We start from the raw sequence: 57,671 nt of genomic DNA, 5'->3' as shown, positions 1-57,671 counted from the left end.
GGTGACGGGCGACGAAGCGGTCGAAGTCCTGCCCGTAGCTTTCGCCGAACAGCAGGCCGCCGCGGTAGCCGGCCAGGTCGTCGAGGCGCGCGAAGTGCACCGGGCGCTGGCGATTGACGAACAGCGCGACTTCCTCGCGCATCACCGGTTCCTTCGAGAAGCGCATGCCGAGGTCGCGCTGATCGCTGTCGTAGGCCAGCACCACGTCCACCCGCCCCTGCGCGGCATCCAGCAGACAGCGCTTCCAGTTGCCGAGGACGACGATCTCCACCTCCAGGCCCATGCGCGCGAACAGCTCGCGCACCACCGTCGGCGCCAGGCCACGGACCTGGCGGCCGTCGCTCCAGGACACCGGCGGATACACCGGGTAGTCGCAGTAGCGCACGCGCTCGGCGGCCATCAGCGGCAGGCCGCAGAGCAGCGCCAGCACCGCCAGCAGCCAGCGCATGGCGCTCAGGCCGCCACGCTGGCGGTGAACAGGTAGCCGGTGCCGTGGATGGTGATGATCAGTTGCGGCTCCGCCGGATCGTCGTGCAGCTTGCGCCGCAGACGGCCGACCAGCACGTCGATGGAGCGGTCGTTGGGCACCCACTCGCGGTTGCGGATCTGGTCCATCAGCTGGTCGCGGGTCAGGGTATGGCCGCTGTTGCGCAGGAACACGCTGAGCAACTGGAACTCGCCGTGGGTCAGCAGGGTTTCGCCGCCGGCGGGATCGATCAGGCGGCGCCGATCGCTGTCCAGGGCCCAGTCGGCGAACTGCTTCAGCGTGTGGCCCACCGCTGGCTGCGCGGCCTGGGCACAGCGCACGCGACGCACCAGGTTCTTGGCGCGGGAGACCAGCTCGCGGGGATTGAGGGGCTTGATCACATAGTCGTCGGCGCCGCATTCGAGGCCGACGATGCGATCGATATCGTCGTTGCGCCCGGTGATCAGAATGATGCCGACTTCCGAGCGCACCCGCAGTTCACGGGTCAGGGTCAGGCCGTCCTTGCCCGGCAGGCGGATGTCCAGCAGCACCAGGTCGACCGCATGCCGGGCGAGGAAGGCTTCGGCGCCCTCGGCGGTATCGGCACAGTGAACGTCGTAGCCTTCCTGGGACAGGTAGGCGTGCAGCAGGTCGCGAATCAGCGGATCGTCATCGACGATCAGAACCCGAGGCGTCATTGCGGTTGTCTCTTGTTATGGCTGTTGGACATTGACACGCGCAGGCAGCGTACTCGCTACTGAACGAACGATCAACAGCCCTCGACGCGGCGGAAACGCTGCCGTCCCCCGGCCTGCAGGCCATCGACCCAGGCCTCGCAGATCTGCACGCCCTGTTCGCGGGTGAAGGTTCCGGGATTGAGCCCCGACTCCAGCCACAGGCCGTCGAGCAAGGCGCTCAGGCTGATGGCCGCGAGATCGGCGTCGAAGTCCTCCCAGCCTTCTTCGCTGGCCAGTTGGCCGAGGACGCGGCTCAGGGTGTTGCGGTATTCGCCATAGGAATGATCGTGGACCTGATTGATCGCCTCGGCGGTCTTCACCGCGCCCCAGAACGCCAGCCAGGCGTCAAGCAGCTGCGGGTCGAGCAGGTCCTCGCAGAACGAGGCCCGGAAGAATGCCGACAAACGCTCGCGGGCATTCGGCGCGGCCTGGTCCATGGCCTCGCGCAGCAGACTCATGACCCGTCCGGTCACCGCCAGGTAGGCCTCGGCCACCAGTTCGTCCTTGCCCGAGTAGTGATGGCTGATCAGCCCGACCGAGACCCCGGCCTCCGCGGAGATCTTGCGGATCGATGCCCCCTGGAAGCCATGGCGCTTGAGACAGGCCAGGGTCGCCTCGACCAGGTTGGCCTTGCGATCTTGCGGCAGCATGCGTTGATAGCGGGCTTCCTGATTCATCGGCATTTCTCGTTGTTATGTTGGACTGAACGACTGTACAGCAAGGCGACCCCCGTGATAAACCGTCGGCGCATTGCCCTCCCGACAACGACAAGAAGCAGTTGCCATGAACGACCTGATTCTGCACACCCTGGACCAGGGCCTGCTGACCCTGACCTTCAACCGCCCCGACAAACTCAATGCCCTCAACAGCGCCATGTACCGCCAACTGGGCGAGGCCCTGACGGCGGCGGACCAGGATCCACGGGTCGAGGTGATCCTGCTCAGCGGCGGCCCCGCCTGCTTCAGCGCCGGCAATGATCTGCATGACTTCCTCGAACATCCGCCAGAGGATCGCGACCACCCGGTGTTCCGCATGATGCGCGTGGTGCTGGGACTGGAGAAGCCGCTGATCGCGGCGGTCAACGGCCCGGCGATCGGCATCGGCACCACCTTGCTGCTGCACTGCGACCAGGTCCTGGTCTCGCGCGGTGCCAAGCTGAGGATGCCGTTCGTGCCGCTGGGGCTGTGCCCCGAGTTCGGCTCCAGCCTGTTGTTGCCGCGCCTGCTCGGGCATGTGCGGGCCGCTCGCCTGCTGCTGGCCAACGACGCCCTGAGCGGCGAACAGGCCGTGCAATGGGGGCTGGCCAACGAACTGCACGAGGATGGCGAGGCGTGCCTGAACGCCGCGCATGACCTGGCCAGGCGCCTGCAGCGCATGCCGCGGGAAGCACTGCGGATCAGCAAGCAACTGCTCAAGGCGCCTGATCGCGAGGCCCTGGCGAATGTGGTCGAGGAGGAAAGCCGCCGCTTCATCGAGTGCCTGCGGACCCCGGAAGCGAAGACGGCATTGCGCGCGCTGGTCGAGAAGTGATCACCCGGCGCGGGTGGGGAACGTTGCCCGAGGCGGCTTGCCAGCGCTCAGGCGCGAGCGTTCCCGGCCGGCTCCGCCGGTAGCAGTTGCAAGCCCAGGTACAGGCTCAGCATGCCTTCCAGGCGCAGCGGGTCGACCCCGCTGAGCTCGCCGATCCGCTCCAGGCGATAGCGCAGGCTGTTGCGATGGATCCCCAGCGCCTCGGCACAGGCCTGGCTCTGCCCGTCGTGACTGCACCAGGCGCGCAGGGTCGCGAGCAACTGACCGCTGACATCCTTGGCGCGGATCCGCTGCAAGGGTTCCAGCAACTCGTCCAGCGCATCGTCCTGGCGGTGCCGCCAGAGCAACGCCGGCAAGCGGTAGCGGGCCAGGGTCAGCAGACGCTGCTCGGGCAGCACTTCGCGACCATAGGCCAGCAGGTCGCGCACCCGCCGATAGCCGCGGCGCAGCTTGTCCACGCCCTCGGCCGTGCCACCCAGCGCCAGGCGCTGGACCCGCCAGCCCTGGGTCTCCAGCTTGTCCAGCAGCCTGGCTTCGTCCAGGGCCAGGCTGCTCGGGCGGCACCAGAGCAGCGACTGACGCGCCGGGCTGACGCACCAGCTGTCCGGATAGCGCTGCATCAGCCATACCGAGAGGGCCTCGGCCCCCTGCCCCTCGTCCAGTTCGAACAGGCACGGCACCCGCGCCAGTTGCGGCTTGAGCCCCAGTTGCCGGGCTTCGTCCACCAGCCGCGGGGCATCGCCGCTGCCGCCCAGGAGCAAGGCCAGCAGGTCGTCGCAGCGTTGCCGCCGCCACTGCTGCTCGACCTGCAGGTGACGCTGGGCCAGGAGCATTTCCGCGGTCATCCGCACCAGTTCGGCGTAGGTCCGCAACTGCCCGGGATCGCCGGTGATGCCGAGCACGCCGATCAGCCGGCCGTCCAGCAGCAGCGGCAGATTGACCCCGGGCTGCACGCCCTTGAGGCATTTCGCAGCCTCCTCGTCGATCTCGACGATGCGCTCGTTGGCCAGCACCAACTGCGCGCCCTCGTGGCGGGTATTGATGCGCTGCGTCTCGCCGCTGCCGAGGATCAGGCCCTGGCTGTCCATGACGTTGACGTTGTAGGGCAGAATGGCCATCGCCCGGTCGACGATATCCTGCGCCAGGTCATGATCCAGCTCGAACATGGGGTTTCCTTGAAGGCCCAGGGGTTGGGCGGCAGCACAAACGCACGACGAAAATGCCGTGCAACGGCACAAAGACAGGCATCGCCTGCTCGCCGAGACTTTTCACCAGCGCCCGCCTCGACGCGGGATGCCGCACAACCATAACAACAGAGAGAGAATCATGTCATCCAGCCCTGCCCCTGACCAAGGCCACGGCATCGACCGCGATGCGCTGTACCGGCGCATCACTCTGCGGCTGATTCCGTTCATTTTCGTCTGCTATCTGTTCAACTACCTCGATCGGGTCAACGTCGGCTTCGCCAAGTTGCAGATGCTCGACGCCCTGAACTTCAGCGAAACCATCTACGGACTCGGCGCCGGGATCTTCTTCATCGGCTACGTGCTCTGCGGCCTGCCCAGCAACCTGGCGCTGAACCGCTTCGGGCCGCGGCGCTGGATCGCAGTGATGATGATCACCTGGGGCACGCTGTCGACCTGCCTGCTGTTCGTCACCACGCCGACCCAGTTCTACGTGCTGCGCCTGTTCACCGGTGCCGCCGAGGCCGGTTTCTTCCCCGGCATCGTGCTGTACCTCTCGCAGTGGTTCCCGGCCAACCGCCGTGGACGGATCATGGCCCTGTTCATGTCGGCGATCCCGGTTTCCGGCCTGCTCGGCGGGCCGTTCTCCGGCTGGATCCTCAACCACTTCGCCGCCGGCCAGGGCGGTCTCGCCGGCTGGCAGTGGATGTTCCTGATCCAGGGCCTGCCCACCGTGGTACTGGGCTGCATGGCGGTGTTCCTGCTCAGCGACGGCTACGCCAAGGCGGCCTGGCTGAACGCGGCGCAGCGCGAAGCGATCGCCAGCGACCTGCGCGCCGACGCGGCGAGCAAGCCGGCGACGGTCAGCGACGGCCTGCTCTCGGTGCTGCGCAACCCGCTGATCTGGACCTTCGGTTTCGTCTACTTCTGCATCCAGAGCGGGGTCTACGCGATCAACTTCTGGCTGCCGTCGATCATCAAGAACCTCGGTTTCAGCGATGCCCTGCTGATCGGCTGGCTGAGCGCCATTCCCTATCTGCTGGCTGGTGTATTCATGCTGCTGGTGGGACGTTCCGCGGACCTGTGCAACGAGCGCCGCTGGCACCTCGTGGTGCCGATGCTGATGGGGGCGATCGGTCTGCTGATCGCGGTGAACTTCGCCCACAGCCCGGTGATCGCCATCCTCGGCCTGAGCATCGCCACCATGGGTGCCCTCACCGGCCTGCCGATGTTCTGGCCGATGCCCACTGCCCTGCTCAGCGCCGGCACCGCCGTGGCCGGCCTGGCGATCATCAACTCGGTCGGGCAGATGGCCGGTTTCCTCAGCCCGTACCTGGTGGGCTTCATCAAGGACCAGACCGGGTCGACCGATGCGGCGCTGTATTCGCTGGCGGGGTTGATCGTGGTGGGCAGTGTGGTGGCGTTGCGGGTTTCCCGGCAGGCACGCGGACTGACCGCCAGCGCCTGACCTGGCCCCACGCTGCACGCGGCGTGCTCTCGTACCACGACACGCTGCGCGCGACTTGCTCTCGTACCGCGACATGCTACGCGCGACTTGCTCTCGTAGGAGCGTGGCTTGCCCGCGAAGGCCTGCGAAGCAGGCCAGACGGAGTCGCTGCCGATCCGGGACCGCTGCGCGATCCTTTCGCGGGCAAGCCGCGCTCCTACGCGGGGGGGGGGCGGCACGAGAGCACGCCGCGCGCAGCGTGTCGCAGTACGAGAGAACACCGCGCGCAGCGTGTCGCAATGATTGCGTTGTCCCCTTTTCCCCCTGTACAAGAGTCCCTTCACCTATCGCGAAGGGACTTCCGCTCATGATCTACCGTCCTCTGGGCCGCAGTGGCCTGCAAGTGTCCGCCCTGACCCTGGGCAGCATGATGTTCGGCGAACAGACCAGCACCGAAGACTCGCTGCGCATCATCGACAAGGCCTGGGACCAGGGCATCAACTTCATCGATACGGCGGACGTCTACAACGCCGGCCGCTCGGAAGAGATCGTCGGCGAAGGCATCGCCCCCCACCGCCACGACTGGATTCTCGCCAGCAAGGTCGGCTACGGCCCGGTGGACGGTGTGCCGAACCGCAGCGGGCTGTCGCGCAAGCATATCTTCAACGCCATCGAGGCCAGCCTGACCCGCCTCGGTACCGACTACATCGACATCTATTACCTGCACCGCGAAGACCACGCCACGCCGCTGGACATCACCGTCTCGGCGATCGGCGAGCTGCTGCGCCAGGGCAAGATCCGCCATTGGGGCGTGTCCAACTTCCGCGGCTGGCGCATCGCCGAGATCTGCAACCTGGCCGAACGCCTGGGCATCCCCAAGCCGGTGGTCAGCCAGCCGCTGTACAACATCGTCAACCGCCAGGTCGAGACCGAGCAATTGACCGCCGCCGCCGCTCACGGCCTCGGCGTGGTGCCGTTCAGCCCGCTGGCCCGCGGCGTGCTCAGCGGCAAGTACGCGCCCAACGCCGAACCCGAGGCCGGCAGCCGCGCCGCGCGCCAGGACAAGCGCATCCTCGAAGTGGAATGGCGCGCCGAGTCCCTGGCCATCGCCCAGAAGATCCACGCCTGGACCGAGGCCAAGGGTGTCGGCATGGTCGAATTCGCCATCGCCTGGGTGCTCACCACCAACTGGTCAGCTCGGCCATCGTCGGCCCGCGCACCGAGGCGCAGTGGGACACCTACGGCGGCGCGCTGGAGGTGAAGATCAGCGCCGAGGACGAAGCCTTCATCGATTCGCTGGTCACCCCGGGCCATGCCTCGACCCACGGCTTCAACGATGTCGCGCACTTCGTCAGCGGGCGCCTGCCGCGCTGAGTTCGCTTTTCAGCAGGTGGCTGATCGCGGCCTTGAGCTTCATCGGCCGCACCGGCTTGTGCATCAGGGTATGGCCCAGTTCACGCACCTGCTGCTTCAGTTCGTTGCTGTAGTTGGCGGTGATCATCAAGGCCGGCAGGGGTGAAAGTCGCCGCGCATTGATCGCCGCCACCGCTTCCAGGCCATTGCGATCGTGGTCGAGGTGGTAGTCGACGATCAGCAATCCCGCCTCGTCCGTCGGCAACTGCCCGGCCAGGTCTTCTTCGTTCAATGCCGTACTGACCCGACAGCCCCACTGTTCCAGCAGGGTGCGCATGCCGGCGCAGATCGCCGCGTCGTTGTCCAGCACCCAGATCCGCGCGCCCTCCAGGCGCTCGACCAGGGCCATCGGCTCCGGCAGCGATGCCTGTGGCCGCGAGGCCTGACGGCTCAGCGGTACCTCGATGGCGAACACCGAACCCTTGCCCGGCGTCGAACGCAACTGGATGCGGTGGCCGAGGATCCCGGCGATCTTCTCGACGATGGCCAGGCCCAGGCCCAGTCCGCGGTCCTGGTCGGGACGCTGCGAATCGCCGCGCTTGAACTCCTGGAAGATTTCCTCGCGCTTGTCAGCGGGGATACCGATGCCGGTGTCCCAGACCTCGATCCACACCCGTGCGCCGCGCCGCCGGCAGCCCAGCAACAGGCGGCCCTGGGGGGTATAGCGAATGGCGTTGCTGAGCAGGTTGCGCAGGATCCGCGCCAACAGCTGGATATCGCTGCGCACCCGCAGCCGACTGGGCACGTAGCTCAGGCGCAGGCCCTCGCTGGCGGCGGTGGCGGCGTATTCGGCGGCAAGGTTGTCGAGCAGGTCGGCCACCGCGAAGGTGGCGACATCGGCCTTGATCACCCCGGCATCCAGCTTGGAGATATCGACCAGGGTACCCAACAGGCTCTCCACGTCGTCGAGGGCGTTGCTGACGTTGCGCACCAGCGTCGGGCTGTCGTTCTGTTCCTGCAGGGCGCTGGTGAACAGGCGTGCGGCGTTCAGCGGCTGCAGCAGGTCGTGGCTGACCGCGGCGAGGAACTTGGTCTTCGACAGGTTGGCCTGTTCGGCTTCCTGCTTGGCATCGCGCAGCCGCGACTCGACCCGCCGCCGCTCCTCGATCTCGCGCAGCAGCTGCTGGTTGAGCTGGGTCAGTTCGGTGGTGCGTTCGCGCACCCGCAGTTCCAGGTGCTGGTAGGCCTGATGCAGCGCCTCGGCGGTGCGCCGGCGCTCGGTGATATCGCGGATCAGCACGAAGATCCCGACCACCTCGCCGCTGGGCAGGCGATTCGGCACGTAGGAACGCAGCATGTAGCGCTCCTGGCCATGGGCGTTGGTCTCGGCGAATTCGAAGGTCACGTTCTCCCCGGCCAGGGCCTGGGCGATATAGGTTTCCAGGCGCCGGTAATGCTCGGCGCTGTGCACGTCGCGCAGGCGCTGGCCGAGCATGGCCTCGTGCGGCCAGCAGTACCACTGTTCGTAGACCTTGTTGGTGAACTCGTAGACCAGGTCGGCATTCAGGTAGGCGATCAGCGCTGGCACCTGGTCGGTGATCAGGCGAATCCAGCGCTCGCTTTCACTCAGGGCCTCGGCGTGCTGATAGCGTTCGGTGATATCGGTGAAGGTATTGACGAAACCGCCGGTGGGCAGCGGATGGGTGCGGATCTCCAGCATGCGTCCGTCATACAGGCGCTGCTCCAGCTCCTGCAGGGGCCGGCCATTGCCATCGCGGGTGTCCGGGGTCAGCAGGGACAGCTCGCTGTCGCCGATCACATCGGCGAACTGGCGGTGCGCGGCGATCGGCGCCAGGCCGCTGAGTTCGAGAAAGCGCCGGTTCCACAGTTCCAGCACGCCGTCGGCATTGACCATGGCCACACCCTGGGACAGGTTGTCCACCGCCCGCTGCAGCAGGTGCGACTTCTGCGCCACCGCCTGCTCGCGGCGCTGGGTCTCGCTGTGCTTGACCTCGGTGATGTCGGTCAGCAGCACCACCCGGCCGCCGCCCTGGGTCGGGCGTTCGCTGACCTGCAGCCAGCGCCCGTCGCGCAGGCGATAGAGCAGGTTCTCGTCGTTGATATTGCGCGGTTCTTCGGTGAACAGACCGGTGCGCAGCATCAGCCGGCGCACTTCCGAAAGGTGCATGCCGCTGATGATGCGGATCCGGCTGTTGGCCCACAGCGCCTTGAAGCGCTGGTTGAACAGAACGATGCGCAGGTCCGGGTCGAACAGCACGAAGGCGTCGGAAATGCTCTCGATGGCGTCCACCAGGTACTGGTGGGCGGTTTCCGCGCGCAGCCGGGCGTCGCTGAGCAGGTGGTTGCTGGCCTTCAGCTCGGCCATGGCCTGGTTCAGCGCGTCGGTGCGCTCGCGCACCTGTTCGGCCAGGGTCACCGAATGCTGGAACGCCGCATAGGAGTCATCGGGACGGGCCGCGCCGGACTCCAGGCGCTCGATCAACGCCGCGTTGATCCGCCCGAGCTTGTGGTTCTCATGGCGCAGGCGTTCGATCAGCGCCTGCGCTTCAGTCGAATCGGCGGGCACGGGAGCGTCCGATGGCAACGCCGGTGAAGGTCTGGTTGATGTGCATGCCATTGAACTGTTCTCCGTAGGAGTTGAAACCCACCACCGCGTGCTGGCGCAGGATCGTCTCGACCTCGCCCTTTTCCGGGCGGTCTTCCAGTTCCAGGCGGCGCAGGAAGCAGTCGCAGCCGATGGTCAGGAGCAGCGCGCCGAGGCGCTCGCACAGCCCGTCGAACAGCGCGTTCAGGTTCGGCACCAGGGGCCCCGGGTGCATGGCGGTGAGGACGATGCCGTTCTCCACCGCGCAGTAGAAGCTCAGGCTGAGATCGTCGTGGACCTGCTGGATCGCCCGCACGTAGTAGCGCTCGTTGATGCGCACGGCCAGCGGGTGGGCGGCGAAGGTGCGCTGGTCGATCTCGGCCACCGGCACGCCGATCAGGTTGGCGTACTCCTGGGCGGCCGGCTCGGCGTTGAGTTCGTAGACCCGGCGCAGGGTGCGGTCGGCGCGGGTCACCACGAGTTTTTCCGCGCGGGGCTGGATGTGGTGGGTGGTGAACACCTCGAAATCCAGCCAGGTATTGACCAGCAGCACCACCGCGGCACTGCTGTGGAAAGCGCCGTCGTAGTAGACGTGGGTGTGGTGCAGGTAGTTGTCGTCACCGGCCGAGCCGCCGAAATGGGGGATATCGCCGAGGGCGGCGTTGAGCGCGGCGAGGAGCATTTCCTCGCGGCTGGACAGGCCGTCGAGCAGGGTCAGAGCGAAACTGTGGCCCTTGATCGGCGCCAGGGTGTTGCCGCGGCAGTCGTTGATCAGGCGTTCGACGCAGCGCTGGGCATCGATCAGGCTGAAGTCGTGGATCGGCGCGATCAGCTCGCCGGCGATGGAGAACTGCCGGTGGTCGAAACCCAGCGCGGTGATGCAGCCACGGCCGTAGCCTTCCGGAGTGATCTCGCCGGCGCTGGTGCAGCCGGCCAGGCGGATGCCGCCGAAGCTGTCCTGCAGGGCCTGGGCCAGGGCGGGCAGATCGTATTCGGCGGAACAGAAGAACAGCACGAAGCCCAGGTGCGGGTGCATCAGTTGCCGGGCCAGGTCCTGGGCGGCTTCCTCGGCGACGACGGCGCGGGATACGGCACTGCGGACGCCTTCGGCGTTGGACTGCGGCATTGCAGCCTCCAGCGTATTGGGGAATGGATGGCGGCAGTGTATGAGGCGCGGGGATGGGGCCGAATGCTACTTGGGTAGTGGGTGGGGGTGGTAATTGGGTGTAGGAGCGTGGCTTGCCCGCGAAGGAGCGCAACGCGGTCCCCGATCCATCTGCATTCACCATTCTGGGACCGCTGCGCGCTCCTTCGCGGTGGTTCGTCACACGACAAGCCACGCTCCTACAGGTGGGCGGCGTTGCAGAAAGACCACCGCAAGACAGCAGGCCTTCCCCGGCAGGATGCGCCTTGCCGGAAAAGGTCCACTGCCCCGCGGTGGTGGGGTTCACCAGGTGAGGACGGCACCCAGGGCCAGGGTGTCGGTGTCTTCGTTCTGCGCGTCGCCGTGATGGCCGTTGATTTCGAACTGGTTGTACTCGGCCACCAGCTTGAGGTTGTCGTTGATCGTGTGGAACAGGGCGATGCCGCGGGTCTCGTAGTCGGCACCGGTGTTCACCGCGCCGTTGCCGTCATCCTTGGTCTTGCCGTAGGACAGCGCCAGGCGGTTCTTGCCGAGAGTGTACGAGCCCTGCACCAGGTAGCCCTTGCTGTCCACTTCGCGCAGGGTGGCTTCACCGGCGTTGTTGGTGAAGAACGGGTTGATGCCCTTGGCGGTGAAGCCGGAACCGGTCAGGGAGAACGCGCCCATCTTGGCCTGCACGCCATAGCCCAGGCCTTTGGAGGTGACGCTGTCGACGTTGTGGTCGGTGTTGTCAGAGGTCTGGTAGCTGCCGTTGAGCCAGCTGTAGATCTTCGCCCCGCCCAGGTCGAACTGGTAGGTGATCTCGCTCTCGGTCCGCGGGTTCTTCTGGTAGGCCTTGCCCAGCGCGCTGTTGTCGTTGGTGTCCACCGGGTCGAGGATGCCCACGGCAACGCGCAGGCCTTCCATTACCGGGGTACGGTAGGTGATCTGCGAGGACGGGAACGGGTACGGGTAACCGCTGCCGATGTTGCCGAACGACACTCCGCCACCGTCCACCAGACCAAGGGTATCGCTGACCTGGCCATAACCGGCGAGCAGTTCGTCGAGGAGGATGTTGGAGCGGGCGAACAGGCCGAAATCCTTACCGATCAGCACTTCACCCCACTCGGGGTTGGCCACGGTGCCGTAGAACTGACGCACGTCGATGGCCGTGTCGGTGCCGTTCTGCTCGCTGTCGTTGATGGTCACCCAGAACGAAGCACGGCCGCCGAGCTTGAGGTCGGCCATCTGCTTGGTCATGTTGAAGCCCAGGTAGTTGGGCAGGAAACCCATCTTCACCCGCGACTGGCGGCGGTCGTACTGCTCGCCGTCACGGTCGACGTCGCTGTTGACGTAGAAGGCGTTGATGTAGCCGTCGGTGGAAAAGGTCGTTTCATCCTTGTCGTACAGCATGATTTCCGCCTGGGCCAACGGGACGAGCCCGAAAGTGGCGAGGCCGGCCAACAACGGCAGGAAACGGGCATTGGCATTCTTATTCTTGTGCATGACGCTCTCCGCGAACGGTGGGGACGGTTGTCGGAGGCGATTATCGAAAGCCCGCGCGCCCTGCCCTACGCTGCATTGGACGCAAGACGACGGTGCTTTGGCCGGGGCCCGGGGAGCGACGGTCGGGGGAACTAATCCCCTGTGCGAGCGGGTCACAAGGCTAAAGTGTCGCAGGTACGACCGAAGGTCGGGGTTGCTCATGCAAAAATGCAGATTGCCACTGCGATTTTATCGATTGTATTCGGCAAATTTGCACTGCTACGATCCGGGCGATCCTTGACCCTTCGTCCACACCGCGACAATTCACGTGGAAAATCAATAACAAAGCAGGGAGACCGCGATGACCGCACAAGCTCAAGCACCTACTACTTCAGAAGCGGACAGCGCTCAGGTACGGGCCGAAGTCCGCAACCATATCGGCCATCTGATTCTCAACCGCCCCGCCGGCCTCAATGCCCTCACCCTGGGCATGGTGCGCAGCCTGCGCGAGCAGCTCGAAGCCTGGGCCGTCGATCCGGCGATCCATGCCGTGGTCCTGCGCGGCGAAGGCCCCAAGGGCTTCTGCGCCGGCGGTGATATCCGCTCGCTGTACGACAGCTTCAAGAGCGGCGCGACGCTGCACCTGGACTTCTTCGTCGAGGAATACGACCTCGACCTGTTCATCCATCACTACCGCAAACCGATCGTCGCCCTGATGGACGGCTTCACCCTCGGCGGTGGCATGGGCCTGGCCCAGGGCGCCGAACTGCGGGTGGTCACCGAGCGCAGCCGCCTGGCCATGCCGGAAGTCGGCATCGGCTACTTCCCGGATGTCGGCGGCAGCTACTTCCTCTCGCGCATTCCTGGCGAACTGGGCACCTACCTGGGCGTCACCGGGGTGCAGATCCAGGCCGCCGACGCCCTGTACTGCGGCCTCGCCGACTGGTACCTGGACAGCACCAGGCTGGCCGAGCTGGATCACGACCTCGACCAACTGAGCTGGAGCGCGTATCCGCTCAAGGACCTGCAGGGCGTGCTCGCCCGCCTGGGCAGCCAGACCCTGGTCAATCCGCCGCTGGCCGAACTGCGCCCGGCCATTGATCACTTCTTCGCCCTCGGCGACATCGCCAGCATCCTCGAACAACTGCGCAGCGTGACCGTGGCCGACAGCCACGCGTGGGCGCTGAAGACCGCCGAGCTGATGGACAGCCGCTCGCCGCTGGCGATGGCGGTGACCCTGGAGCTGCTTCGTCGGGGCCGTCAGCTGACGCTGGAGGACTGCTTCAGAATGGAGTTGCACCTGGACCGGCAATGGTTCGAGCACGGCGACCTGATGGAAGGCGTGCGTGCCCTGCTGATCGACAAGGACAAGCAGCCGCGCTGGAATCCCGCCAGCGTCGCCGACCTCGACCGCCAGCGCGTCGAGCAATTCTTCGAAGGCCTCTGAGGGCTGGAGCACGCACATGCAAGACCTGGAACTGACTGAAGAACAGATCATGATCCGCGACATGGCCCGCGACTTCGCCCGTGGCGAGATCGCGCCGCATGCCCAGGCCTGGGAAAAGGCCGGCTGGATCGACAACGACGTGGTCCGCAAGATGGGCGAGCTGGGCCTGCTGGGCATGGTCGCGCCCGAGGAATGGGGCGGCAGCTACACCGACTACGTGGCCTATGCCCTGGCCGTGGAGGAAATCGCCGCCGGCGATGGTGCCACCGGCGCGTTGATGAGCATCCACAACTCGGTGGGCTGCGGCCCGCTGCTGGCCTATGGCAGCCCGGCGCAGCAACAGGCCTGGCTGCCACGCCTGGCCAGTGGAGAAGTGATCGGCTGCTTCTGCCTGACCGAGCCGCAGGCCGGCTCCGAAGCGCATAACCTGCGCACCCGTGCCGAACTCAAGGATGGCCAGTGGGTCATCAACGGTGCCAAGCAGTTCGTCAGCAATGCCCGCCGCGCGGGGCTGGCCATCGTCTTCGCGGTGACCGACCCGGACGCCGGCAAGAAAGGCATTTCCGCGTTCCTGGTGCCCACCGACAACCCGGGTTTCGTGGTCGATCGCAGCGAGCACAAGATGGGCATTCGCGCCTCCGACACCTGCGCGGTGACCCTGAACGACTGCCGGATTCCCGAAGAAAACCTGCTTGGCGCGCGCGGCAAGGGCCTGGCGATCGCCCTGTCCAACCTCGAAGGCGGGCGCATCGGCATCGCCGCCCAGGCCCTGGGCATCGCCCGCGCGGCGTTCGAAGCGGCGTTGGTGTATTCCCGCGAGCGTATCCAGTTCGGCAAGCCGATCAACGAACACCAGAGCATCGCCAACCTGTTGGCCGACATGCAGGTGCAGCTCAATGCCGCGCGCCTGCTGATCCTGCATGCCGCGCGCCTGCGCACGGCGGGCAAGCCGTGCCTGAGCGAAGCGTCGCAGGCCAAGCTGTTCGCCTCGGAGATGGCCGAGCGGGTGTGTTCCATGGCGATCCAGGTGCATGGCGGGTATGGCTACCTGGAGGATTACCCGGTCGAGAAGTACTACCGGGATGCGCGGATCACGCAGATCTACGAAGGGTCGAGCGAGATACAGAGGATGCTGATTGCGCGCGAGCTGAAAAACTATCCGTTGTAGGCAGGACTCACCGCGCACCTTGTGGGAGCGGGCATTGCCCGCGATAGCGTCCCGTCAATGCCGGCAAGCGGAACGCCGCCCGGCCAGCTCCCACAGGTTCACCAGCGGCTTCAAGATCGATGCGGTGCCTGTGGGAGCTCATCCAGCCCTGGAGATCACTTGACCAGCGTCAGCGTGGCGTCTCCGCTCACCCCATCCGGTCCTGACACCCGCACATTGACCTTATCGGCGTGCGGCATCGAGCTGATGCTGATCATCACTCCTTCCAGTTCTACCCCAGGCACCGGTGGGACCACCTCGAGCGTCTCGGTGATCTCGTCGAAGGGCAGTGGAATATCATTGGCATCGTAGAACTGGCGCTGGACGTGCGCCTGCGCGTACTCGTTGCCCGTTGGAATCTTCAAGCTGTCAGGGTTGATTGCCACTACCACGCGCTCTGCTCGCAGGGTACGGGTGTCGTACAGCGTCAGGGTAGCGCGATCTTCGAACGCATCCAGGCTGGCAATGATCTCGACCTGTACCGGCCAGGTACCGCTGTAGTTGCGGATGAAGGTGTTGTCGATCATCAGCGAGGCAGCCTGGTAAGACTTTTCCAGGTGTAGGCCCGTGAAGGTGCCGGCCTGACCGTTGACGGTGAAGTCGAAGTCGACGCCGCCATCGCGAATGCGGACGGTGGCATCGACCCTTTTCTCACGCCCTCTGAGTGGCGCGTACATTTCGGTTTCCGACAATATCAAGCCGATCCGGGGCTGCGGGTTCTGGTTGCTCATGGTGCTTCACTCCTGCTGTTCGTTAGCGTCCTTCCATCAATGCAAGGACGCTTCGATTCAAACAGCAGGGGCTCAGGGCAACAACTGACAGAAATGCTAGGTCGGCCGGGCTTCGCTCCCACAGGGGGAATCAGCTACCCCAAACCTTCTGCGCCCCAGGCGCTTCAGCAAGAATCTCCCTCACCGCCTCGCCCACCTCCTCCACCCGCCACAACGCGCCCTTGTCCCGGGTCACCCCGGTACGCCAGCCGTCCCCCAGCGAAATCCGCCCACCCTGGCTCTCGAACACCTGCCCGGTCACCTGCGCGGACAGCTCGCTGCCCAGCCACACCACCAGCGGCGCGACGTTCTCCGGTGCCCAGGCATCGAAACTGCCGTCCTCCGGCCGCTTGACCACGTCCGGCATGGCACTTTCGGTCATCGCCGTGCGCGCCGCCGGGGCCAGGGCGTTGGCGGTGACGCCGTAGCGCGCCAGCTCCGCAGCCTGGACCAGGGTCAACGCAGCGATGCCGCCCTTGGCCGCCGAGTAGTTGGACTGGCCGATGGAACCCTGCAGCCCCGCCCCCGAACTGGTGTTGATGATCCGCGCGGCCACCGGCGTGCCGGCCTTGGCCAGGTCGCGCCAGCGGCGGCCAAGGAGGTTGGCCAGGCAGTAATGCCCCTTCAGGTGCACGCGCATCACCAGGTCCCAGTCCTCTTCGGACAGGCTGATGAACATGCGGTCGCGCAGCACCCCGGCATTGTTGACCAGCACATGCACCTCGCCGAACGCCGCCAGGGCGGCATCGACGATGCGCTGGGCGCTGTCCAGGGTGGTGATGTCGTCACTGCTGGCGATGGCCCGGCCACCGCTGGCGACGATCTCCCCGGCGACGTCCGCCGCCGCTTCGGCACGGATGTCGTTGATCACCACATTGGCGCCCTCGGCCGCGAAGGCCAGGGCGTAGGCACGGCCGAGGCCGCCGCCGGCACCGGTGATGATCACCGTGCGGTCATTACAGATAGCCATGGATTGACTCCTTGTTTCAAAGACGTTCGATGATCGTGACGTTGGCCTGCCCGCCGCCTTCGCACATGGTCTGCAGGCCATAGCGGCCGCCGCTGCATTCCAGTTCGTTGAGCAGCGTGGTCATCAGCCGCGCGCCGGTGGCCCCCAGCGGGTGGCCGAGGGCGATGGCGCCACCGTTGACGTTGGTCCGCGCCGGGTCGTAGTCCAGTTCCCTGGCCCAGGCCATGACCACCGAGGCGAAGGCCTCGTTGATCTCCACCCGGTCGATATCGTCCATGCGCATGCCCGCGCGCCGCAGGGCGCGGCGGGTGGCGGCGATGGGCGCGGTCAGGTGCCAGATCGGGTCGTCGCCCATCACCGTGAGGTGATGGATGCGCGCCCGCGGGGTCAGGTCGTAGCGTTTGAGCGCGGCTTCCGAGACCACCAGCAAGGCCGCCGAGGCATCACAGGTCTGGCTCGATACCGCGGCGGTGATCGACGGGAAACGCGGGTCCACCGGTTGCAGTTCGGCCATCTTCGCCAGGCTGGTCTGGCGCGGCGTTTCGTCCTCGTTCAGGCCCTCGCAGGCGACGATCTCGCGGGCGAAGCGTCCACTCGCCCGGGCCGCCAGCGCGCGCTGGTGGCTCTCCAAGGCGAACGCCTCCATCTGCTCACGGCTGATCTGCCAGTGATCGGCAATGCGTTGCGCGGCATAGAACTGATCCACCGGCTGCGTGCCGAAGCGCTGGCGCCACAGGCGGCTGCCGGAAAACGGGTCGGGAAAGCCCAGCGGCTGCCCGGCCAGCATCGCCGAGGAAATCGGGATGCGGGTCATGGTCTGCACACCGCCCACCGCGACCACGTCCTGGGTCCCGCTCATCACCGCCTGGGCGGCGAAGTGCACGGCCTGCTGCGACGAGCCGCACTGGCGATCCACCGTGGTGCCCGGCACGCTCAGCGGCAGGCCGGCGGCCAGCCAGCTGGTGCGGGCGATATCCCCGGCCTGGGCGCCGATGGTGTCGACGCAGCCGAAGATCACGTCGTCGTAATCCTCCGCCGGAATCGCGTTGCGTTGCACCAGGGCCTTGAGCACCTGGGCGCCGAGGTCGATGGCATGGACCTCGGACAAGGCACCCTTGCGCTTGCCGGTGGGGCTGCGCAGGGCGTCGACGATATAAGCCTCGGGCATGGATCAGTCCTCGAAGGTGTGGCCCGGCCCCAGCCGGGCGCCGTCGGCGAACAGGTAGTCGCCGACACGGGATTTGTGGAAACCGCGATCGCCCCAGGACGCATCCAGGGCCCAGGCGCGTTTCATGAACATCTGCAGGTCGACTTCCCAGGTGTACCCCATGGCGCCATGCACCTGGATGCCCTTGCGCGCGGCGATCCAGCTGGCCTCGCAGCAGGCCAGGCGCGCCTGCGAGACCCACAGCGAGGCCGAGCGGTCGCCGCGGGCCAGACCATGGGCGGCGCGGTACAGCACCGGCTTGGCCTGCTCGATGTGCCGGGCGACGTCGGCCAGGTGGTGCTTGACCGCCTGGAAACTGCCGATCGGCTTGCCGAACTGCTTGCGCTGGGCCACGTAGTCCACCGACAGGTCGAGCATGCGCTGGGCCAGGCCAAGCAGTTGCCCGGCCACCGACAGCGCGCCGCGATCGAGCAGGCGCGCCTGCAACGCGCGGCCCTGCTCGCCGCCGGCAAGCAGGGTGGCCGCCGACGGATGCCAGGTCACCCGGCCGAGGCGGCGCGAGGCGTCGATGCTCGGGTTGGCCTCGACATCCACCGCGGCCCGCGGCAGCAAGTGGATCTCGTCGCCATGGGGCAAGATCAGCACCTCGGCCAACTGCGCATCGCTGACCAGCGGATTGAGCGCATGACCGATGGCCAGGCGCAGGCTGCCCTCGGCGATACGCGGCAGCAGCTCGACCCGGGCCTTGTGCCCCGGCGCCAGTTCGCGCAGCAGGCCGACGGCGACATAGGCGGTATCGGCGAGGGAATCGGGAATCGCGTAGTAGCCCAGCTCCTGGGTCATCAGTGCCCAGGCCACGTCGTCCATGCCCAGGCCGCCGTCCTCTTCCGGGATGGACAGCGCGGTGAGGCCTTGGGCGGCGATCTTGTTGCGCAGGTCCGGCGAGCGCCCGGCGTCGGTTTCCCAGATCTCGCGGAGCATTTCCGGCGCCGCCTCGGTCATCAGGAAGCGACTGATGGCCTCGCGGAAGGCGAGCTGGTCATCGTTGAAAGTGAAGTCCATGGCCGCTCCTTACTTCGGCAGGCCGAGCATGCGCTCGGCGATGATGTTGCGCTGGATTTCGTTGGTGCCGGCGTAGATCGGCCCGGACTGGGCGAACAGGAAGCCCTCCAGCCAGCCCGCCGCATCGGCCTGCGGCGCGCCCGCGCGCAGTTCGGCATGAGCGCCCAGCAGGCGCATGGCAGTTTCGTGCATCTTCAGGTCGAGTTCGGACCAGATGATCTTGTTGATGCTCGACTCGGCGCCGATCTGCTCGCCACGACCGAGGCGGCCGACGGTGTGGTAGGCGGACAAGGCATAGGCCTCGGCGCCCATCCAGCAGTCCAGCACCGCGTCGCGCAGGCCCGGGTCTCGGGCGGCGGCGTCTTCGCGTGCCTTGAACAGCTCCACCAGCTTGCGCGCGGTGTGCTGGAAGCGTGCCGGCGAGCGCAGCAGCAGGCCGCGCTCGAAGCCGGCGGTGGCCATCGCCACGTGCCAGCCCTGCCCTTCGGCGCCGATCAGGTTGCCCACAGGTACCCGCACATCGTCGAAGAACACTTCAGCGAAGGCGTCCTTGCCGTTGAGTGCCTTGATCGGGCGGATGCTCACGCCCGGCGCGTCCAGCGGCACCATCAGGAACGACAGGCCGTGATGGCGGGTCGAGCCCGGTTCGCTGCGGAACAGGCCGAACAGCCAGTCGGCGAAGATCGCCCGGGTCGACCAGGTCTTCTGGCCGTTGATCACATAGTGATCGCCGTCGCGCACCGCCTTGCTGGTGATCGCCGCCATGTCCGAGCCGGCATTGGGTTCCGACCAGCCTTGCGCCCACATGTCGACGCTGGCGGCCATGCGTGGCAGGAAGTGTTTTTTCTGCTCGTCGGTGCCGAATTCCATCAGGGTCGGGCCGAGCAGCAGCTGGCCGTTCTGGTTGACCCGCATCGGCGCACCGGCGCCGTAGTACTCCTCCTCGAAGATCAGCCACTCGATCAGGTCGCAGCCGCGCCCGCCGAGTTCCGCCGGCCACATGACCATGGACCAGCGGCTGTCGAAGAGTTTCGCTTCCCAGGCGCGGTGCTGTTCGAAGCCCTCGCGGGTGTCGTAGCTGGCCAGCGGTTCGCGTGGCAGGTTGTCCGCCAGCCAGGCCCGGACTTCGGCGCGGAAGGCTTGTTGCTTGGGGGTAAAGGTCAGTTGCATGGCGCCCTCTTGGACCAAAACATAACTAACTGATGGTTCGCCGCGATCCCGTAGGAGCTGGCTTGCCTGCGAAAGGACCGCGCTAGCGGTCCCGGTTCCTGATCTACGGCCAGGCCAGCCGTCTCTTCTTGGCTTTGGATCGGGAAACGGGACCGCTTTGCGGTCCTTTCGCGGGCAAGCCCGCTCCTACACAGGGCGCGCGCGGTACCTCAGAACTTCGCTTCGCGCTTCTCGACGAAGGCCCGCCGGGTTTCCGCCGAGTCCGGGCTGGTGTACGCCTGCAGGGTGAAGCCCTGCTCCCAGCGGTACTTGTCTTCCAGGTTGCCGTCCTCGATGCCGTTGAGTGCCTCCTTGGCGATGCGGATCATGCCCGGGCTTTTCGCGGCGATGCGCGCGGCGATCTCCAGGGCGCTCTCGCGCAGTTGCTCCTTGCTCACCAGGCGCTCGATGAAGCCGTATTGCATGGCCTCCCGAGCTCCGATCTTTTCTCCGGTGAAGAACAGGTAGCGAACCTTCTGCACCGGGAACAAACGCTGCAGGTGCGCACCGCCACCCATGGCGCCACGGTCGACCTCCGGCAGGGCGAAGGTGGCGCAGTCGGCGGCGACGACGATGTCCGCCGCACCGGTGATGCCGATGCCACCACCGAGGACGAAGCCGTGCACCGCGACGATCACCGGCACCGGGCAGCGATGCACGGCCTTGAAGGTGTTGTAGTTGCCGGCGTTGACCTCGACGATGCGCTCGGGATGGGCATCCAGCTCCTTGATATCGACCCCGGCGCAGAAGCCGCGCCCCTCGGCGCGGATGACGATGACGCGCACCTCGGGATCGGCGCCCAGGTGTTCGATTTCACGGGCCAGGGCCTGCCACTCCTGGCTGTCGAGGGCGTTGACCGGGGGTTTGGCGATCACCAGTTCGGCGATCCCCTGCTCTAGCTGGGTACTGAATGCCTGGTTCACAGGGCTTCTCCAAGAGGGACGGAATGAGAAACGCAATGGCGCGCGGCCAAGGCGTCGAGGCACTGTTCGGCCTCGCGGGCGATGCCTTCGATCACCTGCTGGCAACTGAGCAGTTCGCCGATGGCCGCGGCCACCTGGCCGCTGGGCAGGATGCCCTCGTCGGGCCGGCCGTCGACCATCGAGCGCTGCAGCAGCACCGGCTGATTGGCAGCCATGACCACCTGGGACAGCGCCGCGGGGTCTTCGCGCAGCGCACGCAGGAACACCCCGGCCATATGCCCCAGGCTCATGCCGGTGTGCTGCTTCCACTGCCAGGCGCTGCCCAGGGCGATACGCAGGCGGCCGAAGGGGCCGGCCTGTTCCAGGCGGTTGATGAACGGGTTCTCGATCATGCGGTGGCGCATGCCGTCCACCGCGGTGGTGACCCGCACCTGCTGCGGGTCGCTGACCTTCAGGTAGCGCTGCAGCGTCGCCGCCGGGGTGGGCGATTCCTGGGTCATCAGAAAGCGCGTGCCCATGGCGATTCCCGCGGCACCGGCGGCCAGCGCCGAGGCCAGGCCACGGCCACTGGCGAAACCGCCGGCGGCGATCACCGGCACCTGCACGGCGTCGAGTACCTGGGGCAGGAGGATCGAGCTGGGCACGCCACCGGTATGCCCGCCGCCCTCGCCGCCCTGGATGGTGATCAGGTCAGCGCCCAGTTCCTCGGCCTTCAGCGCGTGCTTGAGCGCACCGACCGTGGGAATGCACAGCACCTTGGCGGCCTTGAAGCGGGCGATGGTGGCCTTGTCCGGGCCGCGCCCGTAGCTCACCGCGCGCAGGCGGTAGGCGATGGCCAGGTCGACGCACTGCGCGGCGTTGTCCTGGAACATGTGGAAGTTCAGGCCGAAATGGCTGCCGCCGGTGGCGTCGATCACCTTGCGGATCTCGCCTTCCAGTTGATCGGCGGCGATGGTCGCCCCGGCGAGGAAACCGAAGCCGCCGGCGCGGGTGGTGGCGATCACCAGATTGGCGTCGGCGACCCAGCCCATGGCGGTCTGCACGATCGGGTAGCGGCAGCCCAGGGCCGCGGTCAATGGCGTGTTCAACCAACCGCTCATGCGCCCTCACCCGCGGCGGCCGCCGCCTGCTTGTTGGCCTGGGCCATGCCCTTGGCATCGAAGCCGCCGAGCTTGTCGCCGGACAGCAACTCGTTGTGCGCATGGGCGAAATGGTGCCAGGCAAAGGCCGCGTCCATGGCGCTGCGCTTGCCCTGCAGGTCCTCGACATGGTTGATCGCCTGCTTGGTCAGGGCCAGGCCCATGCGCGGCTGGCGGGCGATGTTCGCGGCCATGGCGTAGGTCGCATTTTCCAGCTCGGCGCGGGGCACCACGCGGTTGAGCATGCCCATCTGGTAGGCGCGCTCGGCGCTCATGCGCTCGCCGCAGAAGAGGAATTCCTTGGCGATGCGCGGGTTCAGTTCATAAGGGTGGGCGAAATACTCCACCCCCGGGATGCCCATGCGCACCACCGGGTCCTGGAAAAACGCATCGTCGCTGGCGACGATCAGGTCGCAGACCCAGGCCAGCATCAAGCCGCCGGCCACGCAGGCACCCTGGACCATGGCGATGGTCGGCTTGGGCAGCTCGCGCCAGCGCCGGCACATGCCCAGGTAGACCTCCTGCTCGCGGGCGTACAGTTGCTCGCCGCCAGGCTTGTTGGTGTGGTCCCACCACAGGTGGGCGCGGGGGAAACTCTTGTCGATGTCGCGCCCCGGCGTGCCGATATCGTGGCCCGCCGAGAAGTGCCGACCGGCGCCACGCAGGACGATGACCTTGACCGTATCGTCGTCCACCGCCCGACGCAGGGCGGCGTCGAGGGCGTAGGTCATCTGCGAGTTCTGCGCATTGTTGAAGGCGGGCCGATTCAGGGTGACGCTGGCGATGCCCTCGGCGACGCTGTAGAGCACCGGGGTGTCGGTCTCGTAGGCCGACTTGTCCTCGCGGACGACGAATTCGCTGTCGCTGCTGTGCATGTGCGCGCTCCTTGTCTCAGGCGGTCCGGATGCCGGGCGGGTTGCCCTTCAGCGCGCTGGCGCGCAGGCCGTGGGGATCGAGACGGCGGATGATGTCCAGCTGCGCGGCCGTTGGATGCACGGTCTCGCCCAGTTCCGGGGCTTTGAGCAGCGGGAACCCGGTGTTGTCCTGGACCTGCTCGAAGCTCACCCCCGGATGCAGGCTGCGCACCCGCGCGGCATGCTCGGGGCCGGCGTAATCCATGACACAGAGGTCGCTGACCACCCAGCGGATCTCCATCAGGTCGCGGCGCGCCCCTTGCGGCCAGCGCTCGGCCTTGAAGCCGACGCCGGAGACCATGTCCACCTCACCGCTGACGAACACCCGGGTGTTGTGGCTGGGCACGAAGAACGAGTTGATGTGGTTGATGCTGTTGCCCGGCAGGCCGCGCACGCCGAGGATCGCGGTCCTGGGCTTGTGGTAGTCGCCGACGCAGGACAGGTTGGTCTGGCCCCAGCGGTCGATCTGGGTCGGGCCGATCATGGCGTGGCGTCGTCCGCCCCAGACACATTCGAAGACCCGTTCGAAGGACATGTAGCCGGAGTAGCGCGGCTCGAAGTCGCCGCGCGGGCCCAGTGGCACCGGCTCCTCGACCAGGAACGCCTCGCTGTCGGTCATCAGCAGTTCCGGGCTGTGGGTCAGCTTGGCCAGGCTGGCGCCCAGGCGCGGGATCACGCCAAGGCCCGAGGCAATGACCTCGCCATTGCCGCGCCAGGCCTCGGAGGCGGCGACGATCAGCAATTCGGCGAGGGTGAAATCACAGGGTGCGGACATTCTTGTTTCCTCATGAATCGTTTGGGCTGTACGCGGTCCTTTGTAGGAGCTGGCTTGCCTGCGAAAGGACCGCACAGCGGTCCCCGATAGCGGTGAGGTCCGGGACCGCTGCGCGGTCCTTTCGCAGGCAAGCCAGCTCCTACCAAGGGAACGCGGCGCACTCTCAGAAAACTGGCAGGGGGAGTGAGCCCATGCGTGCAGGGCCGCCGTTCCGCGCCTGGTAGACCGACTCGCCACCGGTCACATAAGTCTCGACATAGCGCGACCAGCCACCCTCCTCGCCGGCACTGGCGACATAACGCTTGAGGTGCTCCAGGTCCCAGCCGTAGTCGCTCGGGCAGGAGGTCGGGTGTGCACCCAGAGGCGCATGGACCACGCCGGTCACCAGGTAGCGCTCGAAGGTGTTGCCGCGCGCCTGCTCCGCGGTCAGGGACAGGCGCTCCTCGATTGCCTCGCAGGAGACGAAGCACTCTTTCGCGGCCCGGGCGAACAGGTGGTCGAAATACGGATCGGGACCGGTGACCAGGCAGTTGCCCAGGCGGTCGGCGACATTCACATGGAGGAAGGCCACGTCGAGGTTCAGCGCCGGCATGGCCAGCAGCACCTCGCCATCGTCGTAGGGCGAACGCACCTCCTTGATCTCCGGATTGAGCCGCGCCACATCGGTGGCCAGGCCGCAGCGGGTCGGCAGGAACGGCAAGCGCATGCCGGCGGCGCGCAGGCCCCACTGGAACATGCCCTCGTCCAGCTCCATCAGCTCCAGTTCGCCAGCCTCACGGGCCTTGCGGTAGTACGGCTCCAGCGGGATCGCATCGAGGGTGGCGAAGCCGAACACCAGCTTGCGCACCTTGCCGGCGGCGCAGAGCATGCCGACTTCCGGGCCGCCATAGGCGACCACGGTCAGGTCCTTGACCGGCGAGCGGAGGATCTCGCGGACGATCGCCATCGGTTTGCGCCGCGGCCCCCAGCCGCCGAAGCCGATGGTCATGCCGTCGCGCAGGCGGGCGACCGCGTCGGCGGCCGTCATTTGCTTGTTCATCAATCAGGCTCCTTGCTGGCCGACGGAAAAGTCGTGGCCCCAGAGGCTCACGCGGGTGAATTCGAAGGCCGAGTGCTCGGCCCAGTCCACTTGCAGGCCGCCATGCCCGTACTCCAGGTCGAAACCGGACGGGGTCTGCATGTAGAAGCTGGTCATGCGGTCGTTGAGGTGCTGGCCGAGGGTGGCGGAGAGCTTCACCCCGTGGGCCTGGTGGCGGTCGTGGGCGCGACCGACTTCGGTCATCGAATCGACCTCGACCATGACGTGCACGCAGCCGGACGGCACCGGGTATTCGGCCAGGGCCAGGCTGTGGTGGCGGGCGTTGGCGCAGTGCAGGAAGTGAATGCGCACCCCCGGCGCCGAGGGATCCGGGCGGAAGTTGAAGATGTCCGACAGCTGGAAGCCCAGCACGTCGCGGGCGAAGGCCAGGGTCGCGTCGAAGTTCGGCGCCGGCAGCACCGTGTGGCCCAGGCCCATGTCGCCGGTGACGAAGCGCGGCACGCCCTGGGGCGAGACGAAGGGCTGGCAATCGGAGCGATGGCCCCAACCCAGTTCATGACGGTTGCCGGACGGGTCGGTCACGACCACCAGCGCCTGCACGCCACGCTGTTCGATCTCGGCGGCGCTGCCGGCCAGCCATTCCACGCCTTGCGCATCGAGATGCCGCAAGGCCGCCTCGAACGCCGGCTCGGAGGCCAGCTCCCAGCCGGATGCCAAATAACGCGGCGCATCGCCCTCGACGATCAGCATGCGCATCGGCCGCTCGTCCATCTTCACGTACAGCCCGCCGTGCGGCGCCGGGTGGGTCTGCATGCCGAGCACGTCCTCGGCGTAGCGCTGCCACTGGCTGAGGTTTTCGCTCTGCGCGACGAAATAGCTCAACCCACGAATCTCGATCATGCCCATGCTCCTCGATGGCGGAATTCGGTATCGAGGTCATTGTGCTGACGGGCGCAAGGGGCATCATCGTCCGTTGAGACTACCCGGTCTGGCAGCGGTGCCTTTACCGCGGAGCAGGGTCCAACTAGCATCACGACAAATAATGGCCATCTGCCAAATAACGATCAGGGAGCAGGATGATGAAACGGTTCGCACGCAGCGCACTGGTGCTGGCGGCACTCAGCCTGGGCGGCTGCATGTCCACCCAGGCGCCCCAGGTCAACGCACCGGCCTGGGTCTCCACTTCCACGGCGAGCCAGCAGGAGATCTGGGGCGTGTACCCACGGCTGGTCGGCAGCAACTGGTCGGCGCCCAATGCCTACATGCTGTTCTACCGCTGGGCGGTACCCGGCCAGGTCCTGATCGAGGAATACCGCCACCCGACCAGCGGCGAACTGAGCGGCAGCAACACCATCGTCCCCGGGCCCAGGCCAGGGACCCTGGTGCTCACCTCCTCCGTCGGCAACCTGCAATGGCAGGGCACGCTCGATGAACAGGGCAACGCCCTGTTCGTCCGTGACGGCGTGCTGCGGATGCCGGTGCGCACGCGCCTGACGCCCTCCGGCGAGGTGCTGCAGGAGAAGCTGACCCTGGATGGCGAGAGGATCGCCAGCGTGGATTCGACGACCACCTATACCGCGCTCGGCAAGCAGACCGCCGCTGCCGCTCCCACGGCGGCACCGGAAACGCCCGGGGTGCCTGCCGCGCCGACCACGGCGACGGCGACGGCGACGGCCAGCGAAAGCGTGGCACCCACCAGCGCGCAGCCGGGCCCGTCCTGGGGCGTCTTCGACCAGGCGTTGAACCGCACCTGGTTGTCCGAAGGCAGCGATGGCCGCGGGAGACATCCCTTCCTGCTGAAACTGGAGAAGTCCGCGGATGGCAATCGGGTCACCGCCTACACCGGGAACAGCCATCGCCTGGAAAAATCCATCGATTATCAACGCAGCGCCTCGGGGGCCTTCAGCGCCAGCGGCAATACCGTCATCGGCCCGCGCGACAACATGCGCGTGACCCTGGACAGCACCGGGGAATTGGTCCGCTACAACAGCGACAGCGACAGGAGCCTCTACCAGCTCGATGGCTCGGGCGACCTCATCGTCACGCATCAGACCAGGGGCTGGGGCAGCGACAGCTGGAGCGAAGACAGCCGCGTGCGCCTGCGCGACGTCAGCATGGGCGCGCAATGGGGGCCGTTCGCCCGGCTGGCGGGCTTTGCCTGGGTCAACAGGGAAAATGTCTACCCGACGGTCTACTACCAGTTCTTCTACCCCGAGAAGAACCTCATCCAGGTCTGGATCGGTCCGGACAATGTCCAGCACTGGGGGGATGACTACGCCCTGCTGAAGGACAGCATCCTGGTCGGCCATACCGAGAGCAACATCAAGAACAGCTACCTGCTGCAACCCGGCACCTCCACCTACACCGTGGACTCCGCCAGCGTGATGACCCGGCATATCGGCGAGACACGCAGGGACGTCTACACGCTGAACAGCGACACCGTGGTCAGCATTTCCCAGCAGGAACTCAAGGACGGCAGCTGGCAGCCGCTGAAGCAGTTCCGGCTGACCCGCGAGACGGAAAACGAGAAGGACGCGCGCCTGAAGATGTGGGCCGAGCACGAGCAGGCCAGGCGCGACAGCGAAGCCTCGACCCGCTTCCTCAACGACATGGCCGCGCTCAATACCGTGCTGACCAGTGCCAATGCCGTGGCCTCGCAGCGCGCGGCCGAGTCCCGGGCGAGCCTCGACCAGACCCTCGACACCCTGGCCCGGCAAGCCGCGGTGGAGCGTGCGCAGGAACAGGCGCGGCAGCAGGGTGTGCGCCAGCCACCCAAGGAGCCGCCAGCCAGCACCGCCAGCCCGGCCGCGGAGCAGCAGGCACGGGTCGACGAGCAGAAGCCGGCAACGCCGCCGCCGACGACGCCCTCTACGCCAGCGACGCCAGCAACGCCCCAGGCCAAACCGCCAACGGCGGCGGTCGACGAGTCGTCCATGTCCTGGATGGGGTGTGTGGTGGACGAGTTCCCGATCAAGAAGAGCTGGATTTCCGACAGCGCCAGGATCGTCCACTACGGCGACCAGCAACGCTGGAACGAAGAGTTCTTCCGCCGCTTCGTCGCGCAGACCTACGATCGCGACCTGTCCAAGTTGCATGCCCGCTGCTACCTCGACCGCAACGACCCGGCCGGCCTCGAGCGGCAGCTAGACGGCGTGCGCAGGAACCAGGCGAGGCAAAACATTCCGGTGGTCGAGGTCGAGTGGAGTCCGACCAAGCAGTTCTGAACGATCCGCGACAGCGCCGAGCGTTTCCTGGCCCAGGCCAGCGACTCGCAGGCGCTGCGCGCGGGCATGGCCGGCAGCCGTCCATCATTGCCGCGCCGGGTACCGCGCGCCAGCTGACAGAAGTGCTAGCTAGACCAGCCACCACCGTTTTGCACAATGGGGCTGTTCATCCTCACCGCGCAGGCCGGCTCCAGTCGGGCTTTCAGAGGTAGCGGTCAGCCGGTGCGGCTATCACGCTCGCGCAGAAGGACGCCCCCATGCAAACTCCGATCTATTTCAACACCACCCCCGGCAAGAACGATCTCAAGGGCGCGTTGCAAGGCAGCGTGTCCCTCGCGCAGTGCGGCACGATGCCGTCCAGGGCCTCGATGCTGCCCCAGGACCGGCAACCGCGGCCTGTCGCACTGAGGACCACGCTGGTGCTGTTTCGCTCCACCGACGGCACCGATCACGCCCCGCAGGGGCTCGACCTCACCGTGAAGATGAACAAGGAGCAACTGTTCAGCACCCGGATGAACCCGCCGCAGGACCTGCCCCGGCTGGCCCAACGCCTGGACGCGGGCGATGCCGACCTCACCTACCCCGACAGCTACCAGCACGTCATCCGGACCCAGTCGGCAATCGAGCAGATTGCCGACGATCCGGAGGGCACGCGGCTATCGACCCTGCTCGCCTCCTACGACACCATCAACGTCCAGCTGGCGGACCACCAATGGGCCGAGCACTTCTACCTGCCCGAACACAAGTCGGCGTTCAAGGGCAAGAAGATCGCCTTCCAGTCCAACGCCACCCTGGGCGCGCACATCCATACCCTGGGAGGTTCGCTGCATCTGGAACGCAACGAACAGGTGCTGTACGTCAACGCCGGCGGGCACTGGGTGAACGAGCACGATGTCCACTACGCGCGCATCCACTACGGCACCGACTTCTGGAGCGCGGTCATTCCCTGGGAGCACCTGCGCCCGGGTATTTCGCTGCACTTCCGCGCCCGTGGCGGCGGCGCCGAGGGCAGCTATGAAGATGTCGACATCGGCGCGGCCACGGAACTGCTGCTGAACGTCATCGACATCGGCATGCTGACCCCGCCGCGCGAGGTCTTCTTCGAGGACTTCGGCGAGGAACTGCAGCGCGAGTACTTCCAGATGACGCCGATCAGTCGCCTGCTGGTCAACCAGTACGAGCCCGTGCACTGGAAGGAGATCTGCCTGCCGGACGGAACCGTCCATACCACCCACTCCCCCTCCGAGGGCGGTGTGCACAGCGGCAATCTGCGCCAGCAGATCGGCAAGGAACTGATCTCCCTGGGCATCAACAACGCCAACTACGGTATCCACAGCTCGCCCGGGTTCGCCGAGGCCCATCACTACGCCGTGGGCCAGGTGACGGCTCACACCTCCGTCGGCAACTACGCCAACGGCCGCGTCGTGCACGGGCTGTCCGGCGGCGGCAGCATCGTCACCCTGTACGACTGCTGGGGCAACGAGTTCAGCCATGAACTGGGCCACAACTTCGGCCTGTCGCATGAGCCGGGCGGTTTCGAGGGTTCCGTGCATCGCCCCGCGGACACCATCAACTCGACCTGGGGCTGGGACAGCGATCTCAATGTGTTCCTGCCCAATTTCGAGAAGGAAGTGACTGGCCGCAAGACCTGCCTGGGCGCCTGCATGGACCCGTTCCATGGCCACAGCTACGGCCTGGATACCATGGCCGGCGGCTATCCGATGTACACCGCGACCAACGCCTACACCCTGTGCACGCCCTATTCCGTGCGCGAAATCCAGCGCTATCTGGAGCGCAAGGCAGTCTTCGATCCGTCATCGCCCACCGGCTATCGCAAATGGGACGAAGCCACCCGCACCCTGCAGCCCTGGGCCGACTTCTACAGCACCACCGCCGAGGAGCGGGACATGGCGCCGCTCATGGCGCTGTTGAATCAGTACCAGTTGGTCGAGATCTACCAGTTCGACACCAGCTACGTGTACGACGTGAGGCTGCCATTCGCCAGCGAGGCCAACCGGGGCAAGGGGATCTACGTGTTTCACATGGCCAATGCCTCGTCCCGGCTGCATGTGAACGGCACCGTCGTCATGCTGCACAAGGGCACGATGCTGCGTTACGTATCCAATGGTCAGGCCTGGGTCGCGGTCGAGGACTTTTCCTTCAATGTCGTGCGCCGCCCTCAAGAGCAGGGCGTGCCGATCACCACCCTGCTGGGCTTCTACGATCCCGAGCACGAGAAAGGCGCCTACATCTATCCGGCATTGCACTGCGCCTACGGCAACTATCACGAAACCCGGGCCGATGAAGCCGCCTGGTCGGAGAACTCCCTCCGGGTGCTCAACGACTTCGGGGAAGTGGTGAGGTTCGCCCTGGCCAACACCCGCGGCGCACCAGACAGGATGAACCGCTTTCACATCAACGTTCCCCAGGCCTTCAGGGCCAGCAGGGTCGAGGTGCACATGGGCAATGACGTGGTGACACGGGACATCGACCCGCCGCGGGGCGGTGCCCGCTTCACCATTACCGGGCGCCAGTAGCGCGACGACGGCTGCACGCTCCGGGACTAGTCCGTTTCAATGATTCGGGGGCATGGACGCCCCCCCTAGACTGCCTCATCGATAGCGACACAGAGACAGTCCCATGGAGTTCGCCTTTACCGAAGAACAGTTGATGATCCGCGACAGCGCCGAGCGTTTCCTGGCCCAGGCCAGCGATTCGCAGGCGGTGCGCGCGGGGATGGCCCGCGACGATGGCTACGACCCGGAACTGTGGCGGCGCATCGGCCAGGAGCTGTACTGGCCGGCGCTGATGGTGCCGGAGCAGCACGGCGGCATGGGCCTGGGTTTCGTCGAGCTGGCCCTGCTGCTGGAGCAGTGCGGACGCTTCCTCCTCGGCTCGCCGCTGTTCGCCACCAGTTGCCTGGCGACCCCGGCGCTGCTGTTGGCCAGCAACCCGACGCCGCAGGCCGAATGGCTGCCCGCGATCGCCGCCGGCCAGACCTCGGCGACCCTGGCCTTCAGCAGCGACGGCGGATTGGCCGCCGACAGCGTGCAGGTCACGGCGCGCGTCGAGGGTCATGAACAGGTGCTGAACGGCCGCTATGCCCTGGTGGCCGACGGCGCCCAGGCGGATCTGCTGATCGTCGCCGCGCGCAGCCCGCACAGCCATGGCGAGGACGGCATCAGCCTGTTCGCCCTGCCCGCTTGCACCCCCGGCATCACCCGCCGCGCCCTGCCGACCCTGGACCAGACCCGGCGTCTCGCGGATGTCGAACTGCGCGACGTGCGGCTTGGCGATGCCCACCTGCTCTGCCCGCCTGGCCAGGGCTGGCCGCTGCTGCGCGCGGTGCTGGACATCGCCGCCATCGGCCTGGCCGCCGAGCAGACCGGCGGCGCCCAGCAGAGCCTCGACCTGACCCTGGCCTATATCGGCGAACGCAAGCAGTTCAAGCGCACCATCGCCAGCTTCCAGGCGATCAAGCACCGCTGCGCCGACCTGATGCTGCAGGTGGAATGCGCCCGCTCGGCGGCCTGGTATGCGGCCTGCATCGCCCAGCAGCGCCTCGACCCGGCGGGCGACCCGAGCCTGGCCGCGGAACTGCCGCTGGCCGCGGCCACCGCGCAGATCCATGCCAGCGAGGCGTTCTTCCACTGCGCCGCCGAGTCCATCCAGCTGCATGGCGGGGTCGGTTTCACCTGGGAATACGACCCGCACCTTTATTTCAAACGCGCCCGGGCCAGTGAGCAGTGGCTGGGCACCCCGGCCTGGCATGCCGAGCGCCTGGCCGCGCAGTTGATGGGAGAACACGCATGAAAATCGGATTCAGCAGCGCGGACGAAGCCTTCCGCGCGGAAATCGCCGGCTGGATGGCGGAACACCTGCGCGGCCCGTTCGAGGCCCTGCGCTTTCGCGGTGGTCCGGGCGACGAACACAGCTTTCCCGAGGCACGCAAGGCCTGGGAGCGCGAACTGGCCAGCGGCGGCTGGACCGGCGTCGGCTGGCGCCAGGAACATGGCGGTCGCGGCCTGAGCATCAGCCAGCAGGTGATCTTCCACGAGGAGTACGCCCGTGCCGGCGGGCCCGGACGCATGGGCCACATCGGCGAAGGGCTGGTTGGCCCGACGCTGGCGGCGTTCGGCAGCAAGGACCAGCAACGCCGCCTGTTGCCGGGCATCCTCGACGGCACGGAGTTCTGGTGCCAGGGCTATTCCGAGCCCGGCGCCGGCTCCGACCTGGCCAACGTGCAGACCCGTGCCCGCCTCGACGAGACGGGCGAATACTGGTTGATCAGCGGACAGAAGGTGTGGACCTCGCTGGCTCACGAAGCCGACTGGTGCTTCGTCCTCGCCCGTACCGAACCTGGCAGCAGCGGCCATCACGGCCTGTCGTTCCTGCTGGTGCCGATGCACCAGGCGCAGATCCGCGTGCAACCGATCCAGCAGATCACCGGCACCAGCGAGTTCAACGAAGTGTTCTTCGACCAGGCGCGGACATCGGTGGCGAACATGGTCGGCGCCCCGGGCGAAGGCTGGAAGATCGCCATGGCCCTGCTCGGCTTCGAACGCGGCGTCTCGACCCTGGGCCAGCAGATGCTGTTCCAGAATGAACTGGACGAGGTGATCCGCATCGCCAGGGCCAACGGCGCCAGCCGCGACCCGCTGCTGCGCCAGCGCATCGCCCGGGCCTGGGCCGGGCTCAGGGTGCTGCGCTACAACTCGCTGCGCATGCTCTCCGGCACGCAGGACGGTGGTCTGGCAAGGGAAGCGATGATCTACAAGCTGGCCTGGTCGACCTGGCATGCCGAGCTGGGCAAGCTGGCGATGGACGTGCTCGGGCCGCGGGCCGAGATCCTCGATGGCGCACCCTATGCGCTGAACCGGCTGCAGTCGCTGTTCCTGTTCACGCGGTCGGACACCATCTACGGCGGCAGCAACGAGATCCAGCGCAATGTGATTGCCGAACGGGCACTGGGCATGCCCAGGGAGCCCCGCCCGCGCGACTGAGCGGATGGCCGCGACGGCCCGGGGCGGTCGCGGCGGTCCTGCGAGTCAGACCAGGGTCAACACCTTCGCCCGGTTCAACCCGCCCTGCATCCGAACCGCGACACGGACCTTGCCTGGAGTCAGGTCAAGGTCAGTACCCTGGCCCGACTCAAACCGTTGTCCATCTTGATCCCCACCCGGAACCGACCCGGCCTGGCCTCGGGGCTGATGTGCAGCACATGCGCGAACAGTTCCACCCCTTCCACCTGTTCCAGCAAGTGCGTACTCCAGATGAGTTCGTTGAACGGAAGCTCGATATCCTGGGCATCCCAGAAGGTAGGCGAGGCCAGGACAATCGTCTCGCCTTGCTCGGGAATGTCCACTTTGTCGGACGGTTTGAACTGGAAATCCATCCGGGTACATTCCATTTCGCGCGTGTCATGCAGCCAGAGCGTGCGGCTGGCGACGAGTTCGTGGTCCAGGTGGGCGTACACGGTCAGTTCCACCGGCCAGGCGCCGGCATAGTTTGCAATGAAGGTGTTGTCGATAGCGACAGCCCATGCGTCCACCAAGAAAATCTCCAGACCCTGGTGCGGGCCGGGTACTCCGTTGACGACCAGATCAAAGTGGAGATGGGCGTCAGGCGGCAGTTCGCTGTGAACGAAGACGTAGGTGTTAAGAGCTGCGAGGGGCGGATAAAGGTCGTACTTGGTCAGTTCCATGCCGATCTCCGGAGGCAGCCGCAGACTGAGGATCGCCGGCTCGTCGACGCCGGATCGCTCACTCAGCAACACGGTCACTTTGCCGGGCAGCGCCCCCGCCATCACCCTGATCCGCGCGCCATCGACATCCACGCCCGGCTGCCCCTGGGGCAACAGGAGTTCCCAGGATACCTCCGCCAAGGGCAACTGCACGTCCTGCGCATCGAAGAACACCGGCATGGCTTCGACGAAATTGAACAGCCCAGGCGGGATAGTCACACTATCAGCTGACAGCGCCAGTTCGGCGCGGTGGACCACCATGGTCCGGGTGTCATGAATGCGCAGCTCGGCGCTGTCCATCATCACACCCTCCTGCCAGGCCCTGATTTCGACGCGGGCCGGCCAGGGACCGTTGTAGCTGGCAAGGAACTCGTGCCAGAACGAGATGCTGCCCTGGTTGCCGTGGATGAAAAAGGTGATCCCGGGGAACTCGCCGCTCTCGCCGTTGAAGGTGAAATCGAATTCCACGGGCTCCGTTACTGCTACGCGGAAGATCACAGTCCCGGGTTGGTCATCCAGGATCGGGGGATAAAGATCATGCCTGGCCAGCTCCAGTCCGAGATCCTTTGGTCGTGCGTTCATGGTTCGGTGCTCCATTCGTGGCGGCCAGATCGGCCGTGTCCGAATTGGAGCACCGCAGCGGAGAACGCAACAACTGACAGAAATACCAGGCAGCCAACCTTCAGCGTACGCGAATCTTCGGATCCCCCGCGCCACCGCGCATGGCTTTCAGAAACCACTCCAGCGGCGCCGGCTCGGCAACCTGCGGCAACTGGTCCTTGTCCGGCCGCCGGACCCAGAACGCATCACGGGACGGGAACCGTTCGTGGAAGCTCCTGGCATAGGGCTCGCCTCTCGGCCAGCCCATCTTCAGGCCACCGATCGGTGGCCTGTTCGGCTCCGTGGCGTCCCTCAGGTCAAGGTCAGGACTTTCGCCCGGTTCATGCCAGGGATGACGATCGCGACCCGGTACTTGCCCGGCTTCGCGTCCGAGCTGATGTAAAGCAGGTGCTTGTACATCCTCACGCCTTCCATCGGGTCGACCATCTTCGCGCTCCACTCCAGTTCGGCATGCGGCACGTAGATATCGTTCTGGTCATAGAACCTGGGTGCCGCGGTGACCAACAGCTCGCCTTCCTCGGGAATCGCTACGATGTCGCCAGGGTCGCTAGGGTTGAACACGATGTCGATCCTGGAGCAGACCATGGTTCGCGTATCGTGCAGCCAGCCAGTGGCGACACCGATGACCTGTGCGTCCTGGATTGCCCGCGCCCGCACCTCGATCGGCCACTGGCCCTGGTAGGCGCGAATGAAAGTCCGATCGAAAAGCAACGCCCACTGACCACCCATCGAGGTAAGCATCATGCCCTCGTGCGCTCCGCCGACACCGTTGAGGGTGACCGACACGCTCACATCCTCCGGCAGCGGCTGGTCGATGCCGATAAGCACAAAGTTGACATCCTCGCCGCGAAATGGCGGATAGAAATCGGCGGGAGTGATTTCCAGCCCGATATCCCTAGCCGGGGTCAGCGTCAGCTGGGTCGTCTGCTCCAGGCCGGAACGTTCGCTGAAGGTCACCGTCACATCGCCGGCCGGGGCATCGGACGAGACCACGATATCCTTGCCGTCCACCACCACGCCTGGCACCGGTTCGGGCAATCGCACTTCCCAGAAGACTTCGCCGACGGGCAACTCCACGCCTTGCGCATCGAAGAACGTCGCACGGGCCAGGATGCGCATTTCTCCCACGGGGGGCACGCTGGCCGGGTTCGGGAACACCATGACCTCGGCACTGTGGACGACCATGCCGCGGGTATCGTGCAGGACCAGAACGGCGCTGCCGACCTGTTGCCCGTCCTGGTGGGCGCGCAGTTCCAGGGCCACTGGCCAGGCCCCCGAGTAGTTGGCGATGAACGCGCTTTGGAACCACAGAGTACCGGCGTTCACCCCGACATTGAGCGTGATGCCTTCGACGTCCCCGGCCTGGCCATTGACGGTGAAATCGAAGGTGAGGGGTTGTGTGCCGGGGATCCCCGTGGAAAACCCGACGAGCGCGTTGCCGTCGCTCTGCAGTGGCGGGTAAAGATCGTACTGGGTCAGCATCAGGTTCAGTTCGTCAGTCAGCAACGCGTTCATGGTTCAGCTCCTTGGCCACGGGATAGGTACCGGGGCATGGGCTGGATTCGAACACTGGTTTGTGGCGGGCACAACTGACAGAAATATCAGGTCCGGGGGGCGAACGCAGGGCATGACGATGGTGCTCCAGCGCCCTTGAGATCGAGCGCCGCCCGCGCGGCGCATCGCGAGCGCGCTCGCTCCTACATTTTTTGCAACGTGCCATGGCCTGTGAGTGCGGCGTCGCCAGCCTCTGGTGCCTGGCGATTCATCGTGGGGAGGCTTTTGGGCTCGACGCGGTACCGCGTCGTACCAACAAGGCGGTCAACCATGGCCTGTCAGGCATAGGCACGTTGCAACAAATGTAGGAGCGAGCGCGCTCGCGATGCGCCGCGCGGGCGGCGCTCGATCTCAAGGGCGCTGCAAGCCTCAAGACAGGCACCTGCCAGCCCCGATGCGGTCTCCCGCAAGGCCCTCGCCCCCCTCAACGCACCCGAATCTTCGGATCCCCCGCCCCGCCCCGCATGGTCTTCAGAAACCCCTCCAGCGGCGCCGGCTCGGCGACCTGTGGCAACTGGTCCTTGTCCGGCCGCTGGGCCCAGAACGCATCCCACGACGGAAACAGCTCATGGAAGCTCCCCGCATAGGGCTCGCGCCCCGGCCAGCGCATCTTCAAGCCGCCGATCGGCGGTTTGTTCAGGTCGCTGGCGTACCAGTAGCACGGCAGGCGCCGGCGGAAGTACCAGCGCCCGTCGATACGCTCGTAATCGTCCCAGTAGAGCATCTGCATGATCACCCACTCGGGACCGGTCTCATGCTCGTTCTTCGAATAGACCACGCCAGTGGCATGGTCCGGGTCGCTGAACTCGATGATGTGCTGGCCCAGGTGGTGCGAGGTGCCGTGGAACTGCTTGCGCATGGTTTCGTCGAGCCATGCCTTGAGGTGCGCACGGCCGCTCAGCTCGCGGCCGACGCGCACATCGAAGGCGAAGCAGTTGGCCATGGCGTCCATGTCGCGCATGTCCAGGGCCAGGGCGTACTTGCCGGCGAGCTGGCGGATGGCGTCGAGGGACTCCAGGCGGTCGAGGCGGTGCAGCAGCGAAGCGTCGTCCATGTTCATCAGTCCAGCACCGTATACAGGTCGGAACTGCGCCCGCCATCCACGCTGAGGCTGGCCCCGGTGACATAGGAGGCTTCATCGCTGGCGAGGAACAGGATGGCGTTGGCCAGCTCCACTGGCAGGCCGACACGCTTCATCGGGATGACCTTCTCGGTGTTCTCGCGGGCCTTGGCGTCGCCGAGCATGCCGGCGGTGGCCGGGGTATCCACCACGCCGGGAATGACCACGTTGCAGCGCACCTTGTGCGGCGCGCCTTCGCTGGCCGCGGCACGGCTGAAGTTGATCACCGCCGCCTTGGCCGCCGAATAGCCGGCCATCCAGGCGGTGCCGAACAGGCCGCAGATCGAGGCGATATTGACGATGGCGCCGCCGCTGTCGCGCATCAGGCGCATGGCGGTACGCGTGCCCCAGAAGGTGCCGTCCACCGTGGTGCTGAAGTTGGCGTGCCAGTCGGCGGTGCTCATGCTGTCGATGCCGCCCCAGGTGTAGGCCATGGCGTTGTTGACCAGGATGTCGAGGCGCCCGTGACGCTTGGCCGTGTCTTCCAGGGCCGCGACGTAGCCCTGCTCGTCACTGACATCGGCCACGGCGATCTCCGCCTGGCCGCCCAGGGCCTGGATCTTCTCCCGCACCTGCTGCAGCGGCTCGGGCCGGCGGCCGCAGAGCACCACCACGGCGCCCTCCTCGGCGAAACGCAGGGCGGTGGCTTCACCGATGCCGGAACCGGCACCGGTGACGAAGGCGATCTTTCCTTGCAGACGCTTGCTCATGTCGATTCCTCAGATAAAGGCCATGCCGCCGTTGACGGCGATGTTCTGTCCGGTCATGAAACTGGCGTCCTCGCTGGCGAGGAAGACCGCGACCCGGGCGATCTCGTCGGTTTCGCACATGCGCCCGAGGGGCACGTTCTTCAGCAGTGCCTGCATGTGTTCGTCGGGGATGCCGGCCATCATCGGCGTGTTGGTCGGCCCGGGCACCAGGGTGTTGACGCGGATGCCGCTGAGCGCCAGTTCCCGGGCGATGGAGCGGGTCAGACCCATCACCGCGGCCTTCGACGCGCAGTAGTGGCTGGGGCCCTCGCCAGTCAGCGCGGCGGTGCTGGACAGGTTGATGATCGCGCCCTGGCGCTGGCCCTTGAGCATCAGCCGCGCGCCCTCGCGGGCACAGAGGAAGGTGCCGCCGAGGTTGACCCCGATCACCCGCGCCCAGCTGTCGTCCGGGGTGTCGAGGAAGCTGTCGAGGGCGCCGACCCCCGCGTTGTTGACCACGATGTCCAGCCCGCCGAAATGTGCCTCGACCTGACCCATGGCATCGGCAACCGACGCGCTGTCGGCGACGTTGCAGGCCAGGGCCAGCACCTGTTCGCCGAGATCGGCGAGGCTCTCGGCCAGCGCCTCGCGGTGCAGATCGACCGCGACCACCCGCGCCCCTTCGGCGACGAAACGGCGCACGATGGCCTGGCCCATGCCCTGCCCCGCGCCGGTGACGAAGGCCACCTTGTTGTGCAATTTCATAGCGTTCTCCCTGGATGTGCGGCCCGTGGACAACGGGCCCTCCCCGGCATGATTGGGCGCTGGCGGGTACTGGACATCGTCCAACGGGACTATGGCCAGAGCTATGACCAGGGCCATGAACAGGACCATGGTCTGAACGGACGATGCCCGCGGGCAGCGCAGGACCGAGCATGCCCCGGTGCATTCCGTGCCGGGCGTGGCTTACCCCTTCGCTCATCCACTTCGCCTGGCCGGTCTGCGCGCCCATTCCCGGACCAGGAGAAACCCGATGAATCAATCCGTAGACCTGCCGTTGCCGGTCGGCGAGTACCAGACCCTGCCCAGCGGCCTGCGCCTGCATTACCTGGACGAAGGCCAGGGCCCCGTGGTCCTGTGGCTGCACGGCAGCGGGCCGGGGGCCAGCGGGTTCAGCAACTTCAAGGGCAACTACCCGGAATTCGTCGCCGCCGGCTACCGCAACCTCCTTCTCGACCTGCCCGGCTTCGGTCGTTCGGACAAGCCCGAGGACGTGCAGTACAACCTGGACTTCTTCGTCGACTGCGTGAGCCAGTTCCTGGAAGGGATCGGCGTGACCCGCTGCACCCTGCTCGGCAACTCCCTGGGCGGCGCGATTGCCCTCGGCCTGGCCCTGCGGCATCCGCAGATGGCCGAGAAACTGATCCTGCTCGCCCCCGGAGGCGTGGAGGAGCGGGAAACCTACTTCCAGATGTCCGGCATCCTGCGCATGGTCAGCCTGTTCAACGCCGGCCCCATCGGCATGGCCGAGATGCGCAGCATGATGAGCCTGCAACTGTTCGACCCGTCGATCCTGCCGGAAGACCTGCTGCAGGAGCGCGTGGCGGTGGCCGTGACCCAGCCGAAGAACCTGTTCAGCACGATGATGGTGCCGAACATGGAAAGTCGCCTCGACGAGATCCAGTGCCCGATCCTCGGTTTCTGGGGCAGCAACGACCACTTCAACCCGGTGAGCGGTGCCCAGCGCATCATCGACGGTGCCAGGCAGGCGCGTTTCATCATCCTCAACCAGTGCGGGCACTGGGTGCAGGTGGAGCACCGCGAGCTGTTCAATCGCAGTTGCCTGGAGTTCCTGCGCTTCGGTTGAACCGGCGCCCTGCCACGCGTCGCGCCACGCGCATTGCCCTTGCCTGAAAGCAAAGGGCCATCTATACCGTCTGGCAAATCCAGCGAGGGAGGTGTGAGATGGCGGAGCAACTGCGTTTTGCCGTGGCCGGGAATGTCTTCGTGCGCGACACCCCGGACCGCAAGGGCAAGCGCATCCAGCAACTGCTGTGGGGCGACGAGGTCCGCTTGCTGGATGCGCCGCCCACGGGCGACTGGCTGCAGGTGATCGGCCGTCGCGAAAAAGGCTGGCTGCACAAGGACGAAGTCAGCGAAGAACGCCTGCTGGAGATCAACTTCGTCGATGTCGGCCAGGGCGACGGCGCCTTTCTGGTCACCCCCGACAATCAGCTGGCGCTGGTCGATGCCGGGGCGTCGAGCAATATGCGGCGTTTTCTCTCCTGGCGTTTCAACCTGCGCCTCGACCGCCCGTTGCTCGCCGCCGGAACCGACCCGGGCCCGGTGAATTTCGAGTTCGCCCTGATCAGCCACGGCGACAAGGACCACTTCGGCGGCTTCAAGTACCTGTTCGAAAGCCAGCACCTGCAGTTCAAGCGGGTCTACCACAACACCCTGGTGGAACGTAAGGCCGCCACCGACGCCGACGAACTGGGCGCGCGCGGCAAGGTCGGCGGGGTGAACTGCTACCTCGACCTGATCCAGTCCGGCGACCAGTTGGCGGCATTGCTCGCGCAACACCCGGACTCGTCGAAGACCTACCTCAACCTGCTCGGCGCCGCGGCCCAGCGCTTCGGCCCGGACAGCGTCCTCGGCATCACCAGCGAGCAGCGCTACCTGGACGGTTTCGACGAACAGCACCGCACCCTCGACGGCAAGCCCCTGAGCATCGAGGTCCTCGGCCCCATTCCATTGGCCGACGGCGGCCAGCGGGGGCTGCCGAAGCTCGGCAGTGACACGGGCATCAGCAAGAACGGTCACTCCGTGGTCCTGCTGCTGCGCTACGGCAGCCTGCGTTTCCTCCTCGGCGGCGACCTCAACGTGCCCGCCGAACTGCACCTGCTGCGCCAGAAGACCGGACGCGAGGCCCCCGCCGCGGGCGCCGACGCCGCGCAATGGGACGCCTATCTGCAGCAGGCCCGCGAACATTTCGGCGCGGATATCGCCAAGTCGTGCCACCACGGTTCGGCCGACTTCTCCACCACCTTCCTGCGCGCCATCGACGCCACCGCCACGGTGATTTCCAGCGGCGACGAGGAGCCCTACTGTCATCCCCGGCCCGAGACCCTGGGCGCCATCGGCCGCTACGGGCGTGGCGAACGGCCGTGCATCTTTTCCACCGAGCTGATGCGTTCCTCGCCGGAGTTCCAGTCCTTCAACCTGCACAGTGGCGAACGGGTCAAGGCGCTGATCGCCGAACTGGCGAGCGCCAGCGACCCACGCAAGCAACAGATCGCCAAGGAGATCGACAGCCTGCTCTCGGCCAAGGAGCGGATCGTCGCCACCTACGGCATGATCACCCTGCGCAGCGACGGCGAACGCGTGCTCATGGCGCAGAAGCTGGAGCGTCCGGGCGGCGCCGGGGTGGAGTTCGACATGCACTGGTTCTCGCGCAAGGACGGCGTGTTGACCCTCGATGACCAAGGTTGATCGACAAGGCGCGGTTTTCCCGCGCCATCCGGCCACGACCCGGGTAAGATGCCGCGCCAACGCAGGCAGGCCCGATGAAGGGTGTCCCGGTTCCAGCTGACCGGAGCGCTCCCGACACTACAGGCCCCTCCATCACCGAAGGACATCACCATGGGTCGTCTGGCCGCACTTTCCCTGGCAAGCGCATTCGCGCTGCTGAACATCGACAGCACGCTGGCCGCGGACGCCAGCGCCGGCACGTTCACCCTCACCCAGCGCTGCGAAGCCTTTCAATCGTTCAAGAACAAGACCAATCCGGGCGACCGCTCGGTCCAGCCGGGCCAGACGCTGCGCATCGTCGAGGTCAACCGCGAACGCTACCAGTGGGTCAGGGTCGACCTGGGCGGCAAGGACCTGCGCTGGATCTCGGCCGACTGCGGCCAGGTCCAGGGGCTGGAAATTTCCGAGGTGGGCACCAAGGCCTGTCGCCTGCCCGATCAATACGACAGCCATGTACTGGCGGTGACCTGGCAGCCAGGCTTCTGCGAGCATGACAAGGGCGGACCGACCAAGCCCGAATGCCAGGCAATGAAGGAAGGCGAACTCAAGGTCGACCACTTCACCCTGCACGGCCTGTGGCCGAACAAACAGGCCTGCGGCATCGACTACGGCAAGTGCGCCGGCCCCGAATTGGACCTGAGCGAGGCCACCGTCGAGTACATCAGGCCGTGGATGCCCAACTTCAATTACGGCACCCAGTTCGGCAATCACGAATGGAAGAAACACGGGGTCTGCCAGACGGCACTGGCCGATGACGAGTATTTCCGCCTGGCCGTCGACCTGGTGAAGTCGTTCAACGACTCCAGCGCCGGCGAGTACGTGCGCGGCAATGCCGGCGGCGAAATGTCCAAAGCGCAGTTCTATTCGAAACTGGCCGCTGACTTCGGCAACGAGGCCGTGCGGAACAATGTGCAGTTGATCTGCAGCGGCGACTACCTGAAGGAAGTCCGGGTAGCGCTGCCGAAGGACTTCCAGGGCGAGCGCTCGCTCAAGGGCGCGATCGGCCAGGCGTTCCTCTCCTCTCGCGGCAGTGATCGCAATGAGTGTCGTGATGACCGGATTCGTATCGAGGCCAGTGGGCGGGGGGTTTAGAGCAAGGCCGCCTGGTGCTTGTCTTGAGTGTTGTAGCGCCCTTGAGATCGAGCGCCGCCCGCGCGGCGCATCGCGAGCGCGCTCGCGATGCGCCGCGCGGGCGGCGCTCGATCTCAAGGGCGCTACAAGACTCAAGACAGGCACCTCACAGCCCCCTACATCTTCACAGGCAAGCCAGCACCTACAGGGCCCCCGCCGCCGGCACCCGATTCAATTCCGCATCCCCCGGCTGACCCAGCACGCACGACGTCCCCCCCGGGGTATACATCATCGCCACGCAACGATTGCACGCCGTACACCGGTTGCTGCGCCCTTCGCCATTGGCCAGTTTGTTCACATACCCCGGCTCGGCGATCAGCGCGCGGCCCATGGCGACCAGGTTGAAGCCCTCGCTCATGACCTGCTCGATGCTGCTCAGGCTTTGCGCCCCACCCAGGTAGGCCAGCGGCATCTTCACCGCGGCGCGGACCTTGCGCGCGTGCTCCAGCAGGTACAGCTCGCGAAACTCCACCACCGGGTCGGTCATGCGCTGAATCGCCATGGCCAGGGCGATCACCGGGTTCTTCTGCTGCACGCGGTTTTCCTTGGGGAAGGACGAACCGAACATGGTGGTGATGGACTCGGCATTCATCCCGGCACTGAGCACCAGCAGGTGCGCGCCCTCTTCTTCCAGCATGCGCGCGATCTTCGCCCCGTCCTCGGCGCTGTTGCCGGCACGGGTGCCCTCGGTGATGCTGTATTTGCAGATCACCGCCATCTCCCGGCCCACCGCGTCGAGCACCGCGCGCAGCACCCGGCGCGGGAAGCGCAGGCGGTTTTCCAGGCTGCCGCCGTACGAGTCGCGGCGCTTGTTGTAGAGCGGTGAGATGAACTGGCTGAGCAGGTAGCCGTGGCCCATGTGGATCTCCACCGCATCGAAGCCGGCCTCGCGGGCCAGGCGAGCGCCCTGGGCGAAATCGGCGACCACCTGCTGCATGTCGGCCTCGGTCATGGCCTGCTTGAAGAACATGCCGCTCATCATGCCGATCTTGTTGAAGCCGCCACTGGCCGACAACGGGCGCCGGGTCGAGCGCTCGCGGATGAAGGTGAAGCAGCCGCCATGGGTGATCTGCGCGCTGGCCAGGCCGCCGTTGGCGTGCACGGCATCGGTCAGGGCGCGGAAGTGCGGCAGGCTGGCCGGCTCCAGGATCAGCTGGTTGGGCAAGGTGCGGCCATCCCGGCTCACCGCGCAGTACGCCACGGTCGTCAGGGCCACACCGCCGCCCGCCAGGTTGGCATGCAATAGCGCCAGTTGCCTGGACGGCACACCGCCCGCGCTCATGCCTTCGTTGGTGGCAGCCTTGATAAAGCGGTTTTTCAGGGTCAGCGGGCCAATGGCGACCGGGCTGAACGGCGAATGGGTGGATTGCATGACAGGCCTCGACGGTTGGGCAAGGAATCCGGCCACGTCGCGAGGACGCGGCCGTTCTGCCTCAGAAGGTGTATTTGGCGTTGAACGACAGGTAGTCACGGTCGGCCATCAGGCGACCCTGGGCGACATCCGGCGAGCTGAGGTAGGCGACATAGGTCAGGCCGACCTGGAAGTTGCCCAGGTACTTGAAGTCGCCACCGACGGTCAGGCGCTTCTCGTCACGGCCCAGGCCCTGGTAGGCGCTGCCGTCGACGTTCTGCGTCCAGACCACCTTGGTCGTCAGGTCCAGGCCGTTGGCGATGGACGGGTAGTCCATGTAGGCGCCGATCCCCAGCAGGGTCGAACCGCGGGTCTGGGTCTTCGACTCGAAATTGTCGTACACCCCATCCACGCCCGGCCCGCCACCGCTCACCAGCAGCTTGTCGACGTCCTCGATGCGCTGGTGCACCACCTCGCCCATGAACGTGGTCTGCTGGGCGAGGAGGCTCGGGCCGAGGATGTACGAGGCGTTGAGGTTGCCCTGCCAGATCCGCCCGGTGGTCGGCGCGCCGTTGTCCAGGTACACCGAGGCACCGTCGCGCAAGCTCAGGTCACCGGCGTACTGCACCGAGTCGCCGACCTTGGAACTGAAGCTGATACCGGTCAGCTTGACGTCCTCGAAGTAGCCGAGGCGGTACTGCGGCGCCGCGTCCGCGGTGCTGTGCCGGGCCAGGCGCGGCAGCGAGGAGTATTGGGTATGCCCGCTGAAGTCGAAGAACAGCGAACCGATGCGCTCGTGGTAGCGATAGTGGAACAGGCCGACCTCGGTGTTCTCGGTGATCCGGTAGCGCACGCCGAGGCCCCACTGGCCGCTGTCCCGCGGCTTCAGCTGACCGGCATAGTTGACCGCGGTGAAGCTCTGGTCCGGCAGGTTGGCGATCACTCCCGGCGCCAGGCGGTAGAACTCGGCACCGGGGCCGAAGGTGTCGCTGCCGAAGTAGTCGCCGACCGGGTTGAGCTGGGTCTTTTCCCATTCGTACTGGTAGTAGCCGACCAGGGCCAGGTCCTCGTTCAACGACCACGAGGCGGAGATCTGTCCCACCGGCAGGTAGGAGTCCTTGGCCTCGGTGCCGGGCACGTTGAACTTGGTCGCGTCCACCGGCGCCTGGCCCTGGCTGATGTTGGCCCAGAACAGGCTCTCGCCCCAGGCCACCAGGTGGCGACCGGCCTTGACCGACAGGTACTGGGTCTCGCCGACGTCGAAGTTGCCGTAGACATAGGCATCCAGCAGGCGCGCCTTGCCGCCGCTGAGGCGCCGGGTGTCTTCGCCGAAGCCGTCGGCACGCCCGATCTTGTTCACCGTCTGCGGCGAGTCGTTGTCGTTGCGCTGGTGATAGACGTCATCGTAGAAGTGGCTGCCGCGCAGCACCGCGCCGAGATTGTCGTGCTTGAGCATCAGCTCGCCGAACAGGCTGACGCGGTTGTTGATCAGCGCGCCACGCTTGAAGTTGCGCGTGCCGTCATCGTTGTTGAGGTCGTCGAGGTACTGGTGGGCCGGCTTGGCGGTGCGCATCGAGGCGGTGTAGTTGACCGTCAGCGACGACTCCAGGGTGGTGTTCTCCCCCAGCTCTACACTCGGCCCGGCGCTGACCGAGCCGCTACCCAGGGCGACGGCCAGGGCCAGCAGGCCACGCGGGGTACCGGCGATCCGATGATGCAAAGACATGCTCCTCTCCTTTCTTGTTGTTGTTCGGACTTGCCAGCGCAGGGTGGAACAGCGCCGGCAAGGGCACATCGTCCGTTTGGTGAAACTCAGGCGCTGGCCACCAGGGCGCGCAGTTCGTTCTTCGCCACCTTGCTCGACGCATTCAGTGGCAGGGCGGCGAACAACCGCACCCGCCGCGGCACCTTGTAGTTGGCCATGCGCTCGCGGCTCCAGGCGATCAACTCGCCCTCCTCCAGTTGCCGGCCCTCGCGCAGCACCACGCAGGCGCAGCCCACCTCGCCCATGCGCGGGTCGGGAATGCCGATCACCGCGACCTGGGCGATGGCCGGATGGGCGATCAGCGCCGCCTCGATTTCCGCCGGGTAGCAGTTGAAGCCGCCCACGATGTACATGTCCTTGAGGCGGTCGGTGATCACCAGGTTGCCCCGCGGGTCGAGGCGCCCGACGTCGCCGGTATGCAGCCAGCCGTCGGCGTCGATGGCTTCGGCGGTGGCCGCGGGGTTCTCGAAATAGCCCTGCATGATGTGGAAGCCGCGCAGGCAGATTTCCCCGGTCTCGCCGCCGGGCAGCGCCTGGTTCCGCGGGTCGCGGATGCTCACTTCGGTGCCCTTGAGCGGCCGTCCGCTGGTGCCGGCGATGGTCTGCGCCGAGTCGTCCGGGTCGCACAGGGTCGCCAGGCCGCCGCACTCGGTGAGGCCGTAGGCGGTGGTCACCACACTGAAGCCCAGCTCGTTGCGCATGCGTTCGATCAGGCTCGGCGGGATGCTCGCCGAGCCGGTGACGGCGATGCGCAGACTGGACAGGTCGGTCTCGGCCAGGCGCGGATGGGCCAGCAGCGACAGGTACAGGGTCGGCGCCCCCGGCAGTACGCTGATGCGTTCGCGGGCGATGCGCTGGAACACCGCGTCGGCATCGAATACCGCGTGCGGCAGGATGGTCGCCCCGGCGATCAGGCAGGTCAGCCAGCCGGCCTTGTAGCCGAAGGCGTGGAAGAACGGATTGACGATCAGGTAACGGTCGCCGGGCACCAGGCCGATGACCCGCACGTATTCGCTGAAGGCTCGCAGGTTCTGACCATGGGCGCTCATCACGCCCTTGGGCTTGCCGGTGGTGCCGGAGGTGAACAGCAGGTCGCACATGGCCTCGGGCCCGATGGACAGGGCGCGGCGTTCGGCGGTGAGCTTCTCGATGGTCAGGGCGCCGGTGAGGAACTGGCGGTAGCCGAGGTCGCGGCGGTCACTCGCGCTGTCGGCATCGAGGATCACCTGGTGCTCCAGGCTGGCCGGGCGGTGCGGCGCGAGCAGTTCGAGGTAGTCGACATCGAGGAAGCGGCGCTGCACGAACAGCACCCGGCAGCCGCTGCGCTGGAGAATATCGGCGGCCTCGGCCCCCTTCATCCGCGTGTTGACCGGTACCAGCACCGCGCCGGCGCAATGGATGCCCAGCGCGGCGAGGATCCACTGGCGACTGTTCGGCGCCCACAGGCCGACCCGGTCGCCGGCCTGGATGCCCAGGGCCATCAGGCCGCGGGTGATGGTCATGACCTGCTCGGGCAGGTCGGCGTAGTCCAGGCGCTCGCCATCTTCTTCGATGGCGGTGTGCCCGGCGAAACGCCGGGCGCTGGCGAACAGCAGCCGGGCGATGCTGCTGGGCGCCTCGGTGGCGGTGACGGCGGGATTCAGGCTCGGATCGATCATGGGCTCGTTCATCATTCGGGGAAGCGGATACGCAAGTGCGCGCTGGTGGGCACGGCCTGGCAGGCGAGGATCCAGCCTTCGGCCAGTTCGTCGGCGTCCAGGGCGTCGTTGATCAGCAGCTCGACCTCGCCGCTTTCCAGGGTGCACATGCACGACGCACAGCCGCCGACACGGCAGGCGCTGGGCGGGTTGAGGCCGGCGCGGTACATGGCGTCGAGCACGGTTTCGCCGCTGTCGACGGCCAGGCTGTGGTCCTCGCCGTCGAGGCGTACCGCCAGTTGCGCGGCCATCGCCGCCTCGCTGACCACCTGGGGCAGTACCTCGCCCTCACCGGGCAGGGACACGAAGCGTTCGACATGGACCCGGGCGTTGGGCATGCCCAGGCTTTTCAAGGCCGCGACCGCGGCGTCCATGAAGGGGCCGGGCCCGCAGATGAAGGCCTGGGCATCGACGAAAGGCCGCGCCAGTTCGGCCAGTTGCACGCTGGACGGCACACCCTGGATCGCGTCCAGCCAGTGGATGACCTGCAGGCGCTGCGGATGGGCGCTGGCCAGTTGGCGCAGCTCGTCGCGGAAGATCACCGAGCGTTCGTCGCGGTTGGCGTAGACCAGCAGGATCCGGCCGTTCCCGGCCAGCAAGGCCGAACGCAGGATCGACAGCACCGGGGTCACACCGCTGCCACCGCCGAACAGCAGCAGGTCGTCGTCCAGCGAGCGCGGCACGAATACCCCCGCCGGCGGCAGCACTTCCAGCTGCTGGCCTTCCTGCAAGTCCTCGCACAGCCAATTGGACGCACGGCCATCGCGCACGCGCTTGACCGTCACCCGCAGCGGTTCATCCAGCAGCGGCGTACTCGACAGCGAATAGCAGCGCGGCAGCCAGCTACCTTCGAAGGGCACGCGCAGGGTCAGGAACTGGCCCGGTCGATAGCGGAAGCGCTCAGCAAGATGCTCGGGCACGTCGAACACCAGCGAACGGGCATCGGCGGTTTCCTCGATCACCCGCGCCACGCGCAGGGCAAGATAGTCAGTCATGGTTCGGTACTCGGTGCGGCCTGCCCGTGGGCCACGGGCAGGCGGATGGGCTCAGACGAACGGGTCCGGGTTGGGCAGGCCCAGTTGCACCGCGCCGAAGCTGCGCCCGTAGGCCATGAAGTTGTTGGCGATATGCCCGCGGGCCTGGTGCAGGTCGCGGAAGATCCGCGCCACCGGGTTGCTGTTGTACAGGCCCGAGGCAGCCATGCTGCGCAGCAGGTCGTTGACCCGGTCGGCGCAGACATTGGTCACGTAGGACGACTGGTAGCGGTACAGCAGGCGGGTTTCGGTGTCCGGGTACTCGCCGTTGCGGGCCAGGTCCATCAGGTGCGCGTAGTTGCGTTCCAGTACCAGCTTGAGGGCATCGACGGTGATCGCCGCCTCGGCCACGGCGATCTGCGCCACCGGGTCGTCGGCGGTGCGTGCGCCGTGCTTGCCGATATGCGCGGCGGCATTGGCGCGGAATTCGTTGATCGCGCCCTGCAGCGCGCCGATTGCCGAGGTGGAGACCGCACGGGAAAACACCTGGGCGAAGGGTATGGCGTAGATCGGGTTGGTGTTGATCAGGCGCCCTGGCGTGGCTTCGATGCGCCAGTTGTTGGTGCGCTGCACGCGATGGGCCGGCACGAACACGTCCTCGACGACGATATCGTGGCTGCCGGTGCCGCGCAGACCGAGCACGTCCCAGTTGCGTTCGATGGTGTAGTCGCTGCGTGGCAGGAGGAAGGTGCCGTGTTCGCTGGCGAAATCGCCGTCGGCCGGGAGAATGCCGCCGAGGAATACCCACTGGCAGTGCTCGCTGCCGCTGGAGAAGCCCCAGCGCCCGCTGATGCGGTAGCCGCCCTCGACCACGGTCACCTTGGCCGCCGGCATGTAGGTGGAAGCGATCAGCGCTCCGTGGTCATCGGCCCAGACCTCGCGCTGTGCCTCGATCGGGTAGCGCGCCAGCTGCCAGGGGTGGACGCCCATCACGCCGTAGATCCAGGCGGTGGACATGCAGCCTTCGGCGAGGGTCATCTGGATCTCGAAGAAGGTACGCGGGTCCACTTCGTAGCCGCCGAAGGCGCGTGGTTGCAGGGCGCGCAGCAGGCCGGCGGCCTGCAGTTCGATGATGCTCTCGTCCGGTACCCGCTGGTCGCGCTCGGCCTGGGCGGCGCGCTCCTTGAGCAGGGGCACCAGGCGCCGGGCCCGTTCGATCAGCTCGATTTCTTCTTCGTTCTTGTCGCGGGTGCTGTGCATCGTTGGATTCTCCGGATTCGGTTGCGGGCTGGGGAGAATCATCGGGTTGGGGGTGGGGGTGGATCATCGTCAAAGCGGACTAGGTGGGGGGTTTGGGGGGCATGCCTTGGATTTTGTAGCGTTCTCAAGATCGAGCGCCGCCCGCGCGGCGCATCGCTGTGCTTGTCGATGCTGTTCTGGCGCTCTCAAGATCCAGCGCCGCCCGCGCGGCGCATCGCGGATGAATCCGCTCCCACATTTGTTGCAACGTGCCATGGCCTGTGGGATTTGGGTTGTCAGCCTTTGTTTTTTCGGCGATGCATCGCGGGGAGGCTGTTGTGTTCGACTCGATATCGAGTCGAACACACAAGGCGGTCAACTATGGCCTGTCAGACATAGGTACGTTGCAACAAATGTGGGAGCGGATTCATCCGCGATGCGCCGCGCGGGCGGCGCTCGATCTCAAGAACACTGACACTCTCAAGACAAGCGCCTGAAGGCCTCCCTACGTTTTCCCGCTAGTCCATTGAGACGATGCCCCACCCCCACCCCGCCCGCCATAGTCCCTCCATCGCCCACCCCGGCCACTGGAAAAAGGACACCCCCATGAGCATCCTCAATCGCTTCCGCCTCGACGGCAGTGTCGCCCTGGTCACCGGTAGCGGCCGCGGTATCGGTCGCGCCATTGCCCTGGCCTATGCCGACGCCGGCGCCGATGTGGTCTGCTCCGCCCGCTCCCTGACCGAGGTCGAGGCCGTCGCCGAGGAAGTCCGCGCCCGTGGCCGGCGCGCCCTGGCCATCGCCTGCGACGTCACCGACAGCCAGCAACGCCAGGCCCTGGTCGCACAGAGCCGCGAACACATGGGCCACCTCACCCACCTGGTCAACAATGTCGGCGGAGGCGGCCCGAACGATCCCTTGCGGATGACCCCGGAGCAGTTCGACGAGATCCTGCGCTTCAACGTCTCCACCGCCTACGCCTTCTGCCAGCTCTGCGTGCCGCTGATGCGCGAGGCCGGTGGCGGCAATATCGTCAATGTCAGCTCGGTGGCGGCGCGCTACTCGCAGCGCCATTTCAGCGCCTACGGCAGCGCCAAGGCCGCCCTCAGCCACCTGACCCGCCTGCTGGCCCAGGACTTCGCCCCGCAGGTGCGGGTCAACGCCGTCGCCCCCGGCCCGACCCTGACCGACGCCCTCGCCGGGGTGATGCCCGCCGCCATGCGCCAGAGCATGGAAGCCAACACCCCGCTGAAATGCCTGGGCACCCCCGAGGACATCGCCGCCGCCGCGCTGTACCTGGCCAGCCCGGCCTCGGCCTGGGTCACCGGCAAGATCATCGATGTCGACGGCGGCGCCGACTCCACCGTGTGGGTCGGCTGACACCCTCTTCTCACTTTGGCCGGCACCTTGCGAAACCCGTTGGCACCGGCCTTTTTTCTTTCCCACAGCAACGAGCCCATCCCATGGACGCCCCCCTGATCGATGCCCTCGGCGCCGAGCTGTTCCACGCCCTGCGCAGCCGCAAGACCCTCGCCCCACTGAGCGAGCGCTACCCGCACATCACCCTCGATGACGCCTACCGCATCTCCCTGCGCTTCCTGCAGCGCCGCGAAGCCCTGGGCGAGCGCGTGGTCGGCAAGAAGATCGGCGTCACCAGCCGCGCCGTGCAGGAAATGCTCGACGTGCATCAACCGGACTTCGGCTTTCTCACCGACGCCATGCAGGTGGCCGACGCCAGCGAGGTCAGCCTGTCTCACTACAACCTGATCCAGCCCCGCGCCGAAGGCGAGATCGCTTTCATCCTCGGCGAAGACCTGCACGGCCCCGGCATCACCGCCAGCGATGTGCTGGCCGCCACCGAGGCGGTGATGCCCTGCTTCGAGATCGTCGATTCACGCATCGACGCCTGGAAGATCCGCATCCAGGACACCGTGGCCGACAACGCCTCCTGCGGCGTGTTCGCCCTCGGCACGCAACGCATCGACCCGCGCGAGCTGGACCTGGCCCGGGTCGAGATGCACCTGCTGAAGAACGGCCAGCCCGCCGGCAGCGGCCTCGGCTCCGCGGTCCAGGGCCACCCCTGCGCCGCCGTGGCCTGGCTGGCCAACACCCTGGGCGAGCTGGGCATTCCCTTCCGTCGCGGCGAAATCATCCTCTCCGGCGCCCTCGCCCCCCTGGTGCCGGTGGGCCCGGGCGACCGCATCAGCCTTTCCATGAGCGGGCTGGGCCAGTCCAGCCTGCGTTTCGTGCCCTGAGCACGGTTTTTCCCGGAGCATTGACCATGAACAAGAAGATCCGCTGTGCGCTGATCGGGCCCGGCAACATCGGCACCGACCTGCTCTACAAGCTCAAGCGCAGCGAAGTGCTGGAGCCGGTGTGGATGGTCGGTATCGACGCCACCTCCGATGGCCTGGCACGGGCCCGCGAACTGGGCCTGAAGACCACCGCCGACGGCGTCGACGGCCTGCTCCCGCATGTCCTCGAAGACGGCATCCAGATCGCCTTCGACGCCACCTCGGCCTACGTCCACGCCGAGAACAGCCGCAAGCTCAACGAACTGGGCGTGCTGATGATCGACCTGACCCCGGCGGCCATCGGCCCCTACTGCGTACCGCCGGTGAACCTCAAGGCCAACCTCGGCCTGGGCGCGATGAACGTCAACATGGTCACCTGCGGCGGCCAGGCCACCATCCCGCTGGTGGCCGCCGTGGCCAGCGTGCAGGCGGTGGACTACGCCGAGATCATCGCCACCGCCGCCTCGAAATCGGTCGGCCCGGGCACGCGCAAGAACATCGACGAATTCACCCGCACCACCGCCAGCGCCATCGAGAAGGTCGGCGGCGCGAAGAAAGGCAAGGCGATCATCGTCATCAACCCCGCCGAACCGCCGCTGATCATGCGCGACACCGTGCACTGCCTGACCGCCGGCGAGCCCGACCAGGACGCCATCCGCGCTGCCCTCGACGCGATGATCGCCGAGGTGCAGCGCTACGTACCGGGCTACAAGCTGGTCAACGGCCCGGTGTTCGACGGCAACCGCGTGTCGATCTTCATGGAGGTGGAAGGCCTCGGCGACTACCTGCCCAAGTACGCCGGCAACCTCGACATCATGACCGCCGCCGCCGCGCGCACCGCCGAGATGTACGCCGAAGCCATCCTCAAGGGCGAGCTGCAGTTGCGCCCGAGCACCGCCCAGCCCGCCCACGTCTAAGGAGCCGACCATGGATCTTCGCGGCAAACGCATCACCGTCCACGACATGTGCCTGCGCGACGGCATGCACCCCAAGCGTCACCAGATCACCCTGCAGCAGATGAAGGACATCGCCACGGGCCTCGACGCCGCCGGCGTGCCGTTGATCGAAGTCACCCACGGCGACGGCCTGGGCGGCAGCTCGGTGAACTACGGTTTCCCCGCGCACACCGACGAGCAATACCTGTCGGCGGTGATTCCGCTGATGAAACAGGCCAAGGTCTCGGCCCTGCTGCTGCCCGGCATCGGCACTGTCGATCACCTGAAGATGGCCCATGAACTGGGCGTCTCGACGATCCGCGTGGCCACCCACTGCACCGAGGCCGATGTCAGCGAGCAGCACATCGCCCATGCGCGCAAGCTGGGCCTGGACACCGTCGGCTTCCTGATGATGGCCCACATGAACAGCCCGGAAGGCCTGGCGACACAGGGCAAGCTGATGGAAAGCTACGGCGCCAACTGCATCTACCTGACCGACTCGTCCGGCTACCTGCTGCCGGAGGACGTCGGCGCCCGGGTCGCGACCCTGCGCGCGGCACTCAAGCCTGAAACCGAGATCGGCTTCCACGGCCACCACAACCTGTCCATGGGCGTGGCCAACTCCATCGCCGCCATCGCCGCCGGTGCCACCCGCATCGATGCCGCCTGCGCCGGGCTGGGCGCCGGTGCCGGCAATACGCCGATGGAAGTGCTGGTGGCGGTATGCAAGCGCATGGGCATCGAGACCGGGGTCGACCTGTTCCAGATCCAGGACGTGGCCGAGGACCTGGTGGTGCCGATCATGGACTTCCCCATCCGCAGCGACCGCGATGCCCTGACCATGGGCTTTGCCGGGGTCTACGGCTCGTTCCTGCTGTTCGCCAAGCGGGCGGAGAAGAAATACGGCGTGTCGGCGCGGGAGATTCTCGTGGAGATGGGCCGGCGCGGGATGGTGGGTGGGCAGGAGGACATGATCGAGGATACGGCAATGACGCTGGCGCGGGAGCGGCGCCAGGCCTGAAACCAGCACCAGGGCCGTCGAGCGGCCCTGGTGCTGGTTCGCGTGCCTCAGGGGAACAGCTTTTCACGCCCGGCGATGGGACCGGCGACGATGGAGACGAGGGTGGTTTCTCCTGGTGGCGGCTCGAGGAACTTCTGCACAAGGGTGTTAGGACCGCTGTTGAGGTCCAGCACCGTGCCCAGCGCATCCCAGGCTGAGTCGTCGACCTGGCTGATGATCCCGGTAACCAGGTTCTTCGCGGTATTGCCCACACGCTGGGTCAGCCGCGCGCCACTGGCACCGGCGGGTACTACCGCGCTCACCGAACCCGCCTCCGGGTGGAAGTACGTCGCCTTGAAAGCATCGTAGGTGCCTGCCGCCTTGGCTTCTTCCGCGCCGCGGATAAGGCCGGAGAGCGCTTTCGAGCGGACATGCTGGGCATGGCTCAGCTCGGCGGGCGTCCGGATCAGCTTCACCAGTTTGCTGGTAGGCAAGCCACCACGCACCTTGAACATATTGCGCGGTATGCCCTTCAGGCCATTCAAGGTCATGGAGATTCCCGCCGCCGCGCCGGCGATGGCGAAGGCCTGGCCCCAGGTTTCCAGGGTACGGGCCAGCTCCGGGTCGCTCTCGGAAATGATGATCGAGGCCACGTCGAGGGCGAAGGAGATCGCCGCCAGCGCCGTGGTGGCGATCGCCAGCAGCATCGAGGTCCCTGCCGTGAAGGGGGCCAACAACACCCCGACCGCCCCGACCACGATCCGGAAGGCCGTGGTCTGGACGATAGGCATGGTGCCCCAGCGTTCGTATTGGGCGACAAGCTTGTGACCGCTTGGGTCATGGTTGTTGACCGGGTCGCCGTTGCAATAGACGTAGCCTGCCGCGCCGCCGGCGCCGAAGGGGCTCATGCTGTCGCGGGTGAGGAAGCGGCCCCACGCTGGGTCGTAGGCGCGATAGCCGTTGCCCAGGTAATAGAAGCCCATGCTGTTCAGCGGCTCGCCCTTGAAGCCGAGCCAGTTATCGGCCTTGCTTCCGGCGTAACGCATGCCGTAGGGGGAATAGCGAAACAGCACGATAGCTTTCGAGGCAAGATCGACACTCGCGAAGACCGTGCCCTGGGCGTCACGCAGCTCGAAGGAGCGTCTGGACTTGCCGTCGGTTTCAGCATCCTGCAACAGGCAGGCCCGGCTTTCGTTACGCAGGATCATCATGCGCTTGGCAAATCCGTCAGTCTTATCACTGTCGCTTTGCTTCAGCGCGTACACGCAATCACCGCGATAGAAATAGGTATCGCTCTTCTTGCCTATCGTTCCACCGCGCACGCGACCATCACTGTCATAGCTGAAGGTGTAGGTGTTGCTGTCTCCGCCGTATGAATAGGTATCGATCTGGCCGTTGCCGTGATAGCTGACTTTGCGCCAGCCACCCTCGGTCAGGCGTCCGGACGCATCGTGGGTCATGAAATCGAATGAAGTGTCGTCGGGCCGCTCGGTGCCTATAACTATCTGCTCCACCTTGCTCGGCAAGCCAGTGTCTTCGTCATACCAGAACGCATGGAGATTCCCATGAATCATGTTACCCAGCATGTCATAGGCAAACCGGTCTAGCCCCATTCCACCGCGAGCCGCCTTCAAACGCAGGAACACATCGTATTCGTACGAATCCGAGAACTCATCCTTGCCCGCTTTCTTCAAGGTACTCTTGGCGAGACGGCCATCGGCGCGCAGCGTTCTTTCAAGACTCAAGGTTTCCACTCCCTCGCAGGTAAAGGTGCGCTCGATTTCCTGACCCAGTTCGTCATAGCTGTAGCTCACTTTCATGGTCAGATTGTCAGCATTCATCGCCTTGATGCTTTCACTGCTCAGCAGTCCGTTGTCGCCATAGGTGAAATGGCACTCGCAATGGTCACTGACCGAGCGAGTCACACGATTGAAGAAGTCATATTCATATGAGCTGGTAGATCCGCTCAGATCCTTGAATGACAGCAGCCGACCGCTGGTGCTGAAAACCAGTGTCGAAGCCAGTGCAGTGTCGTCCACGGTGACAGTCTGCGTGTGAGTACGGGTCTTTTCGTCCGCACTGCTGCTATATCCCTTGAGGACCCCGGGAGCACTACCCGGGCTCTTCAGGGTGGATCGCCTGGATCCTCCGGTGTAACTGAATTCCGTAGCTGACTGGTTCACCGTCTGACTGCTGACACGGCCAAGCATGTCAACGGTCTGCTGGCCCAGCAACAGTGCGTCTTTGCCGTTGTCGACCTGACCAGTGCTTGCAACCGGTGCCAGGGATGCAGCGGCGTAACCATTACTCAGGGCCACTCCCTCGCGGCTGGTGGAGGCCAGGCGACCCGCGCAGTCGTAGGTATAGGAGGATGCAGTGCCCTCTTTCGGGCTGGCCTTGCTCAACTGCGCGTACTGGTCATATTCGTAAGTCACCTTGTCGTGCTCGGTTTCCTTGCCGGCCTTGTCGATCGTGAGGTAGCGGACCGATGCCAGCAACCCGTCTTCGGCGACGTTTCGCTCGATCTTGCAACTGTTTTCCGAGCCGGTCTTGTAGTGTTCGGTGAGGTATTTCTTGGTCGAGTCGAATTGCCGCTCCACGCTGAACGTGCCCTGGACGAAGGTCTCGCCCTGGACAGTCGGCTCCACCGACTGGAGCGTGGTCTTCACCTCCTTGCCGCTGCCATCCTTGAGCACGTTGCTGATCGAGATCTTGCCGGTGGACAGGTCGTAGGACCAACTGGTGTGGCGCTCCGAGACCTTCTTGTTGTCCTTGCCGTAGTCGGTTTCGACACTCTTGCCGGGCCGCCCGATCTTGTCGTATTCCCAGCTCTGGGTTTCCAGGAAGCTCGTGGCGCCGGAGGGTTTGAGCCACATCGTCTTGCGCCGTCCATGCACATCCTTGAGCAGACGGGAGGTGACCCCGTCCTGGACTAGCTCGAACTGCGATTCCAGGCCGCTCACCAGCGTATGGGTGGTCTTGCGCTGCTCGGTATCGCCCTTGCTTACCGTTTCACTGGCCATGTTGCCCTGGGGATCGTAGGTGTAGACGGTCTTGATGCCCTCACTGTCGAGGCTTTCGTAAATCCTGCCGGTGAGCCGCGAGCGGGTCTGGCTGGAGACGATGTCCGTCTCGCCCGTGGCCGAGACGGTGGTCGTGATCACGAGGCGGTTGGCATCGGCACTGTCCTGCGCATAGCCGTACGTGGTGGTTCTGGCCGACTTGTCGATCACCTTGCCGTCCTTGTCCAGCAGTTCGGTCTTGAGCGACTTGAGCGTACCGAAGCCCGGTTTTGCGGCATCGGTGTGGTATTCCAGGGTTTCCACGAACATCGACGCCGCCTTCCAGCTCTGCAGCTTGTAGCCGAACTTGTTTTCCTTGCTCTGCGCCACCAGGCTCTTGAGCAACGCCGCCTTGGTTTGCTCGTAGCCCGTCTTGTCCGCGCCCGACGCCTGCTTGATCTGCTCGTCCAGGCTGGCAAGGAAGGCCTTGGCAGCGCCCTTCGCACAGGCCAGTTGCTCGGCCTCGATGTCGGCTTCCACCGAGTCGGGCTGCAGGATGGTGAGTTTCTTGTTCACCCTCACGCGGTTACCGAACTTGGCATAGCCAAAGAAGGTCAGGCGCTGGGGGTGCTCCGCGCCATTGACCTTGCGGGTCACCAACTCGGACTCGACATCGCCGTTGAAGGTGGTGTCGCTACCGCAATGGACTATGTCCACCGGCAGGTTGAACGCCTTTTTCGCGTAGTCGTTCGTGGCCGGCACCATGTTGACCTTGGTCTTGATATAGGTGCCCCAGGTCACGCCACCGGAGCCATCGGCCAGCATGCCCCAGCCCACCGGATTGATGTAATCCAGGGCACCGAAAAGGATGCCGAACAGGCCTCTGTCCTGAACCTTTTCCTTGATCTCTTCGACTTCGAACTGCTGGTAGTTGTTGTAGTAGGTGTAATAGCGGGTTTCGCCGTTGTCGGTACGACTGATTGGATTGCCGATGCCATTGATATTCATGACCTGATCGTCGACCAGGACATCACCTTCCCAGACCTTGGTGCTGGATACGAGGCACTTCTTCGTCTCGTCGAAGCTGTGGTTCTTCGTGCAGGAAATGGGCACCGCCGTGCTGCCGTACTTTTCTTCGCTGGATTGCCCGTCGGCGAAATGGTGGGTGCGAGTGAATACCGCTTTCGGAGTAGTTGTTTTGAAGTAGCCGGTGAGCTCGGACTCGGTATCCGAATAAGTGTATTCGTG

General features: G+C 66.0%; 45 protein-coding genes and 1 pseudogene (2 of these 46 only partly in view). 16 read left to right on the top strand and 30 right to left on the bottom strand.

All coding sequences use genetic code 11. The annotated features are described in order from the left end of the window. The 3 genes from CHB99_RS06055 to CHB99_RS06045 all read right to left on the bottom strand — a co-directional run. On the bottom strand, positions 1 to 448 hold the 5' portion of the coding sequence (locus tag CHB99_RS06055; RefSeq protein WP_042127000.1) for a substrate-binding periplasmic protein. The gene continues 326 nt to the left of window position 1, outside the view; only the first 448 of its 774 coding nucleotides appear in the window; it begins with the start codon at positions 446 to 448; the stop codon falls past the left edge of the window. Between the two features lie 5 nt (positions 449 to 453). After that, entirely contained in the window at positions 454 to 1,164 is a 711-nt protein-coding gene (locus CHB99_RS06050; protein WP_042127001.1) for a response regulator, read from the bottom strand. Between the two features lie 71 nt (positions 1,165 to 1,235). Then, a complete protein-coding gene (locus CHB99_RS06045) occupies positions 1,236 to 1,880 on the bottom strand; it encodes a TetR family transcriptional regulator C-terminal domain-containing protein (protein ID WP_042127003.1) in 645 nt (214 codons plus the stop codon). Positions 1,881 to 1,986: 106 nt separating this feature from the next. On the opposite strand from CHB99_RS06045, the gene CHB99_RS06040 reads away from it, so the two are divergent. Further along, complete coding sequence (locus tag CHB99_RS06040; protein ID WP_042127005.1) at positions 1,987 to 2,733, top strand: enoyl-CoA hydratase; 747 nt, start codon at positions 1,987 to 1,989, stop codon at positions 2,731 to 2,733. Between the two features lie 47 nt (positions 2,734 to 2,780). On the opposite strand, the gene CHB99_RS06035 is transcribed toward CHB99_RS06040, so the two are convergent. Then, positions 2,781 to 3,899, bottom strand: coding sequence for a sugar diacid recognition domain-containing protein (locus tag CHB99_RS06035; RefSeq protein WP_042127007.1), 1,119 nt, complete (start codon positions 3,897 to 3,899; stop codon positions 2,781 to 2,783). Between the two features lie 160 nt (positions 3,900 to 4,059). On the opposite strand from CHB99_RS06035, the gene CHB99_RS06030 reads away from it, so the two are divergent. Next, positions 4,060 to 5,385 (top strand): MFS transporter, encoded by a 1,326-nt coding sequence (locus CHB99_RS06030; RefSeq protein ID WP_042127009.1) that lies wholly within the window; start codon positions 4,060 to 4,062, stop codon positions 5,383 to 5,385. A 346-nt stretch (positions 5,386 to 5,731) separates the two neighbouring features. Further along, positions 5,732 to 6,738: pseudogene (locus CHB99_RS06025) on the top strand (aldo/keto reductase). Here CHB99_RS06025 and nahK read toward each other — a convergent pair. The 3 genes from nahK to CHB99_RS06010 form a co-directional block, all read right to left on the bottom strand. Then, positions 6,716 to 9,355: a hybrid sensor histidine kinase/response regulator NahK/ErcS' gene (nahK, locus tag CHB99_RS06020; protein ID WP_042127011.1), complete on the bottom strand. Its 2,640-nt coding sequence runs from the start codon at positions 9,353 to 9,355 to the stop codon at positions 6,716 to 6,718. The pseudogene CHB99_RS06025 and the gene nahK overlap by 23 nt on opposite strands. Continuing rightward, positions 9,285 to 10,448 carry a nitric oxide-sensing protein NosP gene (gene nosP / locus CHB99_RS06015; RefSeq protein WP_042127013.1) on the bottom strand — a complete coding sequence of 388 codons (1,164 nt, stop codon included), beginning with the start codon at positions 10,446 to 10,448 and terminating at the stop codon, positions 9,285 to 9,287. The genes nahK and nosP overlap by 71 nt, the downstream gene beginning before the upstream one ends. 321 nt (positions 10,449 to 10,769) lie before the next feature. Then, positions 10,770 to 11,951, bottom strand: a complete 1,182-nt coding sequence (locus CHB99_RS06010) for a porin (protein WP_042127016.1) — start codon at positions 11,949 to 11,951, stop codon at positions 10,770 to 10,772. Positions 11,952 to 12,291: 340 nt separating this feature from the next. On the opposite strand from CHB99_RS06010, the gene CHB99_RS06005 reads away from it, so the two are divergent. Then, on the top strand, positions 12,292 to 13,377 hold the full coding sequence (locus CHB99_RS06005; RefSeq protein WP_042127018.1) for an enoyl-CoA hydratase/isomerase family protein: 1,086 nt from the start codon (positions 12,292 to 12,294) through the stop codon (positions 13,375 to 13,377). A 16-nt stretch (positions 13,378 to 13,393) separates the two neighbouring features. Further along, on the top strand, positions 13,394 to 14,545 hold the full coding sequence (locus CHB99_RS06000; protein WP_042127020.1) for an acyl-CoA dehydrogenase family protein: 1,152 nt from the start codon (positions 13,394 to 13,396) through the stop codon (positions 14,543 to 14,545). 155 nt (positions 14,546 to 14,700) lie between these two features. Here CHB99_RS06000 and CHB99_RS05995 read toward each other — a convergent pair whose 3' ends face one another. From CHB99_RS05995 to CHB99_RS05945, 11 genes are all read right to left on the bottom strand, one after another. Then, positions 14,701 to 15,315, bottom strand: coding sequence for a hypothetical protein (locus tag CHB99_RS05995; protein WP_042127022.1), 615 nt, complete (start codon positions 15,313 to 15,315; stop codon positions 14,701 to 14,703). Between the two features lie 130 nt (positions 15,316 to 15,445). Further along, positions 15,446 to 16,324 (bottom strand): SDR family oxidoreductase, encoded by an 879-nt coding sequence (locus CHB99_RS05990; RefSeq protein ID WP_042127024.1) that lies wholly within the window; start codon positions 16,322 to 16,324, stop codon positions 15,446 to 15,448. 16 nt (positions 16,325 to 16,340) lie between these two features. Continuing rightward, positions 16,341 to 17,492: an acetyl-CoA C-acetyltransferase gene (locus CHB99_RS05985; protein WP_042127027.1), complete on the bottom strand. Its 1,152-nt coding sequence runs from the start codon at positions 17,490 to 17,492 to the stop codon at positions 16,341 to 16,343. A 3-nt stretch (positions 17,493 to 17,495) separates the two neighbouring features. Further along, positions 17,496 to 18,554, bottom strand: a complete 1,059-nt coding sequence (locus tag CHB99_RS05980; protein ID WP_042127029.1) for an acyl-CoA dehydrogenase family protein — start codon at positions 18,552 to 18,554, stop codon at positions 17,496 to 17,498. 9 nt (positions 18,555 to 18,563) lie between these two features. Next, positions 18,564 to 19,724, bottom strand: a complete 1,161-nt coding sequence (locus CHB99_RS05975; protein ID WP_042127030.1) for an acyl-CoA dehydrogenase family protein — start codon at positions 19,722 to 19,724, stop codon at positions 18,564 to 18,566. A gap of 209 nt (positions 19,725 to 19,933) precedes the next feature. Then, positions 19,934 to 20,686 (bottom strand): enoyl-CoA hydratase family protein, encoded by a 753-nt coding sequence (locus CHB99_RS05970; protein ID WP_042127032.1) that lies wholly within the window; start codon positions 20,684 to 20,686, stop codon positions 19,934 to 19,936. Next, complete coding sequence (locus tag CHB99_RS05965; protein ID WP_042127035.1) at positions 20,683 to 21,786, bottom strand: NAD(P)H-dependent flavin oxidoreductase; 1,104 nt, start codon at positions 21,784 to 21,786, stop codon at positions 20,683 to 20,685. The genes CHB99_RS05970 and CHB99_RS05965 overlap by 4 nt, the downstream gene beginning before the upstream one ends. Then, positions 21,783 to 22,700, bottom strand: coding sequence for an enoyl-CoA hydratase (locus CHB99_RS05960; protein WP_042127037.1), 918 nt, complete (start codon positions 22,698 to 22,700; stop codon positions 21,783 to 21,785). Before CHB99_RS05960 ends, CHB99_RS05965 begins: the two co-directional genes overlap by 4 nt. 16 nt (positions 22,701 to 22,716) lie before the next feature. Then, the gene (locus CHB99_RS05955; RefSeq protein ID WP_042127039.1) at positions 22,717 to 23,514 is read right to left on the bottom strand and encodes a CoA-transferase subunit beta; all 798 of its coding nucleotides are present in this window, start codon (positions 23,512 to 23,514) and stop codon (positions 22,717 to 22,719) included. Between the two features lie 163 nt (positions 23,515 to 23,677). After that, entirely contained in the window at positions 23,678 to 24,553 is an 876-nt protein-coding gene (locus CHB99_RS05950; protein WP_042130381.1) for a CoA transferase subunit A, read from the bottom strand. A gap of 3 nt (positions 24,554 to 24,556) precedes the next feature. After that, positions 24,557 to 25,453, bottom strand: a complete 897-nt coding sequence (locus CHB99_RS05945) for a VOC family protein (protein WP_042130383.1) — start codon at positions 25,451 to 25,453, stop codon at positions 24,557 to 24,559. Positions 25,454 to 25,632: 179 nt separating this feature from the next. Here CHB99_RS05945 and CHB99_RS29750 point away from each other — a divergent pair, with 179 nt between their 5' ends. The 4 genes from CHB99_RS29750 (at position 25,633) to CHB99_RS05925 (ending at position 32,780) form a co-directional block, all read left to right on the top strand. Further along, positions 25,633 to 27,777 carry a hypothetical protein gene (locus CHB99_RS29750; RefSeq protein ID WP_042130385.1) on the top strand — a complete coding sequence of 715 codons (2,145 nt, stop codon included), beginning with the start codon at positions 25,633 to 25,635 and terminating at the stop codon, positions 27,775 to 27,777. Positions 27,778 to 28,034: 257 nt separating this feature from the next. After that, entirely contained in the window at positions 28,035 to 30,314 is a 2,280-nt protein-coding gene (locus CHB99_RS05935; RefSeq protein ID WP_052419572.1) for a M66 family metalloprotease, read from the top strand. A 103-nt stretch (positions 30,315 to 30,417) separates the two neighbouring features. After that, entirely contained in the window at positions 30,418 to 31,590 is a 1,173-nt protein-coding gene (locus tag CHB99_RS05930; RefSeq protein WP_042130387.1) for an acyl-CoA dehydrogenase family protein, read from the top strand. Continuing rightward, complete coding sequence (locus CHB99_RS05925) at positions 31,587 to 32,780, top strand: acyl-CoA dehydrogenase family protein (protein WP_042130391.1); 1,194 nt, start codon at positions 31,587 to 31,589, stop codon at positions 32,778 to 32,780. The genes CHB99_RS05930 and CHB99_RS05925 overlap by 4 nt, the downstream gene beginning before the upstream one ends. 119 nt (positions 32,781 to 32,899) lie before the next feature. On the opposite strand, the gene CHB99_RS05920 is transcribed toward CHB99_RS05925, so the two are convergent. The 6 genes from CHB99_RS05920 to CHB99_RS05895 form a co-directional block, all read right to left on the bottom strand. Further along, on the bottom strand, positions 32,900 to 34,102 hold the full coding sequence (locus tag CHB99_RS05920; protein ID WP_141137254.1) for a hypothetical protein: 1,203 nt from the start codon (positions 34,100 to 34,102) through the stop codon (positions 32,900 to 32,902). Between the two features lie 100 nt (positions 34,103 to 34,202). After that, on the bottom strand, positions 34,203 to 34,388 hold the full coding sequence (locus tag CHB99_RS05915) for a hypothetical protein (RefSeq protein ID WP_245655672.1): 186 nt from the start codon (positions 34,386 to 34,388) through the stop codon (positions 34,203 to 34,205). Between the two features lie 44 nt (positions 34,389 to 34,432). Beyond that, positions 34,433 to 35,656 carry a hypothetical protein gene (locus CHB99_RS05910; protein ID WP_042130394.1) on the bottom strand — a complete coding sequence of 408 codons (1,224 nt, stop codon included), beginning with the start codon at positions 35,654 to 35,656 and terminating at the stop codon, positions 34,433 to 34,435. Between the two features lie 463 nt (positions 35,657 to 36,119). After that, positions 36,120 to 36,755, bottom strand: a complete 636-nt coding sequence (locus CHB99_RS05905) for a nuclear transport factor 2 family protein (RefSeq protein WP_377697742.1) — start codon at positions 36,753 to 36,755, stop codon at positions 36,120 to 36,122. Further along, entirely contained in the window at positions 36,755 to 37,525 is a 771-nt protein-coding gene (locus CHB99_RS05900; RefSeq protein ID WP_042130291.1) for an SDR family NAD(P)-dependent oxidoreductase, read from the bottom strand. Before CHB99_RS05900 ends, CHB99_RS05905 begins: the two co-directional genes overlap by 1 nt. A 9-nt stretch (positions 37,526 to 37,534) precedes the next feature. After that, positions 37,535 to 38,269: an SDR family NAD(P)-dependent oxidoreductase gene (locus CHB99_RS05895; protein WP_042130292.1), complete on the bottom strand. Its 735-nt coding sequence runs from the start codon at positions 38,267 to 38,269 to the stop codon at positions 37,535 to 37,537. A gap of 268 nt (positions 38,270 to 38,537) precedes the next feature. Between CHB99_RS05895 and CHB99_RS05890 the strand changes: the two genes are divergently transcribed. From CHB99_RS05890 to CHB99_RS05880, 3 genes are all read left to right on the top strand, one after another. Beyond that, positions 38,538 to 39,371, top strand: a complete 834-nt coding sequence (locus tag CHB99_RS05890; protein ID WP_042130294.1) for an alpha/beta fold hydrolase — start codon at positions 38,538 to 38,540, stop codon at positions 39,369 to 39,371. Positions 39,372 to 39,469: 98 nt separating this feature from the next. Further along, positions 39,470 to 40,996, top strand: coding sequence for an MBL fold metallo-hydrolase (locus CHB99_RS05885; RefSeq protein WP_042130296.1), 1,527 nt, complete (start codon positions 39,470 to 39,472; stop codon positions 40,994 to 40,996). 150 nt (positions 40,997 to 41,146) lie between these two features. Beyond that, a complete protein-coding gene (locus tag CHB99_RS05880) occupies positions 41,147 to 42,127 on the top strand; it encodes a ribonuclease T2 family protein (RefSeq protein WP_089266438.1) in 981 nt (326 codons plus the stop codon). 181 nt (positions 42,128 to 42,308) lie between these two features. Here CHB99_RS05880 and CHB99_RS05875 read toward each other — a convergent pair whose 3' ends face one another. From CHB99_RS05875 to CHB99_RS05855, 5 genes are all read right to left on the bottom strand, one after another. Further along, positions 42,309 to 43,538 carry an NADH:flavin oxidoreductase gene (locus tag CHB99_RS05875; protein WP_089266437.1) on the bottom strand — a complete coding sequence of 410 codons (1,230 nt, stop codon included), beginning with the start codon at positions 43,536 to 43,538 and terminating at the stop codon, positions 42,309 to 42,311. A 61-nt stretch (positions 43,539 to 43,599) separates the two neighbouring features. Continuing rightward, positions 43,600 to 45,243 (bottom strand): DUF1302 domain-containing protein, encoded by a 1,644-nt coding sequence (locus CHB99_RS05870; protein ID WP_042130306.1) that lies wholly within the window; start codon positions 45,241 to 45,243, stop codon positions 43,600 to 43,602. Between the two features lie 86 nt (positions 45,244 to 45,329). Continuing rightward, a complete protein-coding gene (locus tag CHB99_RS05865; RefSeq protein ID WP_042130313.1) occupies positions 45,330 to 46,937 on the bottom strand; it encodes a FadD3 family acyl-CoA ligase in 1,608 nt (535 codons plus the stop codon). 14 nt (positions 46,938 to 46,951) lie between these two features. Continuing rightward, on the bottom strand, positions 46,952 to 47,974 hold the full coding sequence (locus CHB99_RS05860) for a ferredoxin--NADP reductase (protein WP_042130308.1): 1,023 nt from the start codon (positions 47,972 to 47,974) through the stop codon (positions 46,952 to 46,954). 51 nt (positions 47,975 to 48,025) lie between these two features. Beyond that, entirely contained in the window at positions 48,026 to 49,213 is a 1,188-nt protein-coding gene (locus CHB99_RS05855; protein ID WP_042130310.1) for an acyl-CoA dehydrogenase family protein, read from the bottom strand. A 585-nt stretch (positions 49,214 to 49,798) separates the two neighbouring features. Here CHB99_RS05855 and CHB99_RS05850 point away from each other — a divergent pair. The 4 genes from CHB99_RS05850 to dmpG all read left to right on the top strand — a co-directional run bounded on the left by CHB99_RS05850 (position 49,799) and on the right by dmpG (position 53,442). After that, positions 49,799 to 50,572, top strand: coding sequence for a glucose 1-dehydrogenase (locus CHB99_RS05850; RefSeq protein ID WP_042129631.1), 774 nt, complete (start codon positions 49,799 to 49,801; stop codon positions 50,570 to 50,572). An 83-nt stretch (positions 50,573 to 50,655) separates the two neighbouring features. Further along, positions 50,656 to 51,447, top strand: coding sequence for a fumarylacetoacetate hydrolase family protein (locus CHB99_RS05845; protein WP_042129630.1), 792 nt, complete (start codon positions 50,656 to 50,658; stop codon positions 51,445 to 51,447). Between the two features lie 26 nt (positions 51,448 to 51,473). Then, positions 51,474 to 52,403, top strand: a complete 930-nt coding sequence (locus CHB99_RS05840; protein ID WP_042129628.1) for an acetaldehyde dehydrogenase (acetylating) — start codon at positions 51,474 to 51,476, stop codon at positions 52,401 to 52,403. 10 nt (positions 52,404 to 52,413) lie between these two features. Next, positions 52,414 to 53,442: a 4-hydroxy-2-oxovalerate aldolase gene (dmpG, locus tag CHB99_RS05835; protein ID WP_042129627.1), complete on the top strand. Its 1,029-nt coding sequence runs from the start codon at positions 52,414 to 52,416 to the stop codon at positions 53,440 to 53,442. Between the two features lie 47 nt (positions 53,443 to 53,489). On the opposite strand, the gene CHB99_RS05830 is transcribed toward dmpG, so the two are convergent. Then, positions 53,490 to 57,671, bottom strand: partial view of an RHS repeat-associated core domain-containing protein gene (locus CHB99_RS05830; RefSeq protein WP_042129624.1) — the 3' portion only. The gene runs 2,826 nt beyond the window's last position; 4,182 of the gene's 7,008 nt are visible here — the last part of the coding sequence; the start codon falls outside the window, past its right edge — the gene reads right to left on this strand; it ends in the stop codon at positions 53,490 to 53,492.

The organism is Pseudomonas japonica, from assembly GCF_900188455.1.
Lineage (GTDB): Bacteria > Pseudomonadota > Gammaproteobacteria > Pseudomonadales > Pseudomonadaceae > Aquipseudomonas > Aquipseudomonas japonica.
This window is presented reverse-complemented; position numbering and strand designations above follow the sequence as displayed.

Bases quoted from the DNA above. Each gene is read 5' to 3' on its own strand.
- CHB99_RS06045 (WP_042127003.1), bottom strand. From the start codon at position 1,880: ATGAATCAGGAAGCCCGCTATCAACGCATGCTGCCGCAAGATCGCAAG.
- CHB99_RS05900 (WP_042130291.1), bottom strand. From the start codon at position 37,525: ATGAGCAAGCGTCTGCAAGGAAAGATCGCCTTCGTCACCGGTGCCGGT.
- CHB99_RS05915 (WP_245655672.1), bottom strand. From the start codon at position 34,388: ATGGGCTGGCCGAGAGGCGAGCCCTATGCCAGGAGCTTCCACGAACGG.
- CHB99_RS05890 (WP_042130294.1), top strand. From the start codon at position 38,538: ATGAATCAATCCGTAGACCTGCCGTTGCCGGTCGGCGAGTACCAGACC.
- CHB99_RS05850 (WP_042129631.1), top strand. From the start codon at position 49,799: ATGAGCATCCTCAATCGCTTCCGCCTCGACGGCAGTGTCGCCCTGGTC.
- nosP (WP_042127013.1), bottom strand. From the start codon at position 10,448: ATGCCGCAGTCCAACGCCGAAGGCGTCCGCAGTGCCGTATCCCGCGCC.
- CHB99_RS05910 (WP_042130394.1), bottom strand. From the start codon at position 35,656: ATGAACGCGTTGCTGACTGACGAACTGAACCTGATGCTGACCCAGTAC.
- CHB99_RS05985 (WP_042127027.1), bottom strand. From the start codon at position 17,492: ATGCCCGAGGCTTATATCGTCGACGCCCTGCGCAGCCCCACCGGCAAG.
- CHB99_RS05860 (WP_042130308.1), bottom strand. From the start codon at position 47,974: ATGACTGACTATCTTGCCCTGCGCGTGGCGCGGGTGATCGAGGAAACC.
- CHB99_RS05935 (WP_052419572.1), top strand. From the start codon at position 28,035: ATGCAAACTCCGATCTATTTCAACACCACCCCCGGCAAGAACGATCTC.
- CHB99_RS06005 (WP_042127018.1), top strand. From the start codon at position 12,292: ATGACCGCACAAGCTCAAGCACCTACTACTTCAGAAGCGGACAGCGCT.
- CHB99_RS05875 (WP_089266437.1), bottom strand. From the start codon at position 43,538: ATGCAATCCACCCATTCGCCGTTCAGCCCGGTCGCCATTGGCCCGCTG.
- CHB99_RS05955 (WP_042127039.1), bottom strand. From the start codon at position 23,514: ATGTCCGCACCCTGTGATTTCACCCTCGCCGAATTGCTGATCGTCGCC.
- CHB99_RS05930 (WP_042130387.1), top strand. From the start codon at position 30,418: ATGGAGTTCGCCTTTACCGAAGAACAGTTGATGATCCGCGACAGCGCC.
- CHB99_RS05945 (WP_042130383.1), bottom strand. From the start codon at position 25,453: ATGATCGAGATTCGTGGGTTGAGCTATTTCGTCGCGCAGAGCGAAAAC.
- CHB99_RS05905 (WP_377697742.1), bottom strand. From the start codon at position 36,755: ATGAACATGGACGACGCTTCGCTGCTGCACCGCCTCGACCGCCTGGAG.
- CHB99_RS06040 (WP_042127005.1), top strand. From the start codon at position 1,987: ATGAACGACCTGATTCTGCACACCCTGGACCAGGGCCTGCTGACCCTG.
- CHB99_RS05885 (WP_042130296.1), top strand. From the start codon at position 39,470: ATGGCGGAGCAACTGCGTTTTGCCGTGGCCGGGAATGTCTTCGTGCGC.
- CHB99_RS06000 (WP_042127020.1), top strand. From the start codon at position 13,394: ATGCAAGACCTGGAACTGACTGAAGAACAGATCATGATCCGCGACATG.
- CHB99_RS06010 (WP_042127016.1), bottom strand. From the start codon at position 11,951: ATGCACAAGAATAAGAATGCCAATGCCCGTTTCCTGCCGTTGTTGGCC.
- CHB99_RS29750 (WP_042130385.1), top strand. From the start codon at position 25,633: ATGAAACGGTTCGCACGCAGCGCACTGGTGCTGGCGGCACTCAGCCTG.
- CHB99_RS05990 (WP_042127024.1), bottom strand. From the start codon at position 16,324: ATGGCTATCTGTAATGACCGCACGGTGATCATCACCGGTGCCGGCGGC.
- CHB99_RS05925 (WP_042130391.1), top strand. From the start codon at position 31,587: ATGAAAATCGGATTCAGCAGCGCGGACGAAGCCTTCCGCGCGGAAATC.
- CHB99_RS05920 (WP_141137254.1), bottom strand. From the start codon at position 34,102: ATGAACGCACGACCAAAGGATCTCGGACTGGAGCTGGCCAGGCATGAT.
- CHB99_RS05855 (WP_042130310.1), bottom strand. From the start codon at position 49,213: ATGCACAGCACCCGCGACAAGAACGAAGAAGAAATCGAGCTGATCGAA.
- nahK (WP_042127011.1), bottom strand. From the start codon at position 9,355: ATGGCATGCACATCAACCAGACCTTCACCGGCGTTGCCATCGGACGCT.
- CHB99_RS05965 (WP_042127035.1), bottom strand. From the start codon at position 21,786: ATGAGCGGTTGGTTGAACACGCCATTGACCGCGGCCCTGGGCTGCCGC.
- CHB99_RS05995 (WP_042127022.1), bottom strand. From the start codon at position 15,315: ATGAGCAACCAGAACCCGCAGCCCCGGATCGGCTTGATATTGTCGGAA.
- CHB99_RS05950 (WP_042130381.1), bottom strand. From the start codon at position 24,553: ATGAACAAGCAAATGACGGCCGCCGACGCGGTCGCCCGCCTGCGCGAC.
- CHB99_RS05845 (WP_042129630.1), top strand. From the start codon at position 50,656: ATGGACGCCCCCCTGATCGATGCCCTCGGCGCCGAGCTGTTCCACGCC.
- CHB99_RS05975 (WP_042127030.1), bottom strand. From the start codon at position 19,724: ATGCAACTGACCTTTACCCCCAAGCAACAAGCCTTCCGCGCCGAAGTC.
- CHB99_RS05880 (WP_089266438.1), top strand. From the start codon at position 41,147: ATGGGTCGTCTGGCCGCACTTTCCCTGGCAAGCGCATTCGCGCTGCTG.
- CHB99_RS05960 (WP_042127037.1), bottom strand. From the start codon at position 22,700: ATGCACAGCAGCGACAGCGAATTCGTCGTCCGCGAGGACAAGTCGGCC.
- CHB99_RS05870 (WP_042130306.1), bottom strand. From the start codon at position 45,243: ATGTCTTTGCATCATCGGATCGCCGGTACCCCGCGTGGCCTGCTGGCC.
- CHB99_RS05840 (WP_042129628.1), top strand. From the start codon at position 51,474: ATGAACAAGAAGATCCGCTGTGCGCTGATCGGGCCCGGCAACATCGGC.
- dmpG (WP_042129627.1), top strand. From the start codon at position 52,414: ATGGATCTTCGCGGCAAACGCATCACCGTCCACGACATGTGCCTGCGC.
- CHB99_RS05895 (WP_042130292.1), bottom strand. From the start codon at position 38,269: ATGAAATTGCACAACAAGGTGGCCTTCGTCACCGGCGCGGGGCAGGGC.
- CHB99_RS06030 (WP_042127009.1), top strand. From the start codon at position 4,060: ATGTCATCCAGCCCTGCCCCTGACCAAGGCCACGGCATCGACCGCGAT.
- CHB99_RS06050 (WP_042127001.1), bottom strand. From the start codon at position 1,164: ATGACGCCTCGGGTTCTGATCGTCGATGACGATCCGCTGATTCGCGAC.
- CHB99_RS06035 (WP_042127007.1), bottom strand. From the start codon at position 3,899: ATGTTCGAGCTGGATCATGACCTGGCGCAGGATATCGTCGACCGGGCG.
- CHB99_RS05980 (WP_042127029.1), bottom strand. From the start codon at position 18,554: ATGGACTTCACTTTCAACGATGACCAGCTCGCCTTCCGCGAGGCCATC.